We start from the raw sequence: 52,533 nt of genomic DNA on the forward strand, positions 1-52,533 counted from the left end.
CCCCTCCCCCTCCCCCCCCCCCCCCCCCTCTCCCCCCCCCCCCCCGCCCCCTCCCCCCCCCCCCCCCCCCCCCCCCCCCCCCCCCCCCCCCCCGCCAGGATCTCGGTGACGCGCAGGCCGAAGCGGGCGTCGCAGGCGTGCGGAGTGCCGGAGGTGAGCGCGGTGATGGCGTGGGCCAGGGAAGCCGTCGCCTCGCCCGCGACGCCGTCGGGGTAGGCCACGACGCCCTGGCCGCCGCGCAGTTCGATGACCACGCCCGCGGCGGCCGGCGGCGCGGTCAGCGTCAGGGTGGAGGTGCTGGAGGCACCAGATTCGTGACGGAGCGTCAAATGTACGGTGTCGCCGGGGCCGTTGGCCGCGGTGACGGCGGTGACGTCCCCGAGTACAGGCAGCAGGACGGACAGCGCGTGCGGGCCGACGTCCCACAGGCCGCCCTTCTCCCGCCGCCACGGCGAGTCCGCGAAGGGGTTCTCGTCTCCGGTGAAGACGGCGCTGTACCAGTCCGCGCGGCCGGTGTACCACTCGCCGCGCGCCGCCTGCTCCTCGATCCACCCGGCTGTCGCCGGGTCGAAGCGCAGGGTGAAGAAGACCACCGACCCGACTCCGGCCGCCGTGACGGCCTCGGCCACCGCCTTCGCGTCCTCCACGGTCGTCGCCACCGGCTTGTCCAGCAGCACGTGGCGGCCCGCGCGGGCCGCCGCCACCGCCAACGGCGCCTGCAAATGCGGCGGCAGCGCGACCGCCACCGCGTCCACATCCGCGATCAGCGCCTCCGCGTCCCCGTACGCCCGCGCACCGAACTGTGCCGCCACCTCAGCCGCCGCCTCCGGCCTCCGGCCCCAGACCCCGACGAATTCCACCTCCGGGTGGGCGGCGAGAGCGGGTCCATGGGCGAGCCGGGCCCAGGGGCCGGTGCCGAGAAGTCCGAAGCGCATGGTCATGACGGCGAGCCTACCGGCGTCCCGCCCGGTCACGGCTACCCGGCGGGGTCCGCCGCCAGGGTGCGGCTGCGCGAGGGGCCGGGCTCCTGGGGTGCGCTTGCGTGAGGTTGGTTCGCCCTTACGGCACCGCTGCGCGGTGGGGTTCGCCGCTGAGTGCGGCTGCGCGGGGGGGCTGGGCTCCTGGGGTGCCCCTGCGCGGGGGCTGCGCCCCTCCGGTACCGCTGCGCGGTGGGGTTCGCCGCCAGGTCACCGCCACGCGCCGGGGTTCGCTGCACGGGTGACCCTGCGCGGGGGGCTGGGCTCCTGGGGTGCGCTTGCGTGAGGTGGGTTCGCCCCTACGGCACCGCTGCGCGCTGGGGTTCGCCGGTGGGGTGCGTTTGCGCGGGGGGCTGCGCCCCTCCGGTACCGCTGCGCGAGGTGGGTTCGCCGGTAGCCAGCGAGCCGAAGGCGGCGCCGGTGTTGAAAGGGAGAACGCGCACAGCGACCGAGGAACGAGGGAGCGAGCACGATCGACCGTCGACACCGGATTTAAGCCGCCGGAGGCGAGAGGGCGGCAAAAAAAGGGGATCGCGGTGAGCTGACACAAGAGGGCTCGCACGCACGGTGAGGATGCGCGAGGCGGTTCCCCGCACGGTGGGCTCACGCAGGACGGCTCACACGCACGTGTTCACCGTGGGCGGATCCGTCTCGCGTGAGGTCGCCGTGGGGTGCCTGCCCCCGGGGTCAGTTGACCGTGGTGGGTGCCGACTCGTACCAGTTCATCGTCGTGCGAACCGTCTCGCGCAATCTCGCCCTGGGGGTGCCGTCTCCCGTGGGGCCACCATGGTGGGTGCCGTCTCGTACCAGCTCACCGTGCGTGGGTGCCCTCTCGCGCGGCTGAGCGTTGCGGGTGAACGTGGGTGGGTGCCGTCTCGCGCGGGCTCACCGTGGTGCGAACCGTCTCGCGCATCCTCACCCTGCGGGGGAGCCGTCCTTTCTATGCGCACCCCGATCCCCTTTTTTTGCCGCCCTCTCGCCTCCGGGCGCTTAGATCCGGTGTCGACGGTCGATCGTGCTCGTTCGCTCGTTCCTCGCTCTCTGTGCGCGTTCTCCCTTTCAACACCGGCGCGCCCTTCGGCTCCATGGCTACCGGCGAACCCACCTCGCGCAAACGTGGCCCAAGGGCTCAGCCCCACGCACAAACACACCCCAGCGGCCAACCCCACCTGCGCAGCCCTGCCGCAAGGGCTCAGCCCCGCGCGCAAACGCACCCCAGCGGCGAACCCCACCTGCGCAGCGGGGCCGCAAGGGCTCAGCCCCACGCACAAACGCACCCCAGCGGCGAAGCCCACCGCGCAGCGGTGACAGGCGGGGCTCCTGGGGCGTTGCCGCTGGTCACGTAGGGGCGTTCACAGTGGGTTAACACGGGGGCAACAGTCGGGAAAAGGGATTTTGCGACGCTGCGGGTGGCTCGATCAGCGCAGCTCGGCCAGCACCCGCGAAGACTGTTCGTTAAGGATGGCGTCCCGTGACCTACAAGGCTGAGTACATCTGGATAGACGGCACCCTGCCGACCGCGAAGCTGCGTTCCAAGACGCGCATCCTGGCCGACGGCGCCGAGCTCCCGATCTGGGGCTTCGACGGTTCCAGCACCAACCAGGCGGAGGGCCACGCGTCCGACCGCGTACTCAAGCCGGTCTCCTCGTTCCCCGACCCGATCCGCGGCGGGGACGACGTCCTGGTGATGTGCGAGGTCTTCAACATCGACGGGACGCCGCACGAGTCCAACACGCGGGCCGCGCTGCGCGAGGTGGCGGAGAAGTTCGCGGCGCAGGAGTCGCTGTTCGGCATCGAGCAGGAGTACACGTTCTTCCAGGGCTCGCGTCCGCTCGGGTTCCCCGAGGGCGGGTACCCGGCGCCGCAGGGCGGCTACTACTGCGGGGTGGGCGCGGACGAGATCTTCGGCCGTCCGGTGGTCGAGAAGCACCTGGAGAACTGCCTGGCCGCGGGCCTGGGCATCTCGGGGATCAACGCCGAGGTCATGCCGGGGCAGTGGGAGTTCCAGGTCGGGCCGCTGAGCCCGCTGGAGGTCTCCGACCACCTGTGGGTGGCGCGCTGGCTGCTGTACCGCACGGCGGAGGACTTCGGCGTCTCGGCGACGCTGGACCCGAAGCCCGCCAAGGGCGACTGGAACGGCGCGGGCGCGCACACGAACTTCTCCACCAAGGCGATGCGCGAGGGCTACGAGGCGATCATCGAGGCCGCCGAGTCGCTGGGCCGCGACGACAAGCCGCTGGAGCACATCAAGAACTACGGCGTCGGCGTCGAGGCGCGGCTGACCGGCGCGCACGAGACCGCTCCGTGGAACGAGTACAGCTACGGCGTCTCCAACCGCGGCGCGTCGGTGCGTATCCCGTGGCAGGTCGAGGTGGACCAGAAGGGCTACATCGAGGACCGCCGCCCGAACGCGAACATGGACCCGTACGTGGTGACGCGGCTCATGGTGGACACGTGCGGTACGGCGCTGGAGAAGGCCGGACTGGTCTGACCTGCGTCAACTCCGTTGTACAGGGCGCCCGTCACGGTCAGGTGACGGGCGCCCCGGCGCGTCGGGACCGCCGCGCGCGAGCGGTATCTCGTGACCATCGGATGATCCACTCGTTTGACAGGGCGTGAACACGCGCTCAGCAGAAAGCGATTCCGCCGATGACGAGCCCGGCCCGGTCGCTGTGGAAGAGGCGGAGGCGGCGCTCGTCGAGCACTACCCGCGCCTGGTACGGCTGGCGTATCTGGCGCTGCCCACCGCGCTCGGCACGCATCGCAGAGTGCTGACCGCGCACCGCCTGGTGCAGCGGTCGCTGCCGCGCGACCGGCGGTATCCGCCGGGGACGGCGGGTGCGACGGACGGGCCGCGCGGTGAGGCGTACGCGCTGCTGCGGCACGAGGTGTTGCGCGAGGCGCTGGCCTACGGGCGGCACGGCGGCGGCCGTTGGGGCTGGCGGGAGCGTGTGCGTACGGCCGCCGCCGGTGGTACGGCGCTGCCGCAGGTCGTCGGCTTGCGGCTGCATCCGCGGGCGGGCGGAAGCGAGGAGTTGGCGCTGGACCGGGCGCTGGCGGAGTTGGCGCCCGAGGCGCGGGCGGCGTTCGCGCTGCGCGGGGTCGAGGAGTTGGCCGACGCCGAGGTACTGGCAGTGCTGAGGGCCGCGGGCGCGGCCGATCCGCGCGGCGCGATGCGGGCGGCGGCGGCCGTCAAGGGCGGCCAACACCTGCTGACGGCCGGTGAGTTCGATCCCTGCACGCTCCAGGTGGGGCCGACCGACCTGCTGCGGCGCAGGCAGCGCAGGCGCGCGGGGCTGGTGACCGGGGCGGCCGTCGCGGTGGCCGCCGTGCTGGTGTCCGGCTGGGCGGTGTGGGGCAGCGGCGGCGACGGCGGTACGGCGTCGTACGCGGCGCCGGGCTCTCCCGCGTCCGGTGCGGGGGACGCGGCCCGCGCGCTCGATCCGGCCGCTCTCGTACGGCCGGACGCGGCGCTGTGGGCGTCGACCGCGCGGATGGACTTCACGGCGTGGCCCGCGCGCGGCGGCCGGGCCGACGACAAGGCGCTGCTCGGCCGGGCGCTCGCGGTGTGGGCGCGCCCCGGCGCGGACGTGGACGTCTCCTCGACGCCCGGCACTCCGCGCAACGCCCCTGCCCAGCCGCCGCAGTTGCTCTTCGCGGGGAATGTCGACGCGGCGGCGGTGGTGATCTTCTACGACGGTCTGCGGATCGTCCGTTACGCGCAGCCGCGCAGCGGTTCGGGGCGCGCCGCGCTGGACTTCGCGCAGGTGCAGGACGCCGATGTGACGACGGCGGCGGCGGTCGTGGTCGACCGGGTGGACGGCAACACCCGTTTCCTGACCGCCCCGTGGATCGCGGACGCGCAGACCCGCGATCTGATGCGGCCCAACGTCCTCGGCGCGCCGCTGCACCGCGACGCGGACGGGGTGACCGATCCGGTACGGATGCCGGGCGCGGGGGCCGCCGCGGGTGCGTGCGGCAGCGCCTGGCCGGTGGTGCAGCTCAAGTCGTCCTCGAGGATCGTGGAGAGCCACACCTTCCTGCTGACCGACCTCGGCGACCTGTCGCCGGTCCACCTCACGTACACCCCGCCTCCGGGCGGCGGTGTCCCGGCGCGGCAGCCGCGTGAGGCCACCGGGGCTCAGGCGCTGGTCAGTTGGGCGCACAACGCCTGCTACCTGGGCGAGTTGCGCGGGCAGGGCGTGAAGGCCGTCAACAACTGGGAGTTCGCCCGTACCCCGCTGCCCGAGGGCGGCGGGGAGGCGTCCTGGACCTGCGCCCGCGCCGACACCTGGCGCGGGCCGGGGCAGGCCACCGTGACCTTCGTCCCGCCGTCCTCCCCCGCCGCCGCGCCCGGCACCGTCGCCGGCCGGCAGACCGACGGCAACGCGTGCAGCCGCTTCGGCCAGCACGTCATGGCGGGCGTCATGTGGCAGTCCCCCCGCTCCCACTGGTACCTCGTCGCCGCGGGCAGCCGCGACGTCACCCGGATCACCGCCACCGCGGGCGTCCACGCCTCCGCCGACGGCCCCTACCTCTCCACCCGCGCCCCCCGCGGCACTCGCGCCACCCTCACCGCCCACCTCACCACCGGCGCCACCCTGACCCCGCTCCCCGCCTCGTAGCGCCCGGCGCCGCCGGGGCTATTCGTGGGCCGGTTGGGGGGTGGGGGCCGGGGTGGGGACGGTGAGGCGCATGCGGACGTGGTCGCCGGTGCGGCCGTCTTCCTGCCAGCCCTGGTGGGTGTAGAAGGCGCGGGCGCGGGCGTTGGGGGCGAAGACCTCCAGGCGGGCGGTGGTGAGGCCCGCGGCCTGCCAGACGGCGACGCAGGCGCGGTGCAGGGCGGTGCCGGTGCCGGTGCGCCAGACGGAGGGGTCGATGTGGAAGTGGAAGAGGGTGTCCTCGTCGTGCCGGGCGGCGAGCACGGCGAAGCCGACCACCCGGTCGTCCCTGACCGCGCACAGCACGGTCCGGTCGTCCGAGGAGATGGCCCTGGCCGTCCCCACGCGCTGTCGTTCCAGCTCCGCGGGGCCGCTGTACTCCTCGGCCGGGAGGTGGCCCGCGTAGTAGCTGGCGCGGGCGCGGGCGTGGATGTCCGATATCGCGCTCAGGTCTTCGGGCGTGGCAGGGCGGACCCTGATGTGCGGGGAGCTCATATGGGCGTGGACGCATCCAGGGCAACATTGGTTCCCTCCGGCGTACGACCCGGCCGTAAAACTTGACGCGCCAAGGGGAGCCCGCGGTTCCCGCCGTCCGCGATTCAGTGCGGAAACGGCCGGATCGCGGGCTCCCCTCACGGGCGCTCGACGGTCCTCAGCGACCGGTCCTGAACACCGCCACCGTCCGCCCCGGCACGGTGAAGGTCCCGGTCCCCGCCGCGTACGTCGAGGTCCTGACGACCGGGTCGGTCCCGGCCGCCTGCACCGGGTGCAGGGCGTACGAGGTTCCGCGCGCCGCCTCCACCCGCTGCTTCTGCGTCGTCGGCGTCGCGTTGAAGACGATCACCAGGTCGCCGGCCTTCATGGTGATGACGCCGGGCGTCTCGTCGGGGCCCGACAGCGGGAAGGAGACCTGCTGTTGGACCTGGGCCGCGGTGCCGAGCCGGAAGGCGGGCTCGGCGGTGCGGATCCGCAGCAGATCCTGGTACGCGGCGGAGGCCGCGGTGATCTGCGCGCAGCCGGGGCTGAGCTGGGGCTGCGTCAACAGCGGCTTGGCGTAAGGCCACTTGGCCTGGTTGTCGGCCGCGGGCGGAAGTCCCCGGCCGAAGCCGGTGCCGTCGGCGCACTGCCAGTGGATCGCGTTGAACCAGTCCCCGGAGTCGAAGGAGTTGCGGTCGAGGGACTTGGAGCGCAGCAGGTCCGAGCCCGCCTGGTAGAGCGCGGGCCCCTGGGAGAGCGCGGCGGTCGCCTCGGCGACGACCTGCATACGGGCGCGGTCGGCGGCCGAGGTGCCGACGGGGAGCTTGAAGGCGAGGGCGTCGTAGAGGGATTCGTTGTCGTGGGCGTCGACATAGGCGAGGGCGTCGCCCGGCGCGTCGGCGTATCCGGCGGGTGCGCCGTTGTAGTCGATCTCGGCTCCGGTGACCCGCCTGCCCGCCGAGTCGGTGAAGCCGAACTCCTTGAGGTTGCCGGTGAGTCCGACCTTGATGAGGTCCTGGTAGTGCAGCAGCCGGGCCTTCTGCTCGGCTGGCGTGCCGTTGTTCACCGAGGAGTTGGGGTCGGTGTAGAGGCCGGAGGCGAAGCCCTGCACGCCGGGGTCCTCGTCGAACGGACTGCCGCCGCGTACGGCGTCGCGCGCCCGGTCGGAGAAGGTCGCGATGCCGGTGCCCGCCATGTTGGCCTGGGTGGCCTGGACGAAGCGGGCGTCGTCGGCGACCTCGCCGAAGTTCCAGCCCTCCCCGTAGAGGATGATCTTCTTCCCGTCCACGCCGTCGTGACCGGGCGTCAGCGCGTCCAGCGCCTTGCGGACGGCGAGGATGTTCGCCTTGGGGTGGTGGCCCATCAGGTCGAAGCGGAAGCCGTCGACCTTGTACTCCTTGGCCCACGTGACGATCGAGTCCACGACGAGCTTGCCCATCATGGTGTTCTCGGGCGCGGTGTTGGCGCAGCAGGTGGAGGTGGCGACCGAGCCGTCCGGCATCAGCCGCTGGTAGTAGCCGGGCACGATCTTGTCGAGGACGGAGGTGTCGGCCTGGCCCGCCGCCGAGGTGTGGTTGTAGACGACGTCCATGACCACGCGCAGGCCCGCGTTGTTGAGGCCCTGCACCATCTGCCGGAATTCCGTGGTGCGCTGCGGCCCGTCGGGGTTCTTGGCGTAGGAGCCCTCGGGCACGGTGAAGTGGTACGGGTCGTAACCCCAGTTGTAGGCGTCCTTCGCCGCCGCCGCGGTCACGCACGCCTGCTGCCGCTCGCTGTCGGGCGCGTACGAGGCCAGGTCGCAGGCGGGCCTCGCCTGGTCCCGCTCGCGTTCGGGCACCGTCGAGAAGTCGAAGGCGGGCAGCAGGTGGACGTAGTTGACGCCTGCCGCGGCGAGCGCCTTGAGGTGGGTCATGCCCGCGGACGAGGTGTCGGTGAAGGCGGCGTATTTCCCGCGGTCGGCGGCCGGGACGGTGCTGTCGGCCACCGAGAAGTCGCGGATGTGCAGCTCCTGGATCTGCGCCCGGCCGATCGGCGCCGCGGCCGGTTTGGCCTGCCGCTCCCAGCCCTTGGGGGCGAGCTTCGGGTCGTCCAGGTCGACCAGCAGGCTGCGCTCGGAGTCGGCGGTCAGCGCGACCGAGTAGGGGTCGGTGACCTTGTTGACCACGAGCTTTTGGACGCTGGGCGCCCAGACGGTGACGTCGTACAGATACGTCTTCCCGGTCCACGACCGGCTGCCGGTCACCGACCAGACGCCGCTGGCCTTGTCCCGCCGCATCGGTACGGTCCTGCCGTCGATCTCCACGCTCACCCGGTGCGCGGTCGGCGCCCACAGCGACAGCCGCGGGGTGCCGTGCGTGAAGACCGGGCCGAGGGTGTCCTTCGCGGCGGCGGCGCCGTAGACCGCGTCGAGCACGCCCTGGGTCTGGACGCCCGTCGCGGCCAACAGGGCTCCGTTGGCGGCGCGTTGGGTGGCGATGATCTGGCCGCTGAGCGCGTCGGTGGCGCGGGCCCGGTCGCGCGGGTCGATCGTGAAGGCCGAATACCCCTTGAGCTGCGGGTACTTGGCGAGCTGGGCGGCGGTGAGACCGGTCGCGGTCTTCGTCAGCCGCAGCCACTTGCCCTCGCTCGACAGCGCGCCGTCCTTGACCGTGATGCCGCCGTCGGGCGCGTAGACGAGCTGCTGGGACGCCGCCGCGGCGGAGGTCTGCCAGGCGACGGTGTCACGGTCGATCCACTGGGCCTGCGACTTGGTGAGGTCCAAGTCAGCTCCTGATCCCTGGGGTTGCGGCAGGAGATACTTTTCCGTGCCGCCGAGCAGCCACACCTCGTGGCCGGTCCCGGTCAGGTCGAGCGACTGGTCGCTGGGCAGGTCCTTCGCGTCGCCGTTGTGCAGGATGTAGCTGAGCGAGGTGGCGCCCGCGGCGAGCGGGACCTCGTACACCGCGCCGTAGGAGTCGATCCGGGCCGGCCTGACGGGCGAGGACCAGTCGGTGGGGGTGGCCGCGCCGGTCCAGACGTGCAGGCCCCAGCCGGTGTAGTCGCCGTCCGCGCGGTGGTAGTGCAGGACGGCCTTGCCGGTGTCCTGCGGCGGGTAGGCGCCGTCCGGCGCGGTCGTGGCCACGTCCGGGCTGCCCTGCTTGATCCACACCTCGCCGGTCGCGGTGAGGCCGATCGCGCGGTCGCCGTCGGTGTCCTTGACGCCGTCCTTGTTCACGACGATGAAGCCGACATCGGACGCGCCGGGCTTGAGCTTCACATAGGCGAAGGCGCCGTACGCGTCACGGCCGGTGAAGGCGTGGCCCGCCGGGTACGTGGTGGCCTCGCCGTCGGCGATGTCGCCCCAGGTGTACAGGCCCCAGTCCGCGTAGTCGCCGTCGGTCCGCTGGTAGTGGACCACCGCGTAGTCGTGGCTGATCGCGGTGGGCGGCGGGGTGACCGGGGTCGTACCGGTGCTGGTCGCGGCGGTGGCCGCGGCCGTACGTCCGGCGGCGTCCACCACAACGGCCTTGTAGCGTACGGGCGTTCCGGCCGCCGTCTTCGGGTCGATCGTCTGCGTCACCTTGTACGGGGCGTGGTCGGCAGAACCGAGCACCTGCCACGTGGCGTTGCCGGTCTGGGCGGCGAAGACGACCCGGTTGAGGCCGCCGCCGCTGACGTCGGCCGTCAGCTCGACGGTGCCGGTGGCGCCCGCCTCGGGTGCGGTCAGCGTGATCGTCGGCTTCGCGGTGGGCGTGGGCAGCGCCTTGGCGGCCTGGTAGACCACCGAACTCAGCGCGGGCACCGTCACCTTGAGCGAACCGTCCGCGCCCGTGGTGAGCGTCCCCGTCGTCCCGTACAGCGCCCGGTACGCGGCCTTCGCCGCGCCCGCAGCCGGGATCGTGACCGTCTTCGCGGCCGTCGCGTTGTTGACCGCCACCAGGTAGTCGTCACGCGTCTTCGCGTCCGTGCGGGAGTACGCGTAGACACCGGCCGCCGTGCCGGGCTCCGCGTACCGCTCGGTCTGGACCCCGTCGCGCAGCGCCGGGTGGTCCTTGGTGAGCTTCGACAGCGCGGCGATGGCGCGGTAGAGCGGGTGCGTCGGGTCGTACGCGTCGTCGGCGTGCGTGCGCGCCGTACCGATCTCGTCGTCGTCGAGGTAGTCGGCGACCTGGGAGGCGAACATCGTCTGCCGGGCGTCCTTGTCGCCGCCCGCGCCCGTGAAGCCCTGCTCGTCGCCGTAGTAGACGACGGGGTTGCCGCGGCCGAGGAACATCACCTCATTGGCCAGCCGGTCCCGCCGCACCAGTTCGGCGTCGTCCGCCGCCGGGTTGTCCTGCTTCAGGAAGGAGCCGATCCGGCCCATGTCGTGGTTGCCGAGGAAGGTGACCTGCTCGTACGCGTTGGCCTTGTCCGTCGTGTAGCGGTAGTCCTGGCCGTAGACCCCGGCGAGCTTCGCGGGCGCCGCGCCCTGCGAGGCGTAGGCGCGGGCCGCGTCCTGGAAGGGGAAGTCGAGCGTCGCGTCGAGGCGGCCTTGCGTGACGTACGGCGAGGTGATCGCCGGGTCGGCGGAGTACGTCTCGCCGAACATGAAGAAGTTCGGCCGGCCGTGCCTGGCCGCGTAGTCGTCCAGCGCGGTCGCCCACTGCGTCCAGAACGGCAGGTCGACGTTCTTGACCGTGTCGATCCGGAAGCCGTCGATCGCGAAGTCCTTGACCCACTTCTCGTAGATCCGCTCCATGCCGCTGACGACCTCGGGCCGCTCGGTCCACAGGTCGTCCAGGCCGCTGAAGTCGCCCTGGTCCGCGCTCTCGCCCGCGAAGGTCGAGTCGCCTCGGTTGTGGTACATCGTCGGGTCGTTGAGCCAGGCCGGCACCTTCGCGTTCCTCTGGTCCGCGGGCACGATGGGCGTGCGCGGGAACGACGCGGTCGTGACCTTCGGGAATGTCGCCTTCCCGGCGCCGTTCCCGCCGTCGGCGTAGGTGCTGTCGTCGAAGGGGGTGCCGTCCGCGGCGAGGTACGGGAACGCGCCCTTGGACAGGTAGGTGTACGTGTTCTCCGCGTTGCCGATGACGTCGGCCGTGTGGTTGGTGATCACGTCGAAGAAGATCTTCATGCCCTTGGCGTGCGCCGCGGTGATCAGCCTGCGCAGGTCGTCGTTGGTCCCGAAGTGCGGGTCCACCTGGGTGAAGTCCGTGATCCAGTAGCCGTGGTACCCGGCGCTGGCGTCCGTGCCCGTGCCCTGCACCGGCCGGTTCTTGAAGATCGGCGCCATCCAGATCGCGGTGGTGCCCAGGCCCTTGATGTAATCCAGCTTCTGCGTCAGGCCCTTGAGGTCACCGCCCTGGTAGAACCCCTTGTCCGTGGGGTCGTACCCGGTGGTCAGCCTGCCGCCGGTCAGACCGCCCTTGTCGTTGGCCTTGTCCCCGTTGGCGAAGCGGTCCGGCATCACGAAGTAGAACTGCTCACGCGTGGCGTCGTGCCGCGCGGCCTGCCCGGCGAGCGCCTTGTCCGACGGCGGTGGTGGCGGGGCGGGCACGCCGTGTGCGGACGCGGCCGGTACGACCAGCGCCACGAGCGCGGCGAGCGCCGTGGCGACGGCGGTGCTTCTGATACGTCTACCGGTCCGCGACCGGTACGCGGGCAGCCTGAACGGCAGGGCCACGGGCGGTTCTCCTTGCGACTACTCCGCCTGACGGCGGAAAGGGGACAGCCTCGCGCCGGGGCCCCACGCGCATGAAAACCCGGTGCAGCTCCGGCATCGGCGCCGGAACGAACTTGACCGGGACCGTATCCCCGCGGGGAGGCTTACAGCAAGACCTTGTAAGGGATTCCAGCATGCGATACGCCGGGTAACGCTCCTCAACTCCCCTTCCGTACAGGTCTTCCCGCCGTCCGGCACCCCCCGGCCGTCCGCGGTCCGCACCGCGTTCCGCCTCCCCGAGCGGGTGTCGCACGGTGGTAACGCGTTCGTCACATCGGAAGGGTTCTTGCAGAAAGTTGCTTGCAAGGACTTTCGCAAGGGATTGCATCGCTGTTACGTTCCTGCCCAGCCCGAGCAGTGGAGCCAGTCGGATCTGGGCGAACGGGCACTTCCCTCTTCAAGGAGTCAGGTATGCGACGCGGCATATCCGCCGTGGCGATGGCCGCGGCCATCGTTCTCGGGGTGACCGCCTGTGGCGGTAGCAGTGACAGCAAGGATGACAAGGCGTCGGCGGCGAAGGACCCGGCGGCGGTGACCGGGTCGATCACGTACTGGGACACCTCGGACGCGAAGAACGAGGCTCCGACGTACAAGGCGCTGATCGCGGACTTCGAGGCGAAGTACCCGAAGATCAAGGTGAACTACCAGAACGTGGACTTCACCACGGTGGAGCAGAAGTTCAAGGCGGCGGCGCAGAGCGGCAAGGGCGCGCCGGACGTGATCAGGGCGGACGTCGGCCTGATCCCGGAGTACGCGTCGCTGCACTACATCGCGCCGCTGGACGGCACGGCCGCGCTGACGGACGCCGACGACTTCCTGGCGGGGCCGCTGAACACGACGAAGTACGACGGGAAGACCTACGGGGTGCCGTCGGTGACGGACACGCTGGGGCTGCTCTACAACAAGGACATCTTCGCGAAGGCGGGGATCGCGGCGCCGCCGAAGACGTGGGACGAGCTGATCGCGGACTCCAAGACGATCAAGGAGAAGGTGCCGGGGGTCGCGGGCACGTACGTGAACCCGGACTCGTACTTCCTGTTCCCGCTGCTGTTCGGCGAGGGCGCCGACCTGGCGGACCCGGCGGGCAAGAAGATCACGATCAACTCGCCCGAGGCGGTCAAGGCGGTGACCAAGGCCAAGGAGGTCTACGACACCTCCTCGCTGAAGGTCGACTTCGCGAGCGCGTACGACAACATGCAGACGTCCTTCAAGACCGGCAAGGTCGCGATGCTGATCCAGGGCCCCTGGTCGGTCAGCGACGACCTGGCGGGCAGCGCCTTCCAGGGCAAGGAGAGCAACCTGGGGTACGCGCCGGTCCCGGCCGGTTCTACCGGCAAGGCGCTGGCGCCGACCGGCGGTCACGACCTGGCGGTCTACCAGGGCTCGAAGAACCTGGACGCGTCGTACCTGTTCACGCAGTTCATGACCTCCTCCAGCAGCCAGCAGCAGATCGCGCTGAAGAACGGCACGCTGCCGACGCGGACGTCCGCGTACACCGCCGAGGTCACCAAGAACCCGCAGATCGCCGGGTTCAAGCCGATCATGGACACCGCCCGGCCGCGGGTGGCGCTGCCCCAGGTCGGCAGCCTGTTCACGCCGCTCCAGCAGCAGTACATCAAGATCCTTCAGGGTGAGACCTCCGTGAAGGACGGGCTCGACACGGCGGCGAAGGAGTTCGGCAAGCTGCTGCCCGGATTCACCGTCCAGTAGCCCCCTTTTCTCCGGGCCGGCCGGCCGGGGCCCCGCCACCTGAACAGGCGGGGCCCACGCGCCCGGCCGGCCGGTCCGGTCCATTCCTGAACAGCCACAAGACCTGACAGAGCCGAGGAGCGATGACCACCGCCACCATGGACACCCCCGCCCGGGGCAAGGCCCCCCGGCCGGGCCTCAGGACGTCGCTGCGGCGGTCCTGGGACAAGTACTGGTACGCCTGGGTGATGGTCGCCCCGGTGCTCATCGTCATCGGCGTGCTCGTCCTCTACCCGCTGGTGTACGGCATCTACCTGTCGCTCACCAACGCGACCGAGATGAACGTCGCCAAGGACATCGGCCCGGTCCACATCGGCGCCACGTACGACTTCGTGGGCCTGCACAACTACTGGCAGATCATCTCCGGCAAGGACGGCGACTTCTACCCGCGGCTCCAGTGGACGGTCATCTGGACCGTGTCCTGCGTCGCGATCACGTACGCCATCGGCCTCGGCATGGCGATGCTGCTCAACCGCCCGGTGCGCTTCCGCCTCTTCTACCGGCTCGCGCTGATCCTGCCGTGGGCGGTCCCCGCCTTCATCGGCGTCTTCGCCTGGCGGCTGATGTTCAACTCGCAGTACGGCGTCTTCAACGACATCATCACGCACATGGGAATGCCCGCCCAGGACTGGCTGGGCACCCCCTTCGCGCAGAAGATCGCGGTCATCATCGTCAACGTCTGGTGCGGCGTGCCGTTCATGATGGTGGCGACCCTGGGCGGCCTCCAGTCCATACCCAGCGAGCTGTACGAGGCGGCCGAGATGGACGGCGCGACGCCGTTGCAGCGGTTCCTCAACGTGACGCTGCCGGGCCTGCGGCCGGTCACCAGCACGGTGATCCTGCTGAGCACCGTGTGGACGTTCAACATGTTCCCGATCATCTTCCTGCTGCTCGGCAACAACACCACAGGGGACACCGACATCCTGGTGACGTACGCCTACGAGAAGGCGTTCACCGGAGTGTCCGACTATTCGGGCGCCGCGGCCTACGGCATCGTCATCCTCCTCATCCTTGTGGCCTTCTCCACCTTCTACCGCCGCCAGTTGAAGTCCGAGCAGGCATAGGAGCCGGATCACCATGAGTGCCACCACCCACAGCGGCCCGGCCGCCACCGCCCCCGCCGCCCGTACCGGCGCGGCCCCCGGGTCCGCCGCGCGCCGCAAGTACCGCCCGCGCGGCACCCGCAGCCGCGGCGCCTCGCTCGCGCTGCACGCCACCTTGCTGGTGGCGAGCGCCGTCGCGGTCTTCCCCGTGCTGTGGATCGTCTTCATCTCGCTGGGCCCCAGCACCTCGTGGCAGCAGCCCGGCGAGGTCATGCGCCATCTGAGCCTGGGCAACTACCGGTTCGTGCTCTTCCACACCAACTTCCCCAAGTGGTTCCTCAACTCGGTGATCGTGGCCGCGGCCACCACGGTGCTCGGCGTGCTGATCGCCTCCAGCGCCGGATACGCGATCTCCCGGATGAAGTTCCCCGGGCACAAGTCGCTGATGTGGACCTTCCTGATCACGCAAATGTTCCCGGTAGCCGTGCTGATCGTGCCGCTGTACAACCTGATGGCGCAGCTCGACCTCATCGACACCTACCTCGGCCTGGTCCTGGTCTACTGCACGATCTCGGTGCCCTTCTGCGCCTGGATGCTCAAGGGGTATTTCGACACGATCCCGCGCGACATCGACGAGGCGGGCCGGGTGGACGGCCTGACCCCGTTCGGCACCTTCTGGCGGCTGATCGTGCCGCTGGCCCGGCCGGGCCTCGCGGTCACCGCCTTCTACAGCTTCCTCACCGCGTGGGGCGAAGTCGCCTACTCCAGCCAGTTCATGAGCAACAAGCACTCCACGCTGGCGGCGGGCATCCGCACCTTCGCCTCCGACCAGCGCGCCGACTGGGGCAGCATGACCGCCGCCTCGGTCGTGATCGCGATCCCCGCGGGCATCGTCTTCCTGCTCGTCCAGCGCCACCTGGTGGCCGGCCTCACCGCCGGAGGCACCAAGGGCTGAGGCCCGCGAGGGCCCCGCGAGGGCCCGACCGTCCGCACCGCACCACGTACGTAAGCCAGTTGTCGTTCCCCCGCCGCCGAAGGCCCGGAACAATGAAGGAAGCCATGAGCCAGCACCTCACCCACGCGCCCAGCTCCGCCACTGCCGACGCCGCTGGCGACGCCGGGGCGGAGCGCAGAGACTGGTGGCGCGACGCGGTCATCTACCAGGTCTATCCGCGCAGCTTCGCCGACGGCAACGGCGACGGCATGGGCGACCTGCCCGGGATCACCGCCCGGCTGCCGTACCTGCGCGAGCTGGGTGTGGACGCGGTGTGGCTGTCGCCGTTCTACGCCTCCCCGCAGGCCGACGCGGGGTACGACGTGGCCGACTACCGGGCCGTCGACCCGATGTTCGGCAGCCTCACCGACGCCGACGACCTGATCAGGGCCGCGCACGCGCTGGGCCTGAAGGTCATCGTGGACCTGGTGCCCAACCACTGCTCGGACCAGCACGAGTGGTTCAAGCGGGCGCTGCACGAGGGACCGGGCTCGCCGCTGCGGGACCGCTTCCACTTCCTGCCCGGCAAGGGCGCGGACGGCGAACTGCCGCCCAACGACTGGGAGTCCATCTTCGGCGGCCCGGCCTGGACCCGTACGCTCAACCCGGACGGCACGCCCGGCGAGTGGTACCTGCACCTGTTCGCGCCCGAGCAGCCCGACTTCAACTGGAACCACCCGGCGGTGCACGACGAGTTCCGCTCCGTGCTGCGCTTCTGGCTGGACCTGGGCACCGACGGCTTCCGGATCGACGTCGCGCACGGCCTGGTGAAGGCCGATGGCCTTCCGGACATCGGGCACGCGGAGCAGCTCACGCTGCTGGGCACGGCGGCGATGCCGTACTTCGACCAGGACGGTGTGCACGAGATCTACCGCGGCTGGCGCCGCATCCTGGACGAGTACGCGGGAGACCGGATCGCGGTCGCCGAGGCGTGGACGCCGACGATCGAGCGGGCCGCGCTCTACCTGCGCCCCGACGAGCTGCACCAGGCGTTCAACTTCGAGTATCTGAGCACCCCTTGGGACGCGCCGGAGCTGCGCAAGGTCATCGACAAGTCGCTGACCGCGATGAGCGCGGTGGGCGCGCCCGCCACGTGGGTGCTGTCCAACCACGACGTGACCCGGCACGCGACGCGCTTCGGCAACCCGCCGGAGCTGGGGACGCAGCAACGTGAGCCCGGCGACCGGGAGTTGGGGCTGCGCAGGGCGCGGGCGGCGGTCGTGCTGATGCTGGCGCTGCCGGGTTCGGCGTATCTCTACCAGGGCGAGGAGCTGGGCCTGCCGGACGTGACGGACCTGCCGGACGAGGTACGGCAGGACCCGTCGTTCTTCCGCGCGGCCGGGCAGGACGGCTTCCGCGACGGCTGCCGGGTGCCGATCCCGTGGTCGGGCGACGAGGCCCCGTACGGCTTCGGTCCGGCGGGCGGGCCGAGCTGGCTGCCGCAGCCGAAGAGCTGGGCGGGCCTGAGCGTCGAGGCGCAGACGGGCGACCCGGCGTCGACCCTCGAGCTGTACCGGGCGGCCCTGGCGGTGCGCCGGGAGCACCCGGCGCTGGGCGCGGGCGCCGCGGTGACGTGGCTGGACGCGCCCGAGGGCGTACTGGCCTTCCGCAGGGGCGGCGGGGACGAGCCCGGCGCCGGGAGCTTCGTCTGCGCGGTCAACCTGACCCGCGAGCCGGTGACGGTGACGCTTCCCGGCCCCGGGCGGATGCTGCTGTCCAGCGACGGCGGCCTGCACGCGGGCGCTGGCACTGGCTCCGGCTCCAGCTCCAGCAGCGGCGGCGGTAACGTCAGCGGTGACAGCGATGTCAGCGGCGACTCGACGGCGGGCGTCCCGAACACGGAGAATGGCAGCATTGAGCTGACTATCTCCGCAGACACGGCAATTTGGTGGGCGATCTGACGTGGTGGCGTTCCGTCCCCTAGCATCCGGTGCTGTGACCGCGCGGCTCGCTGACATCGCAGCCCAGGCGGGGGTCAGTGAAGCGACGGTCAGCCGGGTACTCAACGGCAAACCCGGTGTCTCCACGACCACCCGTGAATCCGTACTGGCCGCGCTCGACCTCCTGGGGTACGAGCGGCCGGTCCGGCTGCGCCAGCGCAGCGCCGGACTGGTCGGGCTGATCACCCCCGAGCTGCTGAATCCGATCTTCCCCGCGTTCGCGCAGATCATCGGACAGGCGCTGACCCGCCAGGGGTACACCCCGGTGCTGGCCACCCAGACGCCCGGCGGGTCCACCGAGGACGAACTGGTGGAGATGCTGGTCGAGCGGGGGGTCGCCGGGATCATCTTCGTCTCCGGTCTGCACGCCGACTCGGCCGCCGACATGGAGCGCTACGCCAGGCTCCAGGGCCAGGGCGTGCCGTTCGTGCTGATCAACGGCTTCTCGGAGAAGGTCGACGCGCCGTTCGTGTCGCCGGACGACCGGGACGCGGTCCGGCTGGCCGTCACCCATCTCGCGGCGCTCGGCCACCGCAGGATCGGCCTGGCCGTCGGGCAGAAACGGTACGTCCCCGTACAGCGCAAGATCGAGGGCTTCACGGCGTCCATGGCGGACGTGCTGGGCATGGCGGAGGACGAGGCGCAGACACTGGTCCAGCACTCGCTGTACACGCTGGAGGGCGGTCAGGCGGCGGCCACGGCGCTGATCGCCTCGGGCTGCACCGCGATCGTCTGCGCGTCGGACATGATGGCGCTCGGCGCGATCCGGGCGGCCAGGCAGCAGGGCCTGTCGGTGCCGGAGGACGTCTCGGTGGTCGGATACGACGACTCGCCGCTGATCGCCTTCACCGATCCGCCGCTGACCACCATCAGGCAGCCGGTCGCGGCGATGAGCCAGGCCGCGGTGAACGCGCTGCTGGAGGAGATCGGGGGCACGCCGGCGCCGCACAGCGAATTCGTCTTCCTGCCCGAGCTGGTCGTTCGAGGTTCAACAGCCGCCGCGCCGGCCGCGCGGAACACGCCCGTGCCCGCACAGAAACCCTCCTCAAGGGGGACGGGCGGCACGCAGGATCCGACCGAAGGCTGACCTGCGATACGGGGCGAATCTGGCAGACTGGTGTCCCATGGGGGAACCGACTGCGAAGACTATGGGCGGCCGTACGACCGCCTCGCCGCGCTCCACCGGTTCCACTCCCCCGGATGGAGCGACCGGCGTGGCCCGCACGGAGCCGCGCCACACCCTCATCAGGCGCATCCGCACACCCCGCAGACCCCGGCTCTGGTTCGAGATCCTGCTGATCGGCGTCAGTTACTGGGTGTACTCGCTGATCAGGAACGCGGTTCCGGAGCAGAAGGCCGTCGCCCTGCGACACGCCGCGTCGGTGTGGTCCTTCGAGAACCACCTCGGTCTGGCGATCGAACGGTCCGTCAACCACGCCGTGAATTCGGCGACCTGGCTGATCGTCATCATGAACTACTACTACGCCACGCTGCACTTCATCATCACCATCGGTGTGCTGGTGTGGCTCTACCGCCGCCATCCGGGGCGGTACGGCCCGGCCCGTCTGGTGCTCTTCGTGACCACCGCCATGGCCCTGGTCGGCTTCTACTTCTACCCGCTGGCGCCGCCCCGGCTGATGACGGGCGGCGGCTTCATCGACACCGTCGAGGTGCACCACACCTGGGGCTCGCTGTCCTCGGGCAATCTGGCGCATGTGTCGAACCAGTACGCGGCCATGCCGTCGATGCACATCGGCTGGTCCCTGTGGTGCGGGATCACCATCGCGATACTGGCCAAGCACACCTGGGCGAAGGCGCTGGGCGCGCTGTACCCGGTGTTCACCCTCACGGTCATCATCTCCACCGGCAACCACTTCTGGCTGGACGCGGTCGGCGGTGTGGTGTGCCTGGCGGTCGGTTACGGGATCTCGTACCTGGTCTACGGGCGCTGGCTGTACCGGATGCCGCGCCAGCCGGTGGACGCGGTGTCGGCCCGGGCGTCGGACCCTCAGACGGCGTGATGCGGCGCCACGTACAGCGTCTGGAGCGCGAAGCCGTGGTAACCGGCGGTGTCGGCGAGGCGGGTGCTGGTCGTACCCCCGCCCGCCCCGTCCAGGGCTGACACGGCGTCCAGTGCCACCCAGGGGCCGACCGGCGGACGCAGGAAGCTCAGCACGAGGTCGAGGTTGCTGAACAGGTGGGTGCGGAAGTCCAGCGCGGCGCTGAAGCCGCTGGCGCCGTCCGAGACGAGGACGGCCCGCTGGGTGCCGGAGGTCGTCTCGCCCGCGACGAGCGGGAACTTCGGGCGCACCCACACCGTGGCCGGTCCCGGCGTCGTGACGAATCCGGCGAGGTAGCGGTAGTCCATGGACGCGATCCAGCCATGGTCCAAGTGGCCGGGGAGCGGGTCGGCCGGGACGACGTCGTCGGGGTCCGGCAGCGGCGCGGCCTGGACGGGGACGTCCGGTACGAGACCGGGTGAGCGGCGGCGCCACCAGGCGCGGGCCGACAGGACGACCCGGCCGTCGACGCTCAGCTCGCCCGCGAGGAGCTGGGCGCGCCTGCCGGGCTTGAGGACGGAGGCGCGGACGCGGACCGGGCCGACGGGGACGGGGCCGTGGAAGTCCATGGCGATTTTCGCGAGGTGGCCGTCGGGGTGGCCCTCGGAGTCGATGTCGGGGTCGCCGTCGGAGTCGCCGTCCCGTGCCGTCGCCGCGACCAGGGCCTCGAACTCGCGGACCAGCAGCGCGCTGGGCGGGCCGCCGTGCTGGAGGTCGGGCGACCAGGGCCCCTGGGTGGCGTCCGTCGCCACGAAGGACCCGTCCGGGCCGGGCTCGTAGAAAGCGGTCGGTTCGCCCATCCCTGCTCCTCCGGCTCGTGTACGTTTCGCATTCCGTAACGCCTGGCACCACCGTATGATTTCGGAATCAGAAGCGTCAAGGAGGGTCGGATGGAGGGTGGCACCGGTGGCCCCCGGCCGGGCGGCGAGGTCCGTGGCTCGCGCACCGGGCGGCCCCTGATGGCCGCGCTCGATCTGCTGGGGCGGCGCTGGGCGCTGCGCATTCTCTGGGAGCTGCGGGACGGGCCGGTCGGCGCTCGTGACCTGCGTGAACGGTGCGACGCGATGTCGCCCAGCGTTCTTTATCAGCGGTTGCGGGAGTTGGCCGCGGCCGGGCTGCTCGCGCAGGGGGATCAGGGGCGTTACGGGCTCACGCCTCTCGGGGCGGGGCTGGCCGAGGCCATCGCGCCGTTGGATCACTGGTCTCGTGCGTGGGCGGAGACGCTTTCCGACTAAGGGGGGGGTGTTCTTGCCCGCCCGCCCACCCGTGCGGGTGCTTTGTCGTCTGCGGGTGCCGCTTGTGCCTGGTCGGTGCCGGTCCGGGGCACCTCCTCGAAATGCGGCTACCTGGCCCCGCGTATCCAGTGCCCTTCTTGTCACCGCATTTCTGCGGGGGCACCCCGGCCCGTCCCCTCCCGGTACGTCGGCGTCCGACGGTCCGGTGGGGGTTGCCGGGGTGGGTGTCAAAGACCATGAGGGCGCCCCGAGCGTCCTCCGCCCGGGGGCTGGGCGGGGGGCACCCTCACACGGTCCGCGGGTGGACGGGTGTCCAAGACCGTGAGGGCGCCCCGCCGTTCCGGCCCCCTTCCCCACATCCGGGGGTGGAGGGGGTTGGGGGCGGAGGGAGAGGGGTTCGAAATGCTGCCGGATATTTGTGGCGCAGGAGAGGTCACCGGATACGGAGTACCAGAAGCGCCATAAATATACCGATTTCGAACCCCTCTCCCGCAGCCCCCGGCCCCCGACCCACGAACGGCCGAGCCGCCCCGACCCGAGCCGACCCGAGGCGGTGCGAGGCGGGCTACTCGTAGGCGTAGAAGAGGCGTTCGACAACGGCGCGGGCGCGGCGGGTGCGGCGGCGGTAGTCCTCCAGCATGTCGCCGACGTGGCCGGGCGGGTAGCCGAGGTAGCGGCCGACGGCGGCGAGTTCGCGGCCGTCGCTGGGGAAGGTGTCGCCGGGGCGGCCGCGGACGAGCATGACGGCGTTGCGGACGCGGGTGGCGAGAACCCAGGCGTCGTCGAGGACGGCGGCGTCCTCGGGGTCGATGAGCCCGGCCTCGCGGGCCGCGGCGAGGGCCGGGCGGGTGCCGGTGGTGCGCAGGGCGGGCAGCCGCCCCGCGTGCTGGAGCTGCACGAGCTGAATCGTCCACTCGACGTCGGACAGCCCGCCGCGCCCGAGCTTGGCGTGCGTCGTGGGGTCGGCGCCGCGCGGCAGCCGCTCGGTCTCCATCCGGGCCTTCAGGCGCCGTATCTCGCGGACCGCCTCTTCTTCGAGGCCGTTCTCCGGGTACCGCAGCGGGTCGACCAGGGCGGTGAACCGCGCCCCGAGGTCCGGGTCGCCCGCGACCGGCAGAGCGCGCAGCAGCGCCTGGTTCTCCCAGATCAGCCCCCAGCGCCGGTAGTAGGCGGCGTACGACGCGAGGCTGCGGACCATGGGCCCGCTCTTGCCCTCGGGCCGCAGATCGGCGTCGACCAGCAGCGGCGGGTCCGCGGTGGGGATCTGGAGCAGGCGGCGCAGCTCGTCGGCGACGGCGAGCGCGGCGCGGGTGGCCTCGCCCTCGTCGGCGCCGTCGAGCGGTTCGTGGACGAAGAGCACGTCGGCGTCCGAGCCGTAGGCCAGCTCCCGGCCGCCGAAGCGGCCCATGCCGATGACGGCGAAACGGGTGGGCAGCGGGTGCGCGTCGTTGCCGGTGACGTGGTTGACGGCGGCGCGCAGCGCGCCCGCGAGCGTCGCGGCGGTGAGCCCGTAGATGGCGGTGCCGACGCGGTCGACCAGCGCGGCGGGGTCCGGCGGCTCCTCGGGCGTCTCCTCCTGGTCCTCCTCGTCGTCGCCGTAGGTGTCGATGAGGTCGGCGGCGGCGGTACGGAACAGCTCGCGGCGGCGTACTCCGCGTACCGAGGCGATGGCCTGCTCGGGGGTGTCGGCGCGGCCGACGGCGGCCAGCACCTCCTGCTCCAGGGCGGCGTGGTCGCGCGGCACGAGACCGTCGGCGGCGCCGAGCAGCGCGACCGCCTCGGGGGCGCGCATCAGCAGGTCGGGGGCGAGCCGCCCGGAGGAGAGCACGCGGGCCAGCCGCTGCGCCGCCGCGCCCTCGTCGCGCAGCAGCCGCAGGTACCAGGGGGTCTTGCCGAGCGCGTCGGAGACCTTGCGGAAGCCGAGCAGCCCGGCGTCGGGGTCGGCGGAGTCCGCGAACCAGCCGAGCAGCACCGGAAGCAGCGTGCGCTGGATGGCGGCCTTGCGGCTCACGCCGCTGGCCAGCGCCTCCAGGTGGCGGACGGCGGCGGCCGGGTCGGCGTATCCGAGCGCCTGGAGGCGCTGGCGGGCCGCGTCGGTGCTGAGCCGGGTCTCCTCGCCGCCGAGCTGGGCGACCGCGTCCAGCAGCGGCCGGTAGAACAGCTTCTCGTGCAGCCGCCGTACCTCCATGGCGTGCCGCTTCCACTCCCGGTTCAGCTCGGCGACCGGGTCGGCGCGGAAGCCCAGGCCGCGGCCGAGGCGGCGCAGTCCCGCCTGGTCGTCGGGGACGAGGTGGGTGCGGCGCATCTTCTGGAGCTGGATGCGGTGTTCCATCAGCCGCAGGAAGCGGTAGGCGTCGTCGAGCGCGGCGGCGTCGGTGCGGCCGACGTAGCCGCCCGCGGCGAGGTCGGCGAGCGCGGTCAGCGTGGTGCCGCTGCGCAGCGACGGATCGGTGCGGCCGTGCACGAGCTGGAGGAGCTGCACGGCGAATTCGACGTCGCGCAGGCCGCCGGGGCCGAGCTTCAGCTCGCGGTCGATCTGGGCGGCGGGGATGTTCTCCACGACGCGGCGGCGCATCTGCTGCACGTCGGTGACGAAGTTCTCGCGCTCGGCGGCCTGCCAGACCAGCGGGCGGATCGCGGCCAGGTACTCCTCGCCGAGCGCCTCGTCCCCGGCGACCGGCCTGGCCTTGAGCAGCGCCTGGAACTCCCAGGTCTTCGCCCACCGCCGGTAGTAGGCGAGATGGCTGGAGAGCGTACGGACCAGCGGCCCGTTCTTGCCCTCGGGCCGCAGATTGGCGTCGACCGGCCAGATCGTGCCCTCGGCGGTGGTGTCGGAGCAGATCCGCATCATCCGGGCGGCCAGCCGGGTGGCGGCGCGTACGGCCGTGCCTTCCGCGTCCTGCTGGCCCGCCGTCTCCTCGGCCGGTTCCGCCACGTAGACGACGTCAACGTCGGAGACGTAGTTCAGCTCGTGGCCGCCGCACTTGCCCATGCCGATGACGGACAGCCGGCAGACGGCGGCGTCCTGCGGGCTCTCGGCTGCGGCTATCGCCAGCGCGGCGCGCAGGGTGGCGGTGGCGAGGTCGGCCAGTTCCGCGGCGGTACGCACCAGGTCGCTGGTGCCGCACACGTCGCGGGCGGCGATGCCGAGCAGGCAGCGGCGGTAGGCGACGCGCAGCGCGTCGGGGGTGTCGGCGCCCGAGAGGGCCCGGACGAAGTCGGCGACGCCCGGGTGCAGGTCGGCGGACTCGTACATCACCAGCGCGTGCCAGTGGGCGGGGTGCCGGGCGAGGTGGTCGCCGAGGGCCTCGGAGGCGCCGAGGATGCCCAGCAGGCGGTCGCGCAGCGGCTTCGCCGTCATGACGGTGTCCAGCAGCGTCCGCCGCTCCGCCGGGTCCAGCGCCTCCGTGAGGCGTACCAGGCTGATCAGCGCCTGGTCGGGGTCGGCCGTCGCGCCCAGCGCCTCCAGCAGCACCGGGTCCGTCCTGACCGTCGACAGCTCGGGCAGCTCCAGCAGCCGCTCGGCCGCCGCCGGGTCCGTGAAGCCGTGCCGCAGCAGCCGCGTGAACGTACTGCTCCGGCGTCCCTGCATCGGCCCTCCCGGCGGGTCATGTGGTGTGGCGGGGTGACGCTCGACTGGCCTGGTTTGGTTTGGCTTGGTTTGGCTTCGCGGTGGCGCGTGTCCCGTACCCCGGAACGGTCCCGCGCAAGCCCGGATCGATCAAGGCTTCGGTTTGAGCGTAACCCCCTGCGGGGGGCTCGGTAGCCGGAGTGCGGCCACCAGCCCACCCGACCCCGATCCCGCGCCCCGCACACGACCCCATCCACCGCCCCGCCCCAGCGACCAAGAGCCCCGCACGGGCGTGCACGCGACCGAGTCGTCCAAGCTGCCGCAAGCGGCCAAGGCAGGAGGCCCGCACGGCGCGGGCGCAACCGCACGACCCGCACGGTGAGGGCGCAACCGCATAGCTCGCACCGCGCTGCGCGCGCAGCACCGCCCCACCAACCGCACCACCCCGCCCGCACGGCCGGAGGCTCCCCGCGGCGCGGGCGGAACCGCACGGCCCGCGTAGCACCGCCCCAGCAACCGCACCACCCTGGCCGCACGGCCGGAGGCCCCCGCCGTGCGGGCGGACATCGCGGGCTTGGCCACGCGGGACGTGGCGCGTGGCGGCGGGGCTGCCCGGTGGGGGCTGGGGGCGCGGTGTCCCCGGCAGGAGAGTTGTGGGAGCCGGCGGCAGGCCGTACCTCGGTGTTCGCCTTCATTTCACCCGGCGCCCGCTCGCCCTGACGTGATCGGGCTCTTAAAATTTGTCATGTACAGCGGTTCCTCGTCCTTCCCCCCACTACCGGAGGTACGCCGTGCACGGCTGGACTCTGCCCCGCCGCAGCCGCACCGCTCTGTTGTCCGCAGTCGGCCTCGCCGCCGCGTCCGCCGGTCTGTGGACCGGTCTCGGCGGCTCGGCGCACGCGGCCGGTTCTGTGCCCACCCCCGACCACACCCTCGTGGTGGTCATGGAGAACCACGCGTACAGCCAGGTCATCGGCAGTTCGAGCGCGCCGTACATCAACTCGCTGGCGACCGGCGGCGCGAATCTCACGCAGAGCCAGGCGATCACGCACCCGAGCCAGCCGAACTACTACGCGCTGTTCTCCGGGTCCACGCAGGGCGTGACGGACGACAGTTGCGTGAAGATCGGCTTCAGCTCGGCCGCGAATCTCGGCTCCGAGGTGATCGCCGCGGGCAAGACCTTCGGCAGTTACAACGAGACGCTGCCGAGCCAGGGTTCGACGACCTGCAAGAGCGGCAACTACGCGCAGAAGCACAACCCGTGGTTCGGCTTCGGCAATGTCCCGACGTCGACCGCGAAGACCTTCGCGCAGTTCCCGACGGACTACTCGACGCTGCCGCGGATGTCCTTCGTCGTACCGAATCTGTGCAGCGACATGCACGACTGCTCGGTGGCGACCGGCGACACCTGGATCAAGAACAACCTGGGCGCGTACGCGACGTGGGCGAAGACCCACAACAGCGTGCTGGTCGTGACCTTCGACGAGGACAACTCGCTGAGCGGCAACCGGATTCCGACCGTCTTCTACGGTCAGCCGGTCACCGCGGGCAGTTCGTCCGCGACCAACTACAACCACTACAACCTGCTGCGCACACTGGAGGATCTGGCGGGTACCTCGGGGCACGCGGGCAACGCCGCGTCCGCCGCGGACATCACCGGCATCTGGACCAACTGACCGATGTACGTCAGCGAGAGCCGCGGCAGCACGCCCGCGACACCCGCACCGACGAGCGCGGCGGACAGCCCGACGACAGCGCCGACGACCGCCCGGGGCCCGCGTCCCGGGCGGTCGTCCGCGGTCACCTCGACGGTGCTCGCGCTCGGCGCGGTCAGCCTCATCACCGATGTGTCGTCGGAGATGGTCACCGCGGTGCTGCCGCTGTACCTGGTCACCGGGCTCGGGCTCTCCCCGCTCGGCTTCGGTCTGCTCGACGGCGTCTACAACGGATTCAGCGCGGTGGTACGGCTGGTCGGCGGGCATCTCGCCGACCGCGGCGGGCGGCACAAGGCGGTGGCCGCCTTCGGGTACGGACTGTCCGCGCTGTGCAAGCCGCTGCTCCTGGCCGTGCACACGTTGCCGCTGATCGGCGCGGTGCTCGCCGTCGACCGCACCGGCAAGGGCCTGCGGACCGCGCCGCGCGACGCGCTCATCTCGCTGTCGGCGCCCCCGGAGTCGCGGGGCCGGGCGTTCGGTGTGCACCGCGCGATGGACACCACCGGGGCGCTTCTCGGGCCGCTGGCAGCCTTCCTGATTCTCCGTCAGGCGGCGGAAGGATACGACGCGGTCTTTACCGTCAGCTTCTGTGTGGCGGCGGTCGGCGTGGTCGTGCTGCTGCTGTTCGTGCCGTCGGGCGTACGGCGGTCAACTCCCGCGCCTGACAGTGACGTTGACCGGCCGTCCCTACGGGCCGCCGTGGGGCTGCTCGGGCGGCGGGAGCTGCGCGGGCTGGCGCTGTGCGCGGTGGCGCTCGGGCTCGCCACCGTCAGCGACTCCTTCGTCTATCTGCTGCTGCAACGCCGACTCGGCGTCCCCGACCGGTGGTTCGCGCTCCTCCCGCTGGGCACCGCCGCCGCCTTCCTGCTGCTCGCCGTGCCGCTGGGCCGCTGGGCGGACCGGGTCGGCCGCTGGCGGGTCTTCGTCGGCGGCCACTTCGCGCTGCTCCTGGCGTACGGGCTGCTCCTCGCCCACCTGCGGGCGGGCGTACTGCCGTACGCCGTACTGGCGTTGCACGGGGCCTTCTACGCGGCCACGGACGGCGTGCTGATGGCGGCCGCGGCCGGTTCCGTACCGGCGGCGCTGCGCTCCAGCGGGCTCGCGCTCGTACAGACCGGGCAGGCCGCAGCGCGCTTCGTCTGCTCCATAGCCTTCGGGGCGGCGTGGACCGCGTGGGGCGACCAATCCGCCCTGACGGGGGCCGCGTTGGCGCTGACGGCGAGCGTCGCGCTGTCGGTCCGGCTGCGGCCGTCACGGACTCCCACGGCGCCGGGGGCGACGGCATGAGCGGGCGGGTCGAGGGCGGTATGAGCATGCGCAACCGGCTGCTGGTGCTGCTGGCCAGCATCACCGTGCTGGCGTGCGTGGCGGGGGTCGCGGTGTGGCGGGCCGCCGACCGGGCCGACCGGAAGAACCAGGTGCAGGCGGGCGGCCCCGCCGTCCGCGCCGGTACGGTCTCGCTGGCCGCCGGCGGCCCCCGTATCGTCTTCCGCTCCATGGCGTGGGGGCCGCACCGCGACGAGTTGGCCTCGGTGCCCGCCTCCGCGCCGGACGGGCCCCGCGTCGCGTCCGGCGTGAAGTGCCTGCGCTTCTACGCGGCGGGCGGCACCGGCATCTGCCTCCAGGCCAAGCGCGGCGCGGTCAACGACTCGTACGACGCGGTCGTCCTGGACTCGGCGCTGCGCGCCACCCGCCGTGTGCCGCTCGCGGGCATCCCCACCCGCGCCCGTGTCTCGCCCAGCGGGCGGATGGCCGCCTGGACCGTCTTCGTCGGCGGCGACTCGTACGCGGGCACCGACTTCTCCACCCGCACCTCGATCCTGGACACCCGCACCGGGACCCTCCAGTCGTCCCTCGAGGACTACGCCGTCACCCGCGACGGGCACCGCGTGCGCGCCGCCGATATCAACTTCTGGGGCGTCACCTTCGCCGACGACCGGCACTTCTACGCCACGCTCGCCACCGGCGGCCACACCTACCTCGTGCGCGGCGACGTCGCCGCCCGTACCGTCACCACGCTGCGCACCAACGTCGAGTGCCCCTCGCTCTCCCCGGACGGCACCCGGATCGCCTTCAAGAAACGCGTGCCCGGCCTGCCCGCCGACGCCCCCTGGCGCCTCTACGTCCTCGACCTGGCCACCTCGCGCGAGTGGCCGCTGGCCGAGACCCGCAGCGTCGACGACCAGGCCGTGTGGTCCGACAACGCGACCGTCGTCTACTCCCTCCCCGGCGACTACGGCTCCGACCTGTACACCGCCCCCGCCGACGGCACCGGCGCCCCCCGCCTCCTCACCCCCTCGGCCCTGGCCCCCGCCTGGCTGCCCTGACCCCGGAGGTGACGTCCTCCGGGGCGGCCCCGCCTCGGGGGGCGCGGGTCAGCAGACGCGGACGGACTGCGCGGAGGAGAGGTCGCTGTCGGTGTAGCCGGGCGGGCGGCCCGAGTAGTCCTGGGCGACGCTGCCGATGGGGTTCTTGCCGTCGCGGCCGTAGTAGAAGGTGGTGCGCACCCCGCCGACCTGGTTGTTGTTGATCCAGGTGGCCTGCTCGTCGATGGCGATGTTGTGGACCGCGCAGGCGTTCCACGGGCCGAGCCAGTACCACGTGTTGGTGTCCGTGTTGTGGATGTGCAGGCACATGTCGCCCACCGGGGGGAGGTTGCAGTCCACCGCCTGGGCGGGGGACGCGGCCACGAAGCCGACCGTGCCGGCGAGCAGCGCGCCGCTTACCGCGAGGGTGACCGTCCGCTTTCCGATACGCATACTCAAGGGCCTCCTTGTTCGCAGGAATTGACCGAATTCCGCACCCGGAGCCGTGCCGACGCATTGCCGTTCACGGTCGCGCGTAAACGCGCACCGATTCTCCGGGCAGCCCCAAGTAGACGCCGACGTTGGCCGGGATTGCCATTGATTGGATGAGGTTCCAATGTTTGGCTGGCGGTTCGGACGTCCGCCCGATCCGTCCGGGAAGGCATCATGCTGCGTCTGTCGCTGGGCCCGGCCGAGCTGGCCAGGACCCGGTTCGCCATCTCACCGATGGTCGAACTGTTCGGTGTCCTGTCCACCGCCATGAGGTCGTCCCGCCGCGGGGAACGGCTCGGCGCGCTGCCGCGGCTGCTGCACGACCGGCAGATGCCCCTGCTGGCGGGGTTCTTCCAGGGCGAGGTGTGGCTGCCGGATTTCATCAGCCCGGCGCCCGCGCGGTTCGCGCCCAGCCTGGATGACGAACTCCACCGGATAGCCACCCTCGCGCCGACCCGGCTGGTGCAGGAAATCACCGTGTTCACCACGGGCTTCGCCGGTCAGGGCTTTCCCGGAACCGAGCTGCCCGCACCGGTCCTGAGCCAACTCGACCGGGGGGAAACCGCATTCGTCCAGAAAGCGGCTCAGGAACTGCACGCTTTGTGGAACCACACACTCGCAGCGCGCTGGCCGGTGATCCGTGGCCGCCTCGAAGCCGATATCAACGCCCGTTCCCAGCTCATGGCCCGGCAGGGAACCGGCGCGGTCCTGGATTCCCTGCATCCGGACACCGGTTGGCACGACGGCACACTGACCGTCCGCAGCCCGTTCCGCACCACGGTGGCGCACGCGCCGGCCGTCGTCATGATCCCCACCGTCACCGGGGACCTGACGCCGGGCCTCGACCCGATGCTCCAGCACGACACGATGCTCTGCTATCCGGTGCCCCGCGCTCCGTCAGGCCGCCGCGCCGCACAGGGCGGCCACCCGGCGGCCGACGTCCTGGGGGCCACCCGGCACAGCCTGCTGCTGTCGCTGGGCCGCCCCCTCACCACCACGGAGCTGGCCGAGCTCCACCACCTGGACCCGTCGACCGTCTCCTACCACCTCACGCGCCTGCACCGGGCGGGTCTCCTCACCCGGACCCGCCACGGCCACCGCGTCTACTACCGCCGCACCCCGCAGGCCGAGCAGCTCCTCTCGGCTACAGGTTCGGGAGGTTCTTCCGCAGCTCGAAGGCGGTGACCTCGGAGCGGTACTCCTCCCACTCCTGCTTCTTGTTGCGCAGGAAGAAGTCGAAGACGTGCTCGCCGAGGGTCTCGGCGACGAGTTCGCTGCGCTCCATGAGGGTGATGGCCTCGCCGAGGTTCTGCGGGAGGGGCTCGATGCCGAGGGCGCGGCGCTCGGAGTCGGACAGGGCCCAGACGTCGTCGTCGGCGCCGGCCGGGAGTTCGTAGCCCTCCTGGATGCCCTTCATGCCCGCGGCGAGGAGGACGGCGTAGGCGAGGTAGGGGTTGGCGCCGGAGTCGATCGAGCGGACCTCGACGCGGGTGGAGCCGGTCTTGCCGGGCTTGTACATGGGGACGCGGATCAGGGCCGAGCGGTTGTTGTGGCCCCAGCAGATGTACGAGGGGGCCTCGCCGCCCGCGCCCGCGGTGCGCTGGGAGCCGCCCCAGATCCGCTTGTAGGAGTTGACCCACTGGTTGGTGACCGCGGCGGTCTCACCGGCGTGCCGGAGCAGGCCCGCGATGAAGGAGCGGCCGACCTTGGAGAGCTGGAACTCCGCGCCCGACTCGTAGAAGGCGTTGCGGTCGCCCTCGAAGAGCGACAGGTGGGTGTGCATGCCGGAGCCGGGGTGCTCGGAGAACGGCTTGGGCATGAAGGTGGCGTGCACGCCCTGTTCGAGGGCGACCTGCTTCATGACGAGCCGGAAGGTCATCACATTGTCGGCGGTGGAGAGCGCGTCGGCGTAGCGCAGGTCGATCTCCTGCTGGCCGGGGGCGCCCTCGTGGTGCGAGAACTCCACCGAGATGCCCATGGACTCCAGCATCGTGATGGCCTGGCGGCGGAAGTCCATGCCGACGTTCTGCGGGGTGTGGTCGAAGTAGCCGGAGTTGTCGGCGGGGGTCGGCCGCCCGCCGTCCATCGGCTTGTCCTTGAGCAGGAAGAACTCGATCTCGGGGTGGGTGTAAAAGGTGAAGCCGAGGTCGGAGGTCTTGGCGAGCGCGCGCTTGAGGACGTAGCGCGGGTCGGCGTACGACGGGGAGCCGTCGGGCATGAGGATGTCGCAGAACATGCGCGCGGTGCCGGGGCTCTCGGCGCGCCAGGGCAGGATCTGGAAGGTGCTGGGGTCCGGCTTGGCGATCATGTCGGACTCGTACACCCGGGCGAAGCCCTCGATGGCGGAGCCGTCGAAGCCGATGCCCTCGTCGAAGGCCTGCTCCAGTTCGGCCGGTGCGACGGCGACCGACTTCAGGTAGCCGAGCACGTCGGTGAACCACAGGCGGACGAAGCGGATGTCCCGCTCCTCCAGGGTGCGGAGAACGAACTCCTGCTGCTTGTCCATATCCATCCATCCTTGCCGGTCAGGCCACCTGCTCCCCGCCACTGGCCATATCGGGGACGCACATCCGGGATTGCGAGCCGAGCATCCCATCACGCGATTTCCGGCGCGTTGCGGGGGCCCTCTCCCCCATAGTGCCTGCCCGCGACGAGTCCTTCATCATCGCGCGGCGCCTGATCGCGGCGCCTGATCGGTGACGGCGCGGAAAGGCCAGCGTTTTGATAAGGGTAGCCTTACCTAAGGCGTGCGTCTGTTCGCCACAGCTGCGTACCCGTACGAGGAGCCGTACCCCTGGGCACACGCACGCGTGGCGGCGGCCGTCGCGGGGCCCGCCGTCGTCGGCTATCTGCTGGACGCCGACTGGCGCCTCACCAACCGCTGGCCGCAACCGCTGATCGTGGGGTCCGCGCTACCCGAAGGTGTCGATGCTCGCGATCTTCCAGGTGCCGTCCTGGTGCACGGCGTCCACCGCGAACATCGCCGCCGCGTAAGTGGTCGCCGCGTTCGCGGACTTGGCGGTGCTGGTGTTGCTCTGGTCGGCGAAGACCAGGACGCGGGCGCGGTCGCCGTCGAGCAGTTCCACGCCGGTGTCGGTGACGGTCGTGGTCAGCACGAGCTTCTGCGCCGGTGCCTGGGCGCGGACCTGGGCGAGCATCGTCGCGTACTGCTGGACGGCCTTTCCGGTCAGTACGCGCTTGGCCGCGTCGTCGGTGCGGGCGGTGTCGGCGTAGTTGTAGGAGAAGACCGCGTTCACGGCCTGGGCGACGGTGCCTTTGACCTCGCTGGTGCGGGCGGTGTCGGTCAGCGCGGTGTTGCCGGAGGCCACCGAGTCGCGCAGGTCGGACGCCTTCCCCGCGGACCAGGCGGCGAGGCCGCCGAGCAGCACGGTCAGCAGGGCGAGGCCGACGGTGAGGACGGTGACGGGCCGCGGGCGCCACTTGCGCGGGCCGCTCCCGGCCTCGGGTTCAGCGTCGGCGGCCGTGGCGGTGGGAGTCCCGGCGGTGACGTCGGCGGCCTTGTCGGACGTACGCGGCGGCCGTGCCGGGCGGGTGCGGACGGCGGTCGCGGCGCGGCCCCGGGCGGGGCGCTCCGAACGGTCGCCGCCCTCCGCCTCGGTCTCCGGGCCGGTGTCGGAGTGGATGTCGGTGGCGGTGTCGGAGTCGGAGTCGGAGTGGATGTCGGTGGCGGCTTCCGCCGTGCGGGTCACGCGCTCGCGCGGCGGCGCGGTGGCCGCCAGGCGGCGTTGGCGGTTGATGAGGTGGCGGGTGGTCGACATGGGCGGCGGTCCTCTCGCGGACGGCGGGGCGGCTTACTGGCCGTCGGTGGTGGACGGGGACGGCCTCGCGGTGGCGGTGCCGCCGCTCGGGGGCGAGGACGCGGACGGGTCCGCGGCGCTGTCGCCCATCGGGGCCTGGCCGAGGGCGCTGAGCTTCCAGCCCGTGTCGGTGCGGGTGAGTTCGCCGAGCATCCGGCTCTCCTTGACCGCGGGCTTGGCCTTGGGCGCCTCGACGGTGATCCGCAGTGCGATCATCACGCTGGCCTTGCCGGTTCTGGTGTCGAGTTCGGTGACCGCGCCGGACAGGATCTTCGCGGTGCTGACCGTCTGGGCCTGCCGCACCTGCTTCTCGAACGCGGCCCGCCCCTGGACCAGTTGGCTGTGCAGGTCGCCGGTCGTGGAGCTCTCCCAGATGTCGAGCCCGTGGTCGACGTCGGAGTGGTCCAGGGTGTTCATGTTCTGCACCGCCTGCTCCCCCGCCGCGAGCACCGTGTCGCGGGTCCGGGCGAAGGCCGCGTCGTCGTCGTGCGCGGCCCCGTACCAGGACCAGCCGGTCAGGGCGGCGGCGACCGCCGCGGCGACGGCGAGCGCGACGGCCGTGGCGAGCAGCGACCGGCCCGGCGCGCGCAGCCGCGCCCCGAGCCGGTCCCGCGACCCGCCGCCACCCTTGAAGGGCATCCGTGCCATCCGTCCTCCTCCTACCGGGCCTTGAGATCGGTGATCCGCCAGTGGTCGCCGTCGAGCCTGGCGGTGACCGAGAGTTGGGCCGCCGCGCTGGTGGCCGCGGCGCCCTTGCGCTGGGCGGTCTGGTCGAGGAAGACCAGCAGCCGGGCGTGGTCGGCGGTGAGCCGGACGACCCCGGCGCGCACCACCCGTGTGGTCAGGGTGAGTTGCTGCTCGGCGACGCGCTGCCGGATCTGCCCGAACAGCGCCTGGTACTGGTCGGCCGCCGCGCCGTCCAGCAGGTCGCGGGCGGCCCGCTCGGTCGACCCGGTGTCCTCCGGCGTGTACGCGAAGATCTTGCCGAGCGCGTTGCTGACGTCCCCGACGACCCGGTTGGTCGCCTCGGTGTCGGTCAGCGCGCGGTTGTCCGTCGCGGCCGGGTCGGTCAACCGGTGGGCCGCGTAACCGAATCCGCCGCCGCCGAGGAGCAGCAGCACGATCGCGGCGACCGCCGCCGTACGCCGCCATCCGTACGGCCACCGCCAACGCCGTCCGGCGGCGGCCTCGATGGCCTCCGGCTCGTCCGGAGCGGCGGCCACCGATGCGTCGGTCTGCGGCGCCTCGGCCTCCGCCGCCTCGGCCTCGGGCTCATGCGTGGTGCTCACTGGGCCGCCTCTCCTAGCTCGCGCCGACGGGCACCGCGGTGAGCGCCGTGAGTTTCCAGCCGTCCGAGGTACGGGACAGGCCCGCCTCGAACCGCTTGCGGTCGGTGGTGGCCGCGCCGCCGCGCGGCATGACCCGGACCTGCACGGTCGCGATGAGCTTCGCCGTACCGGCCCTGGTGTCGAGTTCGGTGACCGCCGCGTCGGTGACCGTGCCCCGGGTGGAGGTGCCGGACTGCTTGAGCGCGGCGGCGTCCGCGGTGTGCGTACGGCTCATGCGGTCGTGCAGCGGCCCGGTCGTCGTGTCCAGCCAGGCCGCGAGGTCGCGGTCCAGGTGGGCCGCGTCCACCGTGTTCAGCCGGGTGATGTCCCGCTGCCCGTCGGTCAGTACGGCGTCGCGGGCCTTGGCGTAGTTGAGCGTGTCGTCGCCGCGCGTGTCCGCGTACGACCAGGCGCCGAGCGCGCACACCACGGCGGCGACCGCCCACGCGGTGACCCAGACCAGGGTGGACCGGCGGGCGCTCATCGGGTGCCCCCGAAGCCCGTGCCCCCGAAACGCGTGTCCCCGGAGCGCGTGTCACCGAACCGCGTGTCACCGAGGCCGAGCAGATCCGCCATCGTGCCGCCGCTGGGCCCGGTCGGCAGCGAGGGCAGGCCCAGCGCTCCCGGCAGCACGCTCGTGCCGTACGTCGTCGTCCCGGTGGACGGGCCCGCGGCGGACGGGGTCCCCGCGCCGGTCGGCAGCACCGAGCCGGGCTGCACGGGGTTCGGGACGCCCCCGCCGTTCGGGGCGTTGGCCGAGCCGCGCACGTCGGTGCCGGAGGAGGCGGGGGCGGTGCAGCGGGCAGCGGTGTTCAGGGCGGTGGCGGGCGCCTTGGTGTCCAGGCCGTTGCGGTACGTGGTGCCGCCGTATCCGGAGGTGCAGGGCAGCGGGGAGAAGAAGGTGACGGCCATGCCGAAGTGCAGGCCCTTGCCGTCCACCGCCGTCGATCCGGCGGCGGCCACCGCGGGCACCTTGACCAGGAATTCCTCGATGCCGTGCTGCCGGGTGACGGCCACGTCCGAGGTGGTCAGCAAGTTGGCCAGGACGACGCTGAGTTGGGGTCCGACGTCCCGCAGCAGCGCGCTGACCTGTCCCGCCGCGTCGGGCGCCGCGGCGATGAGCCGTCGCAGGTCGGTGTCGGAGTCGTTGAGCTGCTTGGCGAGCTGACTTGCGCTGCTGGCGAAGGACTTGATGGCGTCGCCCTCGTCGGCCTGCGTGCGCAGCACCGTCCGCCCGTCGGCCATCAGCGTGATGTTGCCGGGCAGGTTCATGTCCGCGGCGGAGATGAACTCGCCGCTGGTGTCGAGCAGCGACTGGAGGTTGTCGCCCTGTCCCGCGAACGCCTTGCCGAATTCGTCGACGACGGTCTGAAGGGACTTCAACGGGACCGATCCGGCCAGGCTGTTGACGCTGGTGAGCAGGTTGGTGACGGGCGCGGGGATGGTGGTGTCGGCGCGTTCGACGCGGGAGCCGTCGGCGAGATACGGCCCCTGGTCGGTGGTCGGCCGCAGGTCGATGTACTGCTCGCCGACGGCGGACAGGCTGGCGACGACGGCCTTGAGGTGGGAGGGGATGTGCGGCGCGGAGTCGTTGATCCGCAAGGACGCCTCCACGCCGTCGCCGGTGAGTCTGATCGGGCCGACCCGGCCGACCGAGACACCGCGGTAGGTGACGTTGGCGTGCTCGAACAGGCCGCCCGCTTCAGGGAGTTCGACCTTGACGGTGTAGTAGCCGCGCAGGCCCACGTACCGGCCGAGGTCGGCGTAGCGGACGCCGATGAAGCCGAGCACGAGCACGGCGATCAGCAGGAAGGCGATGTTCTTGGCGATGGTGACGCGGGTCAGCATTAGCGGCCCCCGGTCCTGGTCGAGCCGGTGACCGACGGCAGCGGCAGCGGGATGCCCGCCTCCCGCAGCTTCTTGTCGACCGTCGTCGTCCGGTCGGCCTTGGCGTGCGCGGACATCGGGTTCTCGGGGTCGGGCGGGTAGACGTTCCCGGACGCGGGCATCTCGGGGATGAGCTGCGTGCCGGGTACGGCGGTCAGGTCGAGGTAGACGTTGAGGTAGTCGCCCTTGACGCCGTTGAGGACCTCGTCGGTGAACGGGTAGGTGACCAGCACCTGGAGCGAGTCGGGCAGCGCGTCGCCCGCGTCGGCGAGCCGTCGCAGGGTGGGCGCGAGGGCCTTGAGGTCGGCGACCATGTCGTCCTTGCTGCGGTTGACGGTGTCCACCGCGACGCCGGAGAGCGTGTCCAGCGAGCGCAGCATGGTGACCAGCGAGCCGCGCTGCTGTTCCAGCACCTTCAGTCCGGGGCTGAGGCCGGTCAGTACGGTGCCGATCTTCTGGTCGCGGGCGGCGAGGGTGGCGGACAGTTCGTTGACGCCGTCGAGCGCGTCGGTGATGTCCTGCTTGTGGGCGTCGAGGTCGCTGACGAGCGTGTCGACCTGGTGGAGCATGGAGCGGATCTGCGGTTCGTTGCCGGTCAGGGCCTTGTTCAGCTCCACCGAGATGGTCTTGAGCTGGGCGACGCCGCCGCCGTTGAGCAGCATGGACAGTGCGCCGAAGACCTCTTCGACCTCGGGGTTGCGGTTGGTGCGCGAGGCGGGGATGACGGCGCCGTCGCGCAGGGTGCCGCTGGCGGCCCGCGTGCCGGGCGGCGCGGAGAGCTGGATGTACTTCTCGCCGAGCAGGCTGGACTGTTCCAGGTGCGCGTACGCGTTGGCGGGCAGTCTCACCTTGCCGTTGACCTTCATGGTGACGGTCGCGGACCAGCCGTCGGTGCCGAGGCCGATCTTGGTGACGCGGCCGACGGCGACGTCGTTGACGCGTACGGACGCCTGCGGGACGAGGTCGAGGACGTCGGCGAAGTCGGCCTTGACGGTGTAGGGGTGGCCGCCGAGGTCGGCGCCGCCGGGCAGCGGCACGTTCTGGACGTTCAGCGAGCAGCCGGCGAGGGCGAGCGCGAGCAGCGCGGTCCCGCCGACGGTGGCGGCGCTCCCCCGGGTGTGCGGACGCTTCATCGGGCCGCCCCCTTGGTGTAGACGGTGCCGACCGCCGGCAGGGGCAGCGGCAGGGTCTTGGCGTCCTTGGCCGCGGGTGTGAAGTCGGAGCCGGTCCTTGCGGTGTCCTTGGCGGCGGCGGGCGAGATGTCGCCGCCCATGCTCAGTTCGTTGATGTTGGCGCGCCCGTCGATGGTGCCGTGCTGCGGGTCGTAGGCGTTGAGGAGGTTGTCGGCGGCCAGCGGCGCGGTGTCGAGGAGTTCGGCGAGTGAGGCGCGCTGGTCGACCAACGTCTGGGTGATCGGGGCGAGTTTGCCGATGCTGGTCTTCAGCCGGGCCCGGTTGTCCTGGATGAAGGTCTTCACCTGGCCGAGCGCGGTGGACAGTTGGTGCAGCGCGCCGCCCAGGTTCTCCTTGTCCTCGGCCAGGAAGCCGCTGACGGTGGAGAGTTGGTCGGTGGCGGCCCGTACCTTGCCGTCGTTGTTCTTCAGCATGGTGGTGAAGGACTGGAGGTAGGACAGGGTCGCGAAGAGGTCGTCGCTGTGGCCGTTGAGGGTCTTGGTGGCCTGGCCGAGCTGGTCGATGCTGTCGCCGATGGCCTTGCCGTTGCCGTCGAGGTTCTTCGCGCCGGTGTCGAGGAGGTTCGACAGGGCGCCGGTGGCGTTGGCGCCGTTCGGGCCGAGGGCGTCGCTGAGCCGGGTGATGCTCTCGTAGAGCTGGTCGACCTCGACGGGGGTCGCGGTGCGGGTGGCCGGGATGACGGTGCCCGCGGTGATCCGGGGGCCGCCGGTGTAGGCCGGGGTGAGCTGGATGTAGCGGTCGGCGACGACGCTGGGCGCGACGACGACGGCGCCGGCTCCCGCGGGGACCTTCACCCCGTGGTCGAGGACCAGCACGACCTTGACCTGCTTGCCCTGCGGCTTCACCGAGTCGACGGTGCCGACCTTGACGCCGAGCACGCGCAGGTCGGATCCGGCGTAGACGCCCACGGCGTGGTCGAAGTAGGCGGTGATCCTGGTGCCGTCGGGGCCGCCGAAGAGGCGTACGCCGCCGTAGGCGAGGGCCGCGAGGACGACGGCGAGCACCGTGCCGAGGGCGATGGCCCGCCGCCCTCGCGCGGCGCGGCCGATGGATGCCTTCACGATGTGCCTCCCGTCGCCTTGGGCGGCTCGCACCCGGTCGTCGGCTGGGTGCCCGGGGGCAGATAGCTCTTGGGGACCAGGCCGCACAGATAGCTGTCGAACCAGCGGCCGTTGCCGAGGGTGTTGCCGACCAGCCGGTAGTAGGGCCCGGCCAGGGCGAGCGCCTTGTCGAGGCTGGACTGGTTGGCGAGCAGTACGCCGGTGACCCGGTCGAGGGCGTCCAGGGTCGGGCCGAGCTGCCGGTTGTTGTCGGCGACCAGGCCGTTGAGCTGGGTGCCGAGGTCCTGGGTGCCGGTGAGCAGCGCGTGGATGGCGTCGCGGCGCTTCTGGATCTCGCCGAGCAGCAGGTTGCCGTCCGAGATCAGCGTCTGGAAGCGGCTGTTCTGGTCGGAGAGGGTCTTGGTGAGCTGCTTGCTGCCCGCGAGCAGGTCGGCGAGCTGGGCGTCCCGGCTGGAGATGGTCCGCGACAGCGACGACAGGCCGGTGGCGGCGCTGCGTACCGAGGCCGGGGTGTCCTTGAAGGTGTCGGAGAGGGTCTGGAAGCTGGCGGCGAGCTGCGTGGTGTCGATCGACCCGAGGGTGTTGCCGAGGCCGTCGAGCGCCTGCGTGACGTCGTACGGCGAGGTGGTGCGGGTCCTGGGGATGCGCTGGCCGGGGTTCTGCGCGCGGCTGCCGAGCGGGTCGACGGCCAGGTACTTCTCGCCGAGCAGCGTCTTGATGCCGATGGCGGCGGTGCTGGCGTCGCCGATCCAGGTGTCCTTGACGCGGAAGGTGACCTTGACCTGGGCGCCGTCCAGCGACACCCCGGTGACCTTGCCGACCTTGACGCCCGCGACCCGCACCTCGTTGCCGGACCTGAGCCCGGCGGCCTCGGTGAAGCTCGCGCTGTACGTGGTGCCGCCGCCGATCAGCGGGAGCGCGTCCGCGTTGTACGCGACCAGGCCGGCCAGGGCGAGCACGAGCAGGCCGACGGTGCCGACGAGGACGGGGCTGCGTTCGCGCAGCGGCCGGAAGAGGGGGCGGCCCCGGCGCGCGGGGGCGCGGAAGCGGAGGCGCGGGGTCGGTATGCGGGGGCGGTTCATGACCGGCACCTCGATTCGGTGATCGCTATGCCGGTGGGCGGCTTGCTGCCGTCGGAGGTGGTGACCCCGGCGACGGTGGCCTGGCAGAGGTAGAGGTTGAGCCAGGAGCCGTAGGAGGCGAGCCGGCCGATGGTCTGGAGCTTGGCCGGGGTCTTGGTGAGGAAGTTCTCCAACTGCGGTGTGTTGTCGGCGAGGTTGGTGGACAGCCGGCCGAGCTGGGCGATGGAGTCCTTCAGCGGCTGGCGGCCGTCGGTGAGCAACCCGGCGGTGCTGGTGGTGAGTTGGGAGATCGCGGTGATCGACTGGCCGATCGGTTCACGGTCGGAGGCGAAGCCGCTGACGAGTTGCTGGAGCGAGGTCACCAGGTCGTTGAACCCGGCCTCGCGGGTGTTCACCGTGGTGAGCACCGAGTTGAGGTTGTCGATGACCTGGCCGATCACCTTGTCCTTGGCGGCGAGCGTCGTGGTCAGCGAACCGACGTTGCTGATCAGGCTGTCGACGGTGCCGCCCTCGCCCTGGAGCACCTGGACGATCTCGCCCGCGAGCTGGTTGACGTCCTTGGGCGACAGGCCCTGGAACAGCGGCTGGAAGCCGTTGAAGAGCTGGGTGAGGTCGAGGGCCGGGGTGGTGCGCTGGAGCGGGATGGTGTCGCCGGGGGCGAGCGCCTGGCCGACCGGTCCCGTGCCCTGCTGGAGGTCGATGTACCGCTGGCCGACCATGTTGAGGTACTTGATGGTGGCGGTCACCGAGCCGGGCAGCTTCCGGGCGCGCTGCACCGAGAAGTGCACCTGCGCGACGCGGTGGTCGACGACCTTGATCGAGTCGACCTGGCCGACCTTGACCCCGGCGATCCGGACGCTGTCGCCCGAGGTGAGGCCGGTGGCGTCGGTGAACCGGGCGTTGTAGCCGGAGGTGTCGCCGACGTCGGTTCCGCCCGCGATGCTCACCGCGAGGACGGTGGTGGCCAGCGCGGTGACCAGGATGAAGATCAGCGACTTGACGATCGGTCCGACGAGGCTGCGGCGCTTCACCGCACCGTCACCTCCGCCCCTCGGTAGACGGGACCGGTGAGCAGGCTGCTCCAGTCGGGGAGCGAGCCGGGGTCGGTGCCGATGCCCGGCGCGAGGAGTTCGTTGATCAGCTCGTTCTCCTGCGGGGAGTTGGCCGGGGAGTCGGTGGTGGTCACGCTCGATGTGGACGCCGTGGACGCCGTGGACGTCGTGGACGTCGTGGACGTCGTGGCGGTCGGCGAGGTCGCGGACTTCGTGGAGTGCGTCGCGGCCGGTGCGCCGCCGCGGCCGGTGTACGGGACCGGGTAGCACTGCGGGCCGCCGCTCGCGTCGTACACCGGGGTGTCCTTGCCGGGGACGTACTTGCCGCGGGACGGCACGCTGGTGAGGTTGACGTGCAGGCCCGGCTCGTGGGTGCCCTTGCCGAGCGCCTTGTCCATGACGGGGACGAAGGCGGCCAGGGTGCGCAGCGTACAGGGGAAGGACGGGGAGTACTTCGCGAGCAGCCCGAGGGTGCCGCGGCTGTCGGCGGTCAGCCGGATGACGGTGTCCTTGTTCTGCCGCAGATACGTCGTCAGGTCCTGCGCGGTGGCGGTGGTGCTGCCGTACACGCTGTTGAGGTCGGCCTGTTCCTCGGCGATGGTGCCGCTGGTCCTGGTGAAGTCGGTGAGGGCCTGCACGATGTCGGGCGCGGCGGCGTTGTAGACGTGGCTGACGGTGACGAGCTGCTTGATGTCGTCGTTCAGCACGGGCAGTTCGGGGTTGAGCTTGGTCAGGTAGCGGTCGAGCTGGACGAGGGTGGTGCCGAGCTGGGTGCCGCGGCCGTCGAGCGCGGTCGCGACGGCGTTGAGGGTCGCGGCGAGCTTCTGCGGCTGGACGGCGGTGAGCAGCGGCAGCACGTTGTCGAGCACCTGCTGGAGCTCGATGGCGTCGCTGGAGCGGTCCTGGGCGATGGTGCTGTCGGCGGCGAGGGTGGGGCCGCCACCGGTGGTGTCGGTGCCCGCGGGGGGTACGAGGGCCACGAAGCGTTCGCCGAACAGCGTGGTGGGCAGCATCTGCGCGGTGACGTCCGCGGGGATGCGCTTGAGCTGGCCGGGGTCGATGGCGAGGTTGAGCCGGGCGCCGTCGCCGTCGGCGCTGATCGAGGCGACCCGGCCGACGACGACCCCGCGCAGTTTCACGTCGGCGCCCTGGTGCATCTCGTTGCCGACGGTGCCGGTCTCCAGGTGGACGGTCGCGGTGTCGCTGAACGTCTTGTCGTAGACGGCGACCGCGAGCCAGGCCAGCAGCGCGGGCACCAGCAGGAAGACGACGCCGGCGGTCCTGCGGCGGGCGGTGGCGCCGCCGGTCGGGCGGCGGCGCGGGGCCGGGGGCGCTCCGGCGGGACGGGTGTCGGTGGTGGTCATCCCGCCACCCGCACCGTCGTGGTGGCGCCCCAGATCGCCAGGCTGAGGAAGAAGTCGGTGATCGAGATGATCACGATGGCGTTGCGCACCGAGCGGCCGACGGCGATGCCGACGCCCGCGGGGCCGCCCTTGGCGGTGAACCCGTAGTAGCAGTGGGCGAGGATCACGATGACGCTGAAGATCAGCACTTTCAGTCCGGAGAGCAGGACGTCCTGCGGGGACAGGAAGAGGTTGAAGTAGTGGTCGTAGGTGCCCGCGGACTGGCCGTTGAACATGACGGTGACCATCCGGGAGGCGACGTAGCTGCTGAGCAGGCCGATGCCGTAGAGCGGGACGATGGCGACGACCCCGGCGATGATCCGGGTGGTGACCAGGTACGGCATGCTGCGCAGGCCCATGCCCTCCAGCGCGTCGATCTCCTCGTTGATCCGCATCGCGCCGAGCTGGGCGGTGAATCCGGCGCCGACGGTGGCCGACAGGGCCAGGCCCGCGACGAGCGGGGCGATCTCGCGGGTGTTGAAGTAGGCGGAGATGAAGCCGGTGAACGCGGCGGTGCCGAGCTGGTTCATCGCCGCGTAGCCCTGGAGGCCGACGACGGTGCCGGTGGCGAGGGTCATGCCGATCATCACGCCGACGGTGCCGCCGATGACGCCGAGGCCGCCGCTGCCGAACACGACCTCGGCGAGCAGGCGTTGGACCTCTTTGAGGTACCGGCGCAAGGTGCGCGGGATCCACAGCACGGCGGTGATGTGGAAGATGAAGTGGTCGCCGGTCTCGTCCAGCCAGTGCAGCCAGCGGCCGGTGTTCCGGCGTCGGCGCGGCCGTGGTCCTTCGGGCGGCGGCTCGGCCTGCGGGGTGTCCTTGTCCAGGAGCGCCATCGCTCAGGCTCCCTTCTGCGGGACGAGCTGGAGGTAGATCGCGGTCAGGACGACATTCACCAGGAACAGCAGCAGGAAGGTGATGACGACGGACTGGTTGACCGCGTCGCCGACGCCCTTGGGGCCGCCCTTGGGGTGCAGGCCGCGGTAGGCGGCGACGATGCCCGCGATGAAGCCGAAGATCACGGCCTTGATCTCGCTGATGTACAGGTCGGGGAGCTGGGCGAGCGCGGAGAAGCTGGACAGGTACGCGCCGGGGGTGCCGTGCTGGACGATGACGTTGAAGAAGTAGCCGCCCGCGGTGCCGACGACCGAGACCAGGCCGTTGAGGAAGACCGCGACGAGCATCGTCGCCAGGACGCGCGGCACGATCAGCCGCTGCACCGGGGAGACGCCCATCACCTCCATCGCGTCCAGTTCCTCGCGGATCTTGCGCGAGCCGAGGTCGGCGCAGATGGCGCTGCCGCCCGCGCCCGCGATGAGCAGGGCGACGATCAGCGGGCTCGCCTGCTGGATGACGGCCAGCACGCTGGCGCCGCCGGTGAACGACTGGGCACCCAACTGCTGTGCCAGTGAGCCGACTTGCAGGGCGATGACGGCGCCGAAGGGGATCGAGACCAGGGCGGCGGGCAGGATCGTCACGCTGGCCACGAACCAGAACTGCTCGATGAGTTCGCGCATCTGGAACGGCCTGCGGAAGGTGTCGCGCACGGTGGTGGCGGCGAGCGTCATGAGCTGCCCGGTCTCGCGCAGCGCGCCGGTGCCGGGGATCGGGCGGCGCGGCACGGTGACGCGTTCGGGGCGCGGCGGGGTCGGCTCGGGTCCCGGTCCCGGGACCCGTACGGGCGCGGTCATGCGGGCTCCCCCTGGACGGGGACGAGTCCGGCCTGTACGGCTTCGCGGGTCGCGGCCGGGAGCTGGTCCCACATGGCCAGGACGCGGGCCCTGCGGCGCTGTACCGCCTGCCGGGGCGGCAGTCCGGGTGACGGTTCGAGCTGCGGCGCGACGCGGCGCGGGGCCGCGGGCAGCTCGCGGCCGTTCAACTGCTCGCGGGCCAGGGCCGCTTCGTCCTTCTCCTCCGACATCCCGATCGGTCCGTCGCGGCGTCCGCTGAGGAACTGCCGTACGACCGGCTCGTTGCTGGTGAGCAGCAGCTCGCGGGGGCCGAAGGCGACCAGTTCGCGGCGGAAGAGCATGCCCATGTTGTCGGGCACGGTCGAGGCGATGTCGAGGTTGTGGGTGACGATCAGCATCGTCGCGTCGATCTGCGCGTTGAGGTCGATGAGGAGCTGCGAGATGAACGAGGTGCGGACCGGGTCGAGGCCGGAGTCGGGTTCGTCGCACAGGATGATCTGCGGGTCGAGCACCAGGGCGCGGGCGAGTCCCGCGCGTTTGCGCATGCCGCCGGATATCTCGCCCGGCAGTTTGCCCTCGGCACCGAGGAGGCCGACCATGTCGACCCGCTCCATGACGATGCGGCGGATCTCTGACTCCTTTTTCCTGGTGTGCTCGCGCAGCGGGAAGGCGATGTTGTCGAAGAGGTTCATCGACCCGAAGAGCGCGCCGTCCTGGAACATCAGGCCGAACATCTTGCGCGCCTCGTAGATGTCGCGCTCCGGGCTGTTCACCATGTCGACGCCGCCGACGAGCACCCGGCCGCGTTCGGGCTTGAGCAGGCCGATGAGCGATTTCAGGAAAACCGTCTTGCCGGTTCCGGAAGGGCCGAGCATCACGCTGACTTCACCGGGCGGCAGTGTGAGCGTGACGTCCTGCCAGACGTTCTGCGTACCAAAGGACTTGGTGAGTCCTTCGACGATCACTTCGATTCCCATTGCACCTCCCGGAGCTGATCAGTGGTGGGGCGGTTCGGGAAAGGCGATCTCCGGATCGCATCCCGAGGCCGCGATGGGCACGCACAGCGGTCCCTGGATGAGATTCAGTGAGTTGCCGTGCCCCGATATCGCCGAGGTGAAGAGGGAATTCAGGTTCTCTCCGTGGCTGCCGCAGCCGGTGAACGGGGGAATGTAGAGGTCGTCCTGGGCCAGCGGCCCGCCGTCCTGCACTCCGTAGTCCGTGGGTCCGGTCGGGCGGCCGGTCAGTGAACTGCGGTCGTAGCCGACGAGTTTGATGTCCAGCGGCGCCGAGGCGCGGCAGTCGGCGCCGACGTCCAGCGGTACGCCGTTGACCTTGACGTCGGACAGCCGCAGTTCCTGCTTGCCGTAGATGGTGCTGGTGGTGATCGTGCCGAGGTTGCTGGTGCCGACCGTGACGACGGTCATCAGGCCCTTGGGGAGCAGTTCCATCCGGGCGGTGACCGGCACGAACCCGAAGGTCAGGAAGGTGGTGTCGGACGGCGGCAGGGCCAGCTTCGCGATCGAGTCGATCTCGAAGTACTGCTTGAGCGGGTCGGGGTCGGTGAACTCCGTCCAGATGCTCTTCTGCACGACGGTGACGCGGGTCGGCTTCTTGGTCAGGTCGTTGATGACCGCGGCGCCCTTGAGCTTGAAGACGTTGGAGTAGCCGGTGACGTAACCGCACTGGGAGTACGGGGGGAACGGCGGGTCGCCGGGGCCGGGGCTGCGGACGGCGTTGGGCGGCCGGGGAATGGAGTCCATGACCGCGGGGTCGGTGTCGCCCTCCGGCGGGTCCTCGCAGTCGTGCACGCCGGAGTGCGGGGGCGAGGCCAGCGTGATGGTGTTGCGGCCCTCGGACCGGGCGGAGTCGGGGGCTCCGTCGCCCGCGCCCTCGCCGGTCTTGCCGACGCCCGCGCGGGAGCCGGTGCGCGGCGTGGGGGCGGCGGCCGAGGAGCCGCCGGGCGCGGTGGCGTGGCCGGGTCCCGAGGAGCCGCCGGGGGTGCCGGGGACGGAGACGGTACCGAGGAGGTCGCCCTGGTCGGGCTTGGGGGCGCAGGTGCCGATGATGTCGGCGGCGTCCTTGGCGGCCTGGCCCGTACCGGCGGAGTCCGCGGCCGTGCCGGTCGCGCTGTCGGTGCCGGACGCGCTGTCGCTGTCGGACGCGCTGTCGGTGCCCGACGCACTGTCGGTGCCGGTGCTCGGGGAGTCGGGCGGTGCGGACGCGGGGTCGGTCACGGGGCTGAGCTTGAGGTCCAACTCCCCTGCGGTGAAGCGCACTTCGCCGGAGGCGGTGACCGTCAGCGGCGGCACCGCGCCGCCGAAGGTGAGCACCAGGTCCCCGTCGCCCTTGAGCGGTGTCGAGGGGGCGGTCAGTCCCGGCCATACGGCGTCCGCTCGCGAAGTGCCCTGCGCGACATGGGCGGTGAGGCTCGCGGCGCCGGTCAACGCTGTGGTGCCGGCGGGCAGCAGCGCCTCGGCGCCGGCCCGCGGCATGGTGACCGTCGCCGTCAGGTCGCCCGGCTGGATGGGCTTTCCGACCACGGCGGTGTCCGGGTAGTTCTGCACCAGCGCGACGGTGACGTCCTGGACGACGGCCTTGTCGGTGCCGCCGGTGCCGCCGGAGCCGTCGGCGGCCGTACCGGCGGGGAAGGCGCACGCGTATCCGAGGGTCACCTTGCCGTCCTGGCCGCTGGCCGCGGAGTCGGGTCCTGGCAGCAGTCCGGCCAGGAGCGCCGCCGCTGCGACAGCGGCGAACCGCACCGCGCGGCGCGGCTTCACGGCACCCCTCATTACGGAACTCCTCAGGAAGGCGTCGGCGACGCAGGACATTACGGTCGAGTAATAAGGCCCCACAAGTGATCGACCGGACGAATATTCGACGGCGTGGACCGGGGCGGATTTCCTGTCACCGAATGACAAAACACAAGCGGAGTTTTGTCCTCCAGTGCGTGTTCGGGACCCCGGCCGCCACTGCGGCGGTCCGGGGTCCCGGTTCGGCCGGCGCGGGCTTCAGCGGTCGCGGCGGCCGGTGTTACGCGAGGGGCGGGGCTCAGGGAGAGACGACCTTCAGCGTCGTGGGGGTCACGACGTAGCCGGCCGAGTAGGTGGCCAGGTCGTTGTTGTTGATCAGGCCGAGGCACAGACCGGAGACGTTGTACGCCTTGAGGGTGCCGCCGGTGATGGCCAGCGTGTGGGTGGAGTTGGTGTACGTGGCGTTGAGGGTGGCGCCGTTGCCCACGCCGCTGGGGTCGGCGAAGGTCGCGTTGCACAGACCGGACAGGGTGGCCTTGACGCCGGTCAGCGTGCCGGTGGTGACGCCCGCGGACGTGGTGGCGGCGGTGCCGGTCAGCGTCCACGGGGTGCCCTGGGCGGCGACGGAGAAGGTGATGCCGCCGACCTTGCAGGTGTTCCACGAGACGGTGTTGATGGTGCCGAGGGTGCCGCCGTGCGAACCGTTGGTCACGGTGGCGGTGGCCGCCGACGAGGTGCAGGTGAGCTTGGTGCCCGTGGTGGTGTCGGTCAGCGTGGGCGTGGTGGCCGTCGCGGTGATCGCACCGGTCGACGAGCTGCCCGAGACGGTGTACGTGACGGCCGAGGCCGGGCTGACCGCGAGGCCGAGCGCCGCCGCCATCGCGGCACCGGTGACCATGGTTCCCTTGGCGGTCCTGGAGAGCTTGTGCACGGGCTGATCCTTCCTGGGAGATGACGTACCTGATAAACCGGCTTCCGCGTCTTCCATGTGTGGCGGGAAGGGGAATTCGGTTACGACTCACTACCTGGAACGTGGCACCGATTCCGCTCGGTTGCCCTTGCGGAGCAGGACGTTACGCACGGGTAACCCGGAGGCGCAATAATCCCGGCCAAGATTCTCCGGCGGACCCTACTCTCGGGTATTTTTCTGTCACGGAAGCAACAGTGCGCCGGGATTTTTTATAAGCAAGTGAGCAAGTCGGCCGCACGGTGCGCGCATCGGCCGACCCGACGGGCGATCACCCGGAGTGCAACCATGGCCATCGGTCGCCGTCGCGGGCCTGACACGTTTCCGTGTGCAAGGTGCTGCGTTCCGTACGCGATTGGTCTATGTTGCAGCGAGGTTGCCCGCGGCTACCATGCGTGGCACACCACTTCACCGGTTCACCGGCCAGCAGGGCCGTCGCGGGAGGGGGGTACGGACATGACCGTAACGCGGCAGACGCCGGAGCAGGCGGAATCAATCGGTCCGATTCCACGGGAGTTCGCCGCCATCATGCGGCCGGAACTGCCCAGCCTTTTAAAAGAGATGGCCACGGAAATCGTCACCACGATCCCCGAATACGGCCACTTGCTGGAGGGCCCGAACGCCCGGGTGATCAAAATCGGTATCGAGCAGAGCATCGCCACTTTCGTCGACCGGGTGGCCGCGCCGACCGCGACCACCGCGCTCCGCGACGACCTGTGCCGCCAGTTCGGCCGCTTCGAGGCGTACGAGGGCCGCAGCCTGGACAACCTCCAGGCCGCGTACCGCATCGGCTGCCAGGTGGCGCTGCGCCGGGTGCGCAGCGTGGGCCGCCGCTACAACCTGTCGGCGTCCTTCATGCTGACCTTCGCCGACGCGCTCTTCGCGTACATGGGCGATCTCGCCGAACTCTCCCGCGAGGGCTATGTACAGGCGATGGCGGAACTGGGCGAGGAGCCCGACAATCGCCGCCGCCGACTGCTGCGGCGGATTCTCAACGGCGCCTCCGTGGCCCGCAGCGCGCTGGCGGAACTGGCCGAGCACTCGGCGTGGCCGCTGCCGGAGGAGGTGACGCTGATCGCGGTCGCCCCCGACACGCGTCCGGCCGGGGCGGCGCTCGACAAGGACATCCTGATGGACTTCGCGGACCCGGAGCCGCATCTGCTGGTGCCGGGACCGTTCACCGACGAGCGGCGGGAGCGGCTGCACGCGGCGCTCAACGGCTGCCGGGCGGCGATCGGGCTGACCACCTCGCTGAGCGAGGCCGCGGATTCGCTGCGCTGGGCCCGGCACACACTGGCGCTTGCCGACGCCGGGATCATCGACGACGACTCGGTGGCACTGAGCGAGAACCATCTGCTGCCGCTGTGGTTATTGGGCGATCCCGCGCTGGTCGCGCAGATCGCCAAGCGCTATCTGGGGCCACTGGTCGGGCTGACCGCCACCCAGCGCGCCCGGCTGATCGACACCCTGCGGATCTGGCTGACCACCCGCGGCACCGCGGCGCAGATCGCCGACCAGCTCGGCGTGCACCCGCAGACCGTGCGCTACCGGATCCGTATCCTCGACCGCGCTTTCGGCGACCAACTCGCGCGCCCCGACGACCGGTTCGCCACCGAGATCGCGCTGCGCGCGCTGCACCTCCAGGAGAACGGCGAAACGCCGGACGGCGGCCTCCTGTCGGAGGACCGCCGCCCGGCGCGCGACCCCTCACGTTACGAGGAGTAGACCTCGAACTCGGAGATCTGGCCCGCGGGCCAGCCGGTGTTGCCGGTGATGGTCAGCCGTACGTAGCGGGCGCTCGCGGGAGTCACCGGGATGGTGACGGTGTTCCCGCTCGCGGGGTTGAAGGTGTAGCCCGCGGACGACTTCAGCGTGCTGTAGGTGTTGTTGTCGGTGGAGCCGAGGACGCTCAGCGTCTCGGTACGGGTGGCCCACGCCGTGGCGGGCGGGAGCTTGAGGACGACCCGGCCGACGGTCCTGGCCGCGCCGAGGTCGACGGTCAGCGACTGCGGGAAGGCGTTGTTGGTGCTCTCCCAGTAGCTGTTGGCGTTGCCGTCCACCGCGTTGCCCGCGACGTAGAGATCGGAGTGACCGGTGTCGGAGGCCGGGTGCCCCTGGGCCAGGTTGCCGGAGGCCGGGGTGGTGGGGGGCGTGGTCGGCGGGGTGGTCGGGTTGCCCGAGCCCGGCTGCGGCCAGGTGGAGCAGTCGTTCCAGTTGCTGTCCCAACCGCTGTTGCCCGCACCGCGGTTGATGGTGAAGGCGGGCAGGTTCGCCGGGTAGGAGCAGTTGTACGTACCCGTCGCGCCGGTGCCGGTGGCCGTCACATTGGTGAAGGTCGCGGAGCCGGGCGTCTCGGCCTGCACCACGACCGTGCCGGTGTTGCTGGCCGTCGCGCCGCTGACGGTCACGCCGTTGATGGTGTAGCCGTGGCCGCCGCCGGAGACGAACTCGAAGTCGCTGTACGGGCTGCCGATGAAGGTCGTGTTGCTGATCCGGATGTCGTTGTTGATCGCGTAGTCGTAGCTGTCGACGCGCAACGCACCCATCGGGTGGCCCCAGTTGGGGTTCAGCGCGCCGGTACGGATCAGGGTGTTGCCGGAGACCGTGACGGTGCCGGACAGCGGGTTGAAGGGCTGGAGGAACGCCTGGTTGGAGATGGCGATGCCGCCGCCGAGCGCGTTGGTGTCGGCGATCACGTTGTTGGAGACGGTGTTGTTGCTGCCGCCGTAGATCGCGATGCCGTTGGCCAGGTTGGGCTGCACGATGGTGTTGTTGCTGAAGGTGTTGCCCGTGTCGGGCGCGCCGAGCGACCACATGGCGAGACTGTCGTCGCCCTGGTTGCGCAGGAAGTTGTTCTTCACCTGGACGCCGTTGGCGCTGCCGTCCAGGTTGAGGCCGTCGGCGGTGGTGCCGAGGATGCGGTTGTTCTGCACCACGAGGTTGTTGTTGTTGCCGGTCAGCCACAGACCGCACTTCTCGCGCTGCACCCAGATCCCGGAGACCACCGAGTTCGGGCCGAGGCTGCCGGTGATGAAGCTGTCGGGCGAGCCGTCGTTGCGGACGCTGACCTCGCCGAAGACGGCGAAGTCGTACAGCTTGGTGTTGCCGCTCGCGCTGGTCTGGTCGATCAGGTGCGAGCTGTGCAGGACGGAGTACCAGTTGCCCGCGCCGCGGATGGTGACGCCGTCGGCCTGGATGGTGGAGCCCAGCTTGAAGTCGCCGGACGGGATCCAGACCTCCTTGCCCTGCGACTTCGCCTGGGCGATGGTCGTGTTGAAGGCGCTGGTGGAGTCGGCGCTCCCGGTGGCGTCGGCGCCGTTGCTGACGACGGATATGGAGTTCGCCGGGGCGCTCGCCGCCCCCGCCACCTGCTCGAAGTCGGCGACGTCGATGGTGGCCTGGCCGGTGTCGCCCGCGTCGAGCTGGAGCTTGACCTTGGCGCCGGCGGCCAGATTCTGGCCCAGCTTGATCCGCGAGTCGTCGAAGAAGTGGTGGGTCTTGGAACCGGCGATCCACGACGTGTCGACGTAGCTGTACTGCGCGGTGACCGCCAGCTTCTGGCTGATCTTGGTGCCGTTGACGTAGACCGAGACGGTGCCTGAGGCGCCGCGCGGCAGGTTGTAGGCGACATCCACCGCGTTGGCCGGGGCGGTCAGGGTGAACTCGACGTACTTGCCCTGGCCGTTGAGGCTGACCGCGCGGCGGCCCGACGCCTCGGAGGCGACGGTGGACTGGGTGTAGTCGGGGCCGACCGCCGAGCCGTTGGTGGCGGCGGCCTCGGCCTCGTACTCGGTGAACGGGACGCTCGCGCCTCCGCTCACGGCGAAGGGCGAGACGGTCGATACGGAGGGGGCGGCGCTGGCCGACTGGGCCGTCACGGCGAGCGCGAGCCCGCCCGCGACGACCGCCGCCGCGGTGGCGGAAGCCAACCAGGCCGTGGAACGACGTCTGTTGTCCATGGGGTGGGGGGTGTCCCTTCTGACTGGAGTCACAGAGGTGACGCACACCCTAGAGATGTCATGCATGAGACAGCAAGATGTCGATTGGATTTCGCAAAATTTGGATGGCTTGCAGAGATCTCGCAAATTCACCGCAAGAAACTTGCGCCACCTGTACTAGAATCGACGCCATGACACGACGACTTGCCGAGGTGGCAAAGAAGGTCGGGGTGAGTGAGGCCACCGTCAGCCGCGTGCTGAACGGGAAGCCTGGCGTCTCCGACGGAACCCGGGCAGCGGTCCTCACCGCTCTTGACGTGCTCGGTTACGAACGGCCCACCCAGCTCCGGGGGGAACGCGCCCGGCTGGTCGGCATGGTCATGCCCGAGCTGCAAAATCCGATCTTCCCGGCTTTCGCCGAGGTGGTCGGCGGCGCGCTGGCGCAGCAGGGCTTCACCCCGGTGCTGTGCACCCAGACCGCGGGCGGCGTCTCCGAGGCCGACTACGTGGAACTGCTGCTCCAGCAGCATGTCTCCGGCGTGGTCTTCTTCGGCGGGCTCTACGCCCAGGCCGAGTCACCGCACGACCACTACGCGCGGCTGGCCGAGCGCAATCTGCCCACCGTGCTGATGAACGCGGCCATCGACCATCTCGACTTCCCGCGCGTCAGTTGTGACGACGCGGTCGCGGTCGAGCAGGCGATGAACCACCTCATCTCGCTCGGCCATCAGCGGATAGCCCTCGTGCTCGGCCCGCCCGACCACGTACCGTCGCGCCGCAAGCTCGCCGCCGCCCGCCGGGTCGACCCGTCGGTGACCGTCGAGCACGCGCTGTTCACGTTGGAGGGCGGCCAGGCGGCGGCCAGCCGGCTGCTCGCGCGCGGCATCACGGCCTTCATCTGCGCGAGCGACCTGCTGGCGCTCGGCACCATAAGGGCGGCTCGCAGACGGCGGCTCTCGGTGCCGGAGGACGTGTCGGTAATCGGTTACGACGACTCGTCGCTGATGAACTGCACAGAGCCGCCGCTGACCACCGTCCGGCAGCCGATCGAGGCGATGGGCCGGGCGGCCGTGGACCTGCTGGCCGGAGAGATCAGCGGGGCGTCGGTCGACCACGACGAGCTGTTCTTCGAACCGGAACTGGTAGTACGCGGTTCCACCGGTCCCGCCCCGCACCCCTCCCGCCTCCCCCACCCGGAGGCCCGCGCCAACGTCTGACCCCGCACCACGAGTCACCCGCGAACCCGGACCTGAGCCAGGGCCCGAGCCGGAGCCAGAGCCGGGTTCGGGTTGACCAGGGCCCGAGCCAGGATCAGGGCCAGGACCTGGGCTGAGCCCGTCCCGGGCTCGGCCCGAGCTCAGCCATGCCACCGCGGGGGGGGGGGGGGGGGGGGGGGGGGGGGGGGGGGGGGGGGGGGGCGGGGGGCCGCCCAGGGGGGGGTAGGAAGGGGGTGGGTAGCG

General features: G+C 71.2%; 38 protein-coding genes. 15 read left to right on the plus strand and 23 right to left on the minus strand.

Annotation, left to right across the window (positions count from 1 at the left end):
* Positions 1 to 935: Gfo/Idh/MocA family protein (locus ACZ37P_RS01825; protein WP_467344615.1), on the minus strand; the 935-nt coding region annotated here is incomplete at its 3' end.
* A gap of 1,513 nt (positions 936 to 2,448) precedes the next feature.
* Here ACZ37P_RS01825 and glnII point away from each other — a divergent pair.
* Both glnII and ACZ37P_RS01835 read left to right on the plus strand, forming a co-directional pair.
* A complete protein-coding gene (gene glnII, locus ACZ37P_RS01830; RefSeq protein ID WP_355334395.1) occupies positions 2,449 to 3,468 on the plus strand; it encodes a glutamine synthetase in 1,020 nt (339 codons plus the stop codon).
* Positions 3,469 to 3,592: 124 nt separating this feature from the next.
* A complete protein-coding gene (locus tag ACZ37P_RS01835; RefSeq protein ID WP_402712173.1) occupies positions 3,593 to 5,602 on the plus strand; it encodes a hypothetical protein in 2,010 nt (669 codons plus the stop codon).
* Between the two features lie 18 nt (positions 5,603 to 5,620).
* On the opposite strand, the gene ACZ37P_RS01840 is transcribed toward ACZ37P_RS01835, so the two are convergent.
* Complete coding sequence (locus tag ACZ37P_RS01840) at positions 5,621 to 6,133, minus strand: GNAT family N-acetyltransferase (protein WP_391043789.1); 513 nt, start codon at positions 6,131 to 6,133, stop codon at positions 5,621 to 5,623.
* 157 nt (positions 6,134 to 6,290) lie between these two features.
* Positions 6,291 to 11,756, minus strand: a complete 5,466-nt coding sequence (pulA, locus tag ACZ37P_RS01845; RefSeq protein ID WP_467344317.1) for a pullulanase-type alpha-1,6-glucosidase — start codon at positions 11,754 to 11,756, stop codon at positions 6,291 to 6,293.
* Positions 11,757 to 12,206: 450 nt separating this feature from the next.
* Here pulA and ACZ37P_RS01850 point away from each other — a divergent pair, with 450 nt between their 5' ends.
* From ACZ37P_RS01850 to ACZ37P_RS01875, 6 genes are all read left to right on the plus strand, one after another.
* Complete coding sequence (locus ACZ37P_RS01850) at positions 12,207 to 13,505, plus strand: extracellular solute-binding protein (protein WP_355334402.1); 1,299 nt, start codon at positions 12,207 to 12,209, stop codon at positions 13,503 to 13,505.
* Between the two features lie 122 nt (positions 13,506 to 13,627).
* Positions 13,628 to 14,608 carry a carbohydrate ABC transporter permease gene (locus ACZ37P_RS01855; RefSeq protein WP_188283291.1) on the plus strand — a complete coding sequence of 327 codons (981 nt, stop codon included), beginning with the start codon at positions 13,628 to 13,630 and terminating at the stop codon, positions 14,606 to 14,608.
* Positions 14,609 to 14,621: 13 nt separating this feature from the next.
* On the plus strand, positions 14,622 to 15,542 hold the full coding sequence (locus ACZ37P_RS01860) for a sugar ABC transporter permease (protein ID WP_355334406.1): 921 nt from the start codon (positions 14,622 to 14,624) through the stop codon (positions 15,540 to 15,542).
* 104 nt (positions 15,543 to 15,646) lie between these two features.
* Complete coding sequence (locus tag ACZ37P_RS01865) at positions 15,647 to 17,482, plus strand: glycoside hydrolase family 13 protein (RefSeq protein WP_467344320.1); 1,836 nt, start codon at positions 15,647 to 15,649, stop codon at positions 17,480 to 17,482.
* Between the two features lie 34 nt (positions 17,483 to 17,516).
* On the plus strand, positions 17,517 to 18,608 hold the full coding sequence (locus tag ACZ37P_RS01870; RefSeq protein WP_355334408.1) for a LacI family DNA-binding transcriptional regulator: 1,092 nt from the start codon (positions 17,517 to 17,519) through the stop codon (positions 18,606 to 18,608).
* 37 nt (positions 18,609 to 18,645) lie between these two features.
* Entirely contained in the window at positions 18,646 to 19,542 is an 897-nt protein-coding gene (locus ACZ37P_RS01875; protein WP_401303945.1) for a phosphatase PAP2 family protein, read from the plus strand.
* On the opposite strand, the gene ACZ37P_RS01880 is transcribed toward ACZ37P_RS01875, so the two are convergent.
* Positions 19,530 to 20,381 (minus strand): thioesterase family protein, encoded by an 852-nt coding sequence (locus ACZ37P_RS01880; RefSeq protein ID WP_467344322.1) that lies wholly within the window; start codon positions 20,379 to 20,381, stop codon positions 19,530 to 19,532. The genes ACZ37P_RS01875 and ACZ37P_RS01880 overlap by 13 nt on opposite strands.
* A 159-nt stretch (positions 20,382 to 20,540) precedes the next feature.
* Between ACZ37P_RS01880 and ACZ37P_RS01885 the strand changes: the two genes are divergently transcribed.
* The gene (locus ACZ37P_RS01885) at positions 20,541 to 20,816 is read left to right on the plus strand and encodes a winged helix-turn-helix transcriptional regulator (RefSeq protein ID WP_467344617.1); all 276 of its coding nucleotides are present in this window, start codon (positions 20,541 to 20,543) and stop codon (positions 20,814 to 20,816) included.
* A gap of 565 nt (positions 20,817 to 21,381) precedes the next feature.
* On the opposite strand, the gene ACZ37P_RS01890 is transcribed toward ACZ37P_RS01885, so the two are convergent.
* A complete protein-coding gene (locus ACZ37P_RS01890; RefSeq protein WP_467344323.1) occupies positions 21,382 to 24,408 on the minus strand; it encodes a bifunctional [glutamine synthetase] adenylyltransferase/[glutamine synthetase]-adenylyl-L-tyrosine phosphorylase in 3,027 nt (1,008 codons plus the stop codon).
* A 770-nt stretch (positions 24,409 to 25,178) separates the two neighbouring features.
* Here ACZ37P_RS01890 and ACZ37P_RS01895 point away from each other — a divergent pair.
* Genes ACZ37P_RS01895 through ACZ37P_RS01905 form a run of 3 tightly spaced genes read left to right on the plus strand, consistent with a single transcriptional unit; the run spans position 25,179 to position 28,429 of the window.
* Positions 25,179 to 26,063 (plus strand): alkaline phosphatase family protein, encoded by an 885-nt coding sequence (locus ACZ37P_RS01895; protein WP_467344324.1) that lies wholly within the window; start codon positions 25,179 to 25,181, stop codon positions 26,061 to 26,063.
* A gap of 3 nt (positions 26,064 to 26,066) precedes the next feature.
* Complete coding sequence (locus ACZ37P_RS01900; RefSeq protein WP_467344326.1) at positions 26,067 to 27,389, plus strand: MFS transporter; 1,323 nt, start codon at positions 26,067 to 26,069, stop codon at positions 27,387 to 27,389.
* 20 nt (positions 27,390 to 27,409) lie between these two features.
* A complete protein-coding gene (locus tag ACZ37P_RS01905; RefSeq protein WP_467344618.1) occupies positions 27,410 to 28,429 on the plus strand; it encodes a TolB family protein in 1,020 nt (339 codons plus the stop codon).
* 48 nt (positions 28,430 to 28,477) lie between these two features.
* Here ACZ37P_RS01905 and ACZ37P_RS01910 read toward each other — a convergent pair whose 3' ends face one another.
* Positions 28,478 to 28,861, minus strand: a complete 384-nt coding sequence (locus ACZ37P_RS01910) for a hypothetical protein (RefSeq protein ID WP_355334424.1) — start codon at positions 28,859 to 28,861, stop codon at positions 28,478 to 28,480.
* A 213-nt stretch (positions 28,862 to 29,074) separates the two neighbouring features.
* Between ACZ37P_RS01910 and ACZ37P_RS01915 the strand changes: the two genes are divergently transcribed.
* On the plus strand, positions 29,075 to 30,085 hold the full coding sequence (locus ACZ37P_RS01915; protein WP_467344328.1) for an ArsR/SmtB family transcription factor: 1,011 nt from the start codon (positions 29,075 to 29,077) through the stop codon (positions 30,083 to 30,085).
* On the opposite strand, the gene ACZ37P_RS01920 is transcribed toward ACZ37P_RS01915, so the two are convergent.
* The 16 genes from ACZ37P_RS01920 to ACZ37P_RS01995 all read right to left on the minus strand — a co-directional run bounded on the left by ACZ37P_RS01920 (position 30,045) and on the right by ACZ37P_RS01995 (position 47,099).
* Entirely contained in the window at positions 30,045 to 31,406 is a 1,362-nt protein-coding gene (locus ACZ37P_RS01920) for a glutamine synthetase family protein (RefSeq protein WP_188279782.1), read from the minus strand. The genes ACZ37P_RS01915 and ACZ37P_RS01920 overlap by 41 nt on opposite strands.
* Before the next feature lie 406 nt (positions 31,407 to 31,812).
* Positions 31,813 to 32,679, minus strand: coding sequence for a hypothetical protein (locus ACZ37P_RS01925; protein WP_467344330.1), 867 nt, complete (start codon positions 32,677 to 32,679; stop codon positions 31,813 to 31,815).
* Between the two features lie 33 nt (positions 32,680 to 32,712).
* Complete coding sequence (locus ACZ37P_RS01930; protein WP_391043760.1) at positions 32,713 to 33,366, minus strand: nuclear transport factor 2 family protein; 654 nt, start codon at positions 33,364 to 33,366, stop codon at positions 32,713 to 32,715.
* Between the two features lie 11 nt (positions 33,367 to 33,377).
* A complete protein-coding gene (locus ACZ37P_RS01935) occupies positions 33,378 to 34,007 on the minus strand; it encodes a hypothetical protein (RefSeq protein ID WP_467344332.1) in 630 nt (209 codons plus the stop codon).
* A 13-nt stretch (positions 34,008 to 34,020) separates the two neighbouring features.
* Positions 34,021 to 34,530 (minus strand): hypothetical protein, encoded by a 510-nt coding sequence (locus ACZ37P_RS01940; protein ID WP_467344334.1) that lies wholly within the window; start codon positions 34,528 to 34,530, stop codon positions 34,021 to 34,023.
* The gene (locus ACZ37P_RS01945; RefSeq protein WP_467344336.1) at positions 34,527 to 35,894 is read right to left on the minus strand and encodes an MCE family protein; all 1,368 of its coding nucleotides are present in this window, start codon (positions 35,892 to 35,894) and stop codon (positions 34,527 to 34,529) included. Before ACZ37P_RS01945 ends, ACZ37P_RS01940 begins: the two co-directional genes overlap by 4 nt.
* Positions 35,894 to 37,066 carry an MCE family protein gene (locus tag ACZ37P_RS01950; protein ID WP_467344337.1) on the minus strand — a complete coding sequence of 391 codons (1,173 nt, stop codon included), beginning with the start codon at positions 37,064 to 37,066 and terminating at the stop codon, positions 35,894 to 35,896. Before ACZ37P_RS01950 ends, ACZ37P_RS01945 begins: the two co-directional genes overlap by 1 nt.
* Positions 37,063 to 38,187, minus strand: coding sequence for an MCE family protein (locus ACZ37P_RS01955; protein ID WP_355334444.1), 1,125 nt, complete (start codon positions 38,185 to 38,187; stop codon positions 37,063 to 37,065). Before ACZ37P_RS01955 ends, ACZ37P_RS01950 begins: the two co-directional genes overlap by 4 nt.
* Positions 38,184 to 39,269, minus strand: coding sequence for an MCE family protein (locus ACZ37P_RS01960; protein WP_355334446.1), 1,086 nt, complete (start codon positions 39,267 to 39,269; stop codon positions 38,184 to 38,186). The genes ACZ37P_RS01955 and ACZ37P_RS01960 overlap by 4 nt, the downstream gene beginning before the upstream one ends.
* On the minus strand, positions 39,266 to 40,300 hold the full coding sequence (locus ACZ37P_RS01965) for an MCE family protein (protein WP_391043749.1): 1,035 nt from the start codon (positions 40,298 to 40,300) through the stop codon (positions 39,266 to 39,268). The genes ACZ37P_RS01960 and ACZ37P_RS01965 overlap by 4 nt, the downstream gene beginning before the upstream one ends.
* Positions 40,297 to 41,685 carry an MCE family protein gene (locus tag ACZ37P_RS01970; RefSeq protein WP_467344340.1) on the minus strand — a complete coding sequence of 463 codons (1,389 nt, stop codon included), beginning with the start codon at positions 41,683 to 41,685 and terminating at the stop codon, positions 40,297 to 40,299. The genes ACZ37P_RS01965 and ACZ37P_RS01970 overlap by 4 nt, the downstream gene beginning before the upstream one ends.
* Complete coding sequence (locus ACZ37P_RS01975) at positions 41,682 to 42,563, minus strand: MlaE family ABC transporter permease (RefSeq protein ID WP_391160018.1); 882 nt, start codon at positions 42,561 to 42,563, stop codon at positions 41,682 to 41,684. Before ACZ37P_RS01975 ends, ACZ37P_RS01970 begins: the two co-directional genes overlap by 4 nt.
* Before the next feature lie 3 nt (positions 42,564 to 42,566).
* Entirely contained in the window at positions 42,567 to 43,418 is an 852-nt protein-coding gene (locus ACZ37P_RS01980; RefSeq protein ID WP_188279770.1) for an MlaE family ABC transporter permease, read from the minus strand.
* On the minus strand, positions 43,415 to 44,395 hold the full coding sequence (locus ACZ37P_RS01985) for an ABC transporter ATP-binding protein (protein ID WP_355334456.1): 981 nt from the start codon (positions 44,393 to 44,395) through the stop codon (positions 43,415 to 43,417). The genes ACZ37P_RS01980 and ACZ37P_RS01985 overlap by 4 nt, the downstream gene beginning before the upstream one ends.
* A gap of 18 nt (positions 44,396 to 44,413) precedes the next feature.
* A complete protein-coding gene (locus ACZ37P_RS01990) occupies positions 44,414 to 46,207 on the minus strand; it encodes a DUF6801 domain-containing protein (protein ID WP_467344343.1) in 1,794 nt (597 codons plus the stop codon).
* A 259-nt stretch (positions 46,208 to 46,466) separates the two neighbouring features.
* Entirely contained in the window at positions 46,467 to 47,099 is a 633-nt protein-coding gene (locus ACZ37P_RS01995) for a hypothetical protein (RefSeq protein ID WP_355334461.1), read from the minus strand.
* Positions 47,100 to 47,591: 492 nt separating this feature from the next.
* On the opposite strand from ACZ37P_RS01995, the gene ACZ37P_RS02000 reads away from it, so the two are divergent.
* Positions 47,592 to 48,860 carry a PucR-like N-terminal domain-containing protein gene (locus ACZ37P_RS02000; RefSeq protein WP_391160020.1) on the plus strand — a complete coding sequence of 423 codons (1,269 nt, stop codon included), beginning with the start codon at positions 47,592 to 47,594 and terminating at the stop codon, positions 48,858 to 48,860.
* On the opposite strand, the gene ACZ37P_RS02005 is transcribed toward ACZ37P_RS02000, so the two are convergent.
* On the minus strand, positions 48,848 to 51,094 hold the full coding sequence (locus tag ACZ37P_RS02005; protein ID WP_467344345.1) for a galactose-binding domain-containing protein: 2,247 nt from the start codon (positions 51,092 to 51,094) through the stop codon (positions 48,848 to 48,850). The genes ACZ37P_RS02000 and ACZ37P_RS02005 overlap by 13 nt on opposite strands.
* 170 nt (positions 51,095 to 51,264) lie before the next feature.
* Here ACZ37P_RS02005 and ACZ37P_RS02010 point away from each other — a divergent pair, with 170 nt between their 5' ends.
* The gene (locus ACZ37P_RS02010; RefSeq protein WP_188279764.1) at positions 51,265 to 52,290 is read left to right on the plus strand and encodes a LacI family DNA-binding transcriptional regulator; all 1,026 of its coding nucleotides are present in this window, start codon (positions 51,265 to 51,267) and stop codon (positions 52,288 to 52,290) included.
* Positions 52,291 to 52,533: the final 243 nt, after the last annotated feature.

It is taken from the genome of Streptomyces sp. NPDC024632, from assembly GCF_055559175.1.

Bases quoted from the DNA above. Each gene is read 5' to 3' on its own strand.
- ACZ37P_RS01875 (WP_401303945.1), top strand. From the start codon at position 18,646: ATGGGGGAACCGACTGCGAAGACTATGGGCGGCCGTACGACCGCCTCG.
- ACZ37P_RS01910 (WP_355334424.1), bottom strand. From the start codon at position 28,861: ATGCGTATCGGAAAGCGGACGGTCACCCTCGCGGTAAGCGGCGCGCTG.
- ACZ37P_RS01860 (WP_355334406.1), top strand. From the start codon at position 14,622: ATGAGTGCCACCACCCACAGCGGCCCGGCCGCCACCGCCCCCGCCGCC.
- ACZ37P_RS01850 (WP_355334402.1), top strand. From the start codon at position 12,207: ATGCGACGCGGCATATCCGCCGTGGCGATGGCCGCGGCCATCGTTCTC.
- ACZ37P_RS01905 (WP_467344618.1), top strand. From the start codon at position 27,410: ATGAGCATGCGCAACCGGCTGCTGGTGCTGCTGGCCAGCATCACCGTG.
- ACZ37P_RS01855 (WP_188283291.1), top strand. From the start codon at position 13,628: ATGACCACCGCCACCATGGACACCCCCGCCCGGGGCAAGGCCCCCCGG.
- ACZ37P_RS01960 (WP_355334446.1), bottom strand. From the start codon at position 39,269: ATGAACCGCCCCCGCATACCGACCCCGCGCCTCCGCTTCCGCGCCCCC.
- ACZ37P_RS01950 (WP_467344337.1), bottom strand. From the start codon at position 37,066: ATGAAGCGTCCGCACACCCGGGGGAGCGCCGCCACCGTCGGCGGGACC.
- ACZ37P_RS01865 (WP_467344320.1), top strand. From the start codon at position 15,647: ATGAGCCAGCACCTCACCCACGCGCCCAGCTCCGCCACTGCCGACGCC.
- ACZ37P_RS01970 (WP_467344340.1), bottom strand. From the start codon at position 41,685: ATGACCACCACCGACACCCGTCCCGCCGGAGCGCCCCCGGCCCCGCGC.
- ACZ37P_RS01990 (WP_467344343.1), bottom strand. From the start codon at position 46,207: ATGAGGGGTGCCGTGAAGCCGCGCCGCGCGGTGCGGTTCGCCGCTGTC.
- ACZ37P_RS01915 (WP_467344328.1), top strand. From the start codon at position 29,075: ATGCTGCGTCTGTCGCTGGGCCCGGCCGAGCTGGCCAGGACCCGGTTC.
- ACZ37P_RS01885 (WP_467344617.1), top strand. From the start codon at position 20,541: ATGGCCGCGCTCGATCTGCTGGGGCGGCGCTGGGCGCTGCGCATTCTC.
- ACZ37P_RS01880 (WP_467344322.1), bottom strand. From the start codon at position 20,381: ATGGGCGAACCGACCGCTTTCTACGAGCCCGGCCCGGACGGGTCCTTC.
- ACZ37P_RS01900 (WP_467344326.1), top strand. From the start codon at position 26,067: ATGTACGTCAGCGAGAGCCGCGGCAGCACGCCCGCGACACCCGCACCG.
- ACZ37P_RS02005 (WP_467344345.1), bottom strand. From the start codon at position 51,094: ATGGACAACAGACGTCGTTCCACGGCCTGGTTGGCTTCCGCCACCGCG.
- ACZ37P_RS01985 (WP_355334456.1), bottom strand. From the start codon at position 44,395: ATGGGAATCGAAGTGATCGTCGAAGGACTCACCAAGTCCTTTGGTACG.
- ACZ37P_RS01975 (WP_391160018.1), bottom strand. From the start codon at position 42,563: ATGGCGCTCCTGGACAAGGACACCCCGCAGGCCGAGCCGCCGCCCGAA.
- ACZ37P_RS01945 (WP_467344336.1), bottom strand. From the start codon at position 35,894: ATGCTGACCCGCGTCACCATCGCCAAGAACATCGCCTTCCTGCTGATC.
- ACZ37P_RS02000 (WP_391160020.1), top strand. From the start codon at position 47,592: ATGACCGTAACGCGGCAGACGCCGGAGCAGGCGGAATCAATCGGTCCG.
- ACZ37P_RS01840 (WP_391043789.1), bottom strand. From the start codon at position 6,133: ATGAGCTCCCCGCACATCAGGGTCCGCCCTGCCACGCCCGAAGACCTG.
- ACZ37P_RS01925 (WP_467344330.1), bottom strand. From the start codon at position 32,679: ATGTCGACCACCCGCCACCTCATCAACCGCCAACGCCGCCTGGCGGCC.
- ACZ37P_RS01890 (WP_467344323.1), bottom strand. From the start codon at position 24,408: ATGCAGGGACGCCGGAGCAGTACGTTCACGCGGCTGCTGCGGCACGGC.
- ACZ37P_RS01980 (WP_188279770.1), bottom strand. From the start codon at position 43,418: ATGACCGCGCCCGTACGGGTCCCGGGACCGGGACCCGAGCCGACCCCG.
- ACZ37P_RS01930 (WP_391043760.1), bottom strand. From the start codon at position 33,366: ATGGCACGGATGCCCTTCAAGGGTGGCGGCGGGTCGCGGGACCGGCTC.
- ACZ37P_RS02010 (WP_188279764.1), top strand. From the start codon at position 51,265: ATGACACGACGACTTGCCGAGGTGGCAAAGAAGGTCGGGGTGAGTGAG.
- ACZ37P_RS01940 (WP_467344334.1), bottom strand. From the start codon at position 34,530: ATGAGCGCCCGCCGGTCCACCCTGGTCTGGGTCACCGCGTGGGCGGTC.
- ACZ37P_RS01920 (WP_188279782.1), bottom strand. From the start codon at position 31,406: ATGGACAAGCAGCAGGAGTTCGTTCTCCGCACCCTGGAGGAGCGGGAC.